Annotated in this window: 54 protein-coding genes; 28 read left to right on the top strand and 26 right to left on the bottom strand. The window is 65.5% G+C overall.

The annotated features are described in order from the left end of the window. Positions 1-72: 72 nt before the first annotated feature. The 6 genes from tsaD to AC1D0A_RS10900 all read right to left on the bottom strand — a co-directional run bounded on the left by tsaD (position 73) and on the right by AC1D0A_RS10900 (position 5744). On the bottom strand, positions 73-1173 hold the full coding sequence (gene tsaD / locus AC1D0A_RS10925; protein WP_476945773.1) for a tRNA (adenosine(37)-N6)-threonylcarbamoyltransferase complex transferase subunit TsaD: 1101 nt from the start codon (positions 1171-1173) through the stop codon (positions 73-75). Further along, positions 1170-1637, bottom strand: a complete 468-nt coding sequence (gene rimI / locus AC1D0A_RS10920) for a ribosomal protein S18-alanine N-acetyltransferase (RefSeq protein WP_476945816.1) — start codon at positions 1635-1637, stop codon at positions 1170-1172. Before rimI ends, tsaD begins: the two co-directional genes overlap by 4 nt. 47 nt (positions 1638-1684) lie before the next feature. Then, a complete protein-coding gene (gene tsaB / locus AC1D0A_RS10915) occupies positions 1685-2356 on the bottom strand; it encodes a tRNA (adenosine(37)-N6)-threonylcarbamoyltransferase complex dimerization subunit type 1 TsaB (protein WP_028275754.1) in 672 nt (223 codons plus the stop codon). Beyond that, a complete protein-coding gene (tsaE, locus tag AC1D0A_RS10910; protein ID WP_476945772.1) occupies positions 2356-3000 on the bottom strand; it encodes a tRNA (adenosine(37)-N6)-threonylcarbamoyltransferase complex ATPase subunit type 1 TsaE in 645 nt (214 codons plus the stop codon). The genes tsaB and tsaE overlap by 1 nt, the downstream gene beginning before the upstream one ends. Then, positions 2997-4217, bottom strand: a complete 1221-nt coding sequence (gene alr, locus AC1D0A_RS10905; protein WP_476945771.1) for an alanine racemase — start codon at positions 4215-4217, stop codon at positions 2997-2999. Before alr ends, tsaE begins: the two co-directional genes overlap by 4 nt. A gap of 435 nt (positions 4218-4652) precedes the next feature. After that, positions 4653-5744: a carbohydrate kinase family protein gene (locus AC1D0A_RS10900; RefSeq protein WP_243181045.1), complete on the bottom strand. Its 1092-nt coding sequence runs from the start codon at positions 5742-5744 to the stop codon at positions 4653-4655. A gap of 93 nt (positions 5745-5837) precedes the next feature. Between AC1D0A_RS10900 and AC1D0A_RS10895 the strand changes: the two genes are divergently transcribed. Further along, on the top strand, positions 5838-7262 hold the full coding sequence (locus tag AC1D0A_RS10895) for a family 4 glycosyl hydrolase (protein WP_476945770.1): 1425 nt from the start codon (positions 5838-5840) through the stop codon (positions 7260-7262). A gap of 60 nt (positions 7263-7322) precedes the next feature. Here AC1D0A_RS10895 and AC1D0A_RS10890 read toward each other — a convergent pair whose 3' ends face one another. Beyond that, a complete protein-coding gene (locus AC1D0A_RS10890; protein ID WP_476945769.1) occupies positions 7323-7850 on the bottom strand; it encodes an N-acetyltransferase family protein in 528 nt (175 codons plus the stop codon). A gap of 131 nt (positions 7851-7981) precedes the next feature. Between AC1D0A_RS10890 and mshA the strand changes: the two genes are divergently transcribed. The 3 genes from mshA (at position 7982) to AC1D0A_RS10875 (ending at position 12090) form a co-directional block, all read left to right on the top strand. Then, positions 7982-9247, top strand: a complete 1266-nt coding sequence (gene mshA, locus AC1D0A_RS10885) for a D-inositol-3-phosphate glycosyltransferase (protein ID WP_476945768.1) — start codon at positions 7982-7984, stop codon at positions 9245-9247. An 89-nt stretch (positions 9248-9336) separates the two neighbouring features. After that, entirely contained in the window at positions 9337-11049 is a 1713-nt protein-coding gene (locus AC1D0A_RS10880; RefSeq protein WP_243181049.1) for a formate--tetrahydrofolate ligase, read from the top strand. A gap of 123 nt (positions 11050-11172) precedes the next feature. Continuing rightward, complete coding sequence (locus AC1D0A_RS10875) at positions 11173-12090, top strand: DUF559 domain-containing protein (protein WP_243181050.1); 918 nt, start codon at positions 11173-11175, stop codon at positions 12088-12090. 84 nt (positions 12091-12174) lie between these two features. On the opposite strand, the gene AC1D0A_RS10870 is transcribed toward AC1D0A_RS10875, so the two are convergent. From AC1D0A_RS10870 to glmS, 8 genes are all read right to left on the bottom strand, one after another. Then, the gene (locus tag AC1D0A_RS10870) at positions 12175-13260 is read right to left on the bottom strand and encodes an inositol-3-phosphate synthase (protein ID WP_018773719.1); all 1086 of its coding nucleotides are present in this window, start codon (positions 13258-13260) and stop codon (positions 12175-12177) included. A gap of 175 nt (positions 13261-13435) precedes the next feature. Beyond that, entirely contained in the window at positions 13436-14476 is a 1041-nt protein-coding gene (gene mgrA / locus AC1D0A_RS10865; protein WP_476850284.1) for an L-glyceraldehyde 3-phosphate reductase, read from the bottom strand. Positions 14477-14491: 15 nt separating this feature from the next. Then, positions 14492-16297, bottom strand: a complete 1806-nt coding sequence (treZ, locus tag AC1D0A_RS10860; RefSeq protein WP_476945767.1) for a malto-oligosyltrehalose trehalohydrolase — start codon at positions 16295-16297, stop codon at positions 14492-14494. 51 nt (positions 16298-16348) lie between these two features. After that, a complete protein-coding gene (treY, locus tag AC1D0A_RS10855) occupies positions 16349-18673 on the bottom strand; it encodes a malto-oligosyltrehalose synthase (protein ID WP_243181054.1) in 2325 nt (774 codons plus the stop codon). After that, on the bottom strand, positions 18670-21036 hold the full coding sequence (gene glgX / locus AC1D0A_RS10850; protein WP_243181056.1) for a glycogen debranching protein GlgX: 2367 nt from the start codon (positions 21034-21036) through the stop codon (positions 18670-18672). The genes treY and glgX overlap by 4 nt, the downstream gene beginning before the upstream one ends. Positions 21037-21128: 92 nt before the next feature. Then, the gene (locus AC1D0A_RS10845; RefSeq protein WP_476945766.1) at positions 21129-22667 is read right to left on the bottom strand and encodes an NAD(P)H-hydrate epimerase; all 1539 of its coding nucleotides are present in this window, start codon (positions 22665-22667) and stop codon (positions 21129-21131) included. A gap of 68 nt (positions 22668-22735) precedes the next feature. Further along, on the bottom strand, positions 22736-23083 hold the full coding sequence (locus AC1D0A_RS10840) for a holo-ACP synthase (RefSeq protein ID WP_018773713.1): 348 nt from the start codon (positions 23081-23083) through the stop codon (positions 22736-22738). A 4-nt stretch (positions 23084-23087) separates the two neighbouring features. Continuing rightward, the gene (glmS, locus tag AC1D0A_RS10835; protein WP_243181058.1) at positions 23088-24980 is read right to left on the bottom strand and encodes a glutamine--fructose-6-phosphate transaminase (isomerizing); all 1893 of its coding nucleotides are present in this window, start codon (positions 24978-24980) and stop codon (positions 23088-23090) included. 145 nt (positions 24981-25125) lie between these two features. Between glmS and coaA the strand changes: the two genes are divergently transcribed. Continuing rightward, positions 25126-26091 carry a type I pantothenate kinase gene (coaA, locus tag AC1D0A_RS10830; RefSeq protein WP_243181059.1) on the top strand — a complete coding sequence of 322 codons (966 nt, stop codon included), beginning with the start codon at positions 25126-25128 and terminating at the stop codon, positions 26089-26091. Between the two features lie 10 nt (positions 26092-26101). On the opposite strand, the gene AC1D0A_RS10825 is transcribed toward coaA, so the two are convergent. Beyond that, positions 26102-26491, bottom strand: coding sequence for a hypothetical protein (locus AC1D0A_RS10825; RefSeq protein ID WP_476945765.1), 390 nt, complete (start codon positions 26489-26491; stop codon positions 26102-26104). Here AC1D0A_RS10825 and AC1D0A_RS10820 point away from each other — a divergent pair. Together AC1D0A_RS10820 and AC1D0A_RS10815 are read left to right on the top strand one after the other, a co-directional pair. Beyond that, entirely contained in the window at positions 26481-27050 is a 570-nt protein-coding gene (locus tag AC1D0A_RS10820) for a M15 family metallopeptidase (RefSeq protein WP_476945764.1), read from the top strand. The genes AC1D0A_RS10825 and AC1D0A_RS10820 overlap by 11 nt on opposite strands. An 18-nt stretch (positions 27051-27068) precedes the next feature. Further along, positions 27069-28883: a hypothetical protein gene (locus AC1D0A_RS10815; protein ID WP_476945763.1), complete on the top strand. Its 1815-nt coding sequence runs from the start codon at positions 27069-27071 to the stop codon at positions 28881-28883. Between the two features lie 46 nt (positions 28884-28929). Here the strand turns inward: AC1D0A_RS10815 and glmM are convergent, their stop codons facing one another. The 3 genes from glmM to AC1D0A_RS10800 form a co-directional block, all read right to left on the bottom strand. Beyond that, entirely contained in the window at positions 28930-30291 is a 1362-nt protein-coding gene (gene glmM, locus AC1D0A_RS10810) for a phosphoglucosamine mutase (RefSeq protein ID WP_243181061.1), read from the bottom strand. Positions 30292-30386: 95 nt separating this feature from the next. Continuing rightward, positions 30387-30524 (bottom strand): hypothetical protein, encoded by a 138-nt coding sequence (locus AC1D0A_RS10805; RefSeq protein ID WP_243181062.1) that lies wholly within the window; start codon positions 30522-30524, stop codon positions 30387-30389. A gap of 382 nt (positions 30525-30906) precedes the next feature. Continuing rightward, positions 30907-31596, bottom strand: coding sequence for a hypothetical protein (locus AC1D0A_RS10800; protein ID WP_476945762.1), 690 nt, complete (start codon positions 31594-31596; stop codon positions 30907-30909). A 157-nt stretch (positions 31597-31753) separates the two neighbouring features. On the opposite strand from AC1D0A_RS10800, the gene AC1D0A_RS10795 reads away from it, so the two are divergent. Together AC1D0A_RS10795 and AC1D0A_RS10790 are read left to right on the top strand one after the other, a co-directional pair. Continuing rightward, a complete protein-coding gene (locus tag AC1D0A_RS10795; protein WP_439954131.1) occupies positions 31754-32971 on the top strand; it encodes a bifunctional glycosyltransferase family 2/GtrA family protein in 1218 nt (405 codons plus the stop codon). Between the two features lie 218 nt (positions 32972-33189). Next, a complete protein-coding gene (locus AC1D0A_RS10790) occupies positions 33190-34896 on the top strand; it encodes an ArnT family glycosyltransferase (RefSeq protein ID WP_476945761.1) in 1707 nt (568 codons plus the stop codon). 83 nt (positions 34897-34979) lie between these two features. Here AC1D0A_RS10790 and rpsI read toward each other — a convergent pair whose 3' ends face one another. Then, on the bottom strand, positions 34980-35489 hold the full coding sequence (rpsI, locus tag AC1D0A_RS10785; protein WP_018773707.1) for a 30S ribosomal protein S9: 510 nt from the start codon (positions 35487-35489) through the stop codon (positions 34980-34982). 36 nt (positions 35490-35525) lie between these two features. Then, positions 35526-35969 (bottom strand): 50S ribosomal protein L13, encoded by a 444-nt coding sequence (gene rplM / locus AC1D0A_RS10780; RefSeq protein ID WP_015937805.1) that lies wholly within the window; start codon positions 35967-35969, stop codon positions 35526-35528. A 319-nt stretch (positions 35970-36288) separates the two neighbouring features. On the opposite strand from rplM, the gene AC1D0A_RS10775 reads away from it, so the two are divergent. The 18 genes from AC1D0A_RS10775 to AC1D0A_RS10690 all read left to right on the top strand — a co-directional run bounded on the left by AC1D0A_RS10775 (position 36289) and on the right by AC1D0A_RS10690 (position 52230). Then, entirely contained in the window at positions 36289-36984 is a 696-nt protein-coding gene (locus AC1D0A_RS10775; RefSeq protein WP_243181066.1) for a prepilin peptidase, read from the top strand. A 269-nt stretch (positions 36985-37253) separates the two neighbouring features. Beyond that, complete coding sequence (locus AC1D0A_RS10770) at positions 37254-37445, top strand: Flp family type IVb pilin (protein WP_223980166.1); 192 nt, start codon at positions 37254-37256, stop codon at positions 37443-37445. Between the two features lie 129 nt (positions 37446-37574). Further along, positions 37575-37778, top strand: a complete 204-nt coding sequence (locus tag AC1D0A_RS10765; protein ID WP_308197243.1) for a Flp family type IVb pilin — start codon at positions 37575-37577, stop codon at positions 37776-37778. Then, complete coding sequence (locus AC1D0A_RS10760) at positions 37778-38221, top strand: TadE/TadG family type IV pilus assembly protein (RefSeq protein ID WP_243181067.1); 444 nt, start codon at positions 37778-37780, stop codon at positions 38219-38221. Before AC1D0A_RS10765 ends, AC1D0A_RS10760 begins: the two co-directional genes overlap by 1 nt. After that, entirely contained in the window at positions 38209-39243 is a 1035-nt protein-coding gene (locus AC1D0A_RS10755; RefSeq protein WP_243181068.1) for a pilus assembly protein TadG-related protein, read from the top strand. Before AC1D0A_RS10760 ends, AC1D0A_RS10755 begins: the two co-directional genes overlap by 13 nt. A 48-nt stretch (positions 39244-39291) precedes the next feature. Continuing rightward, a complete protein-coding gene (gene cpaB / locus AC1D0A_RS10750) occupies positions 39292-40041 on the top strand; it encodes a Flp pilus assembly protein CpaB (protein ID WP_476945760.1) in 750 nt (249 codons plus the stop codon). After that, the gene (locus AC1D0A_RS10745) at positions 40038-41231 is read left to right on the top strand and encodes a CpaE/TadZ family protein (RefSeq protein WP_243181069.1); all 1194 of its coding nucleotides are present in this window, start codon (positions 40038-40040) and stop codon (positions 41229-41231) included. Before cpaB (AC1D0A_RS10750) ends, AC1D0A_RS10745 begins: the two co-directional genes overlap by 4 nt. Beyond that, positions 41231-42682: a TadA family conjugal transfer-associated ATPase gene (locus tag AC1D0A_RS10740; protein ID WP_243181070.1), complete on the top strand. Its 1452-nt coding sequence runs from the start codon at positions 41231-41233 to the stop codon at positions 42680-42682. Before AC1D0A_RS10745 ends, AC1D0A_RS10740 begins: the two co-directional genes overlap by 1 nt. Further along, on the top strand, positions 42679-43626 hold the full coding sequence (locus tag AC1D0A_RS10735) for a type II secretion system F family protein (protein WP_476945759.1): 948 nt from the start codon (positions 42679-42681) through the stop codon (positions 43624-43626). The genes AC1D0A_RS10740 and AC1D0A_RS10735 overlap by 4 nt, the downstream gene beginning before the upstream one ends. Positions 43627-43636: 10 nt before the next feature. Further along, a complete protein-coding gene (locus AC1D0A_RS10730; protein WP_476945758.1) occupies positions 43637-44527 on the top strand; it encodes a type II secretion system F family protein in 891 nt (296 codons plus the stop codon). Positions 44528-44999: 472 nt separating this feature from the next. Next, on the top strand, positions 45000-45392 hold the full coding sequence (locus AC1D0A_RS10725) for a TadE/TadG family type IV pilus assembly protein (RefSeq protein WP_243181074.1): 393 nt from the start codon (positions 45000-45002) through the stop codon (positions 45390-45392). A 35-nt stretch (positions 45393-45427) separates the two neighbouring features. Then, positions 45428-46351: a pilus assembly protein TadG-related protein gene (locus AC1D0A_RS10720; RefSeq protein ID WP_476945757.1), complete on the top strand. Its 924-nt coding sequence runs from the start codon at positions 45428-45430 to the stop codon at positions 46349-46351. A gap of 2 nt (positions 46352-46353) precedes the next feature. Next, positions 46354-47127, top strand: a complete 774-nt coding sequence (gene cpaB, locus AC1D0A_RS10715; protein ID WP_476945756.1) for a Flp pilus assembly protein CpaB — start codon at positions 46354-46356, stop codon at positions 47125-47127. Continuing rightward, complete coding sequence (locus AC1D0A_RS10710) at positions 47124-48317, top strand: CpaE/TadZ family protein (RefSeq protein ID WP_476945755.1); 1194 nt, start codon at positions 47124-47126, stop codon at positions 48315-48317. Before cpaB (AC1D0A_RS10715) ends, AC1D0A_RS10710 begins: the two co-directional genes overlap by 4 nt. A 134-nt stretch (positions 48318-48451) precedes the next feature. Next, positions 48452-49804, top strand: a complete 1353-nt coding sequence (locus AC1D0A_RS10705; protein ID WP_476945815.1) for a CpaF family protein — start codon at positions 48452-48454, stop codon at positions 49802-49804. Between the two features lie 7 nt (positions 49805-49811). Next, positions 49812-50747, top strand: coding sequence for a type II secretion system F family protein (locus AC1D0A_RS10700; RefSeq protein ID WP_279294251.1), 936 nt, complete (start codon positions 49812-49814; stop codon positions 50745-50747). A gap of 6 nt (positions 50748-50753) precedes the next feature. Beyond that, complete coding sequence (locus tag AC1D0A_RS10695; protein WP_476945754.1) at positions 50754-51638, top strand: type II secretion system F family protein; 885 nt, start codon at positions 50754-50756, stop codon at positions 51636-51638. A gap of 130 nt (positions 51639-51768) precedes the next feature. Further along, on the top strand, positions 51769-52230 hold the full coding sequence (locus AC1D0A_RS10690; protein WP_243181081.1) for an Hpt domain-containing protein: 462 nt from the start codon (positions 51769-51771) through the stop codon (positions 52228-52230). On the opposite strand, the gene AC1D0A_RS10685 is transcribed toward AC1D0A_RS10690, so the two are convergent. Next, positions 52227-52997 (bottom strand): response regulator transcription factor, encoded by a 771-nt coding sequence (locus tag AC1D0A_RS10685; protein ID WP_243181082.1) that lies wholly within the window; start codon positions 52995-52997, stop codon positions 52227-52229. The genes AC1D0A_RS10690 and AC1D0A_RS10685 overlap by 4 nt on opposite strands. A gap of 209 nt (positions 52998-53206) precedes the next feature. On the opposite strand from AC1D0A_RS10685, the gene AC1D0A_RS10680 reads away from it, so the two are divergent. Further along, complete coding sequence (locus AC1D0A_RS10680) at positions 53207-54529, top strand: sensor histidine kinase (RefSeq protein ID WP_476945753.1); 1323 nt, start codon at positions 53207-53209, stop codon at positions 54527-54529. Positions 54530-54548: 19 nt separating this feature from the next. Here the strand turns inward: AC1D0A_RS10680 and truA are convergent, their stop codons facing one another. The 4 genes from truA to rpsK form a co-directional block, all read right to left on the bottom strand. Then, a complete protein-coding gene (truA, locus tag AC1D0A_RS10675) occupies positions 54549-55439 on the bottom strand; it encodes a tRNA pseudouridine(38-40) synthase TruA (protein ID WP_243181084.1) in 891 nt (296 codons plus the stop codon). A gap of 31 nt (positions 55440-55470) precedes the next feature. Further along, a complete protein-coding gene (gene rplQ / locus AC1D0A_RS10670) occupies positions 55471-56043 on the bottom strand; it encodes a 50S ribosomal protein L17 (protein ID WP_476945752.1) in 573 nt (190 codons plus the stop codon). A 76-nt stretch (positions 56044-56119) separates the two neighbouring features. Continuing rightward, entirely contained in the window at positions 56120-57130 is a 1011-nt protein-coding gene (locus AC1D0A_RS10665) for a DNA-directed RNA polymerase subunit alpha (protein ID WP_018773683.1), read from the bottom strand. 133 nt (positions 57131-57263) lie between these two features. Then, a complete protein-coding gene (gene rpsK / locus AC1D0A_RS10660) occupies positions 57264-57665 on the bottom strand; it encodes a 30S ribosomal protein S11 (RefSeq protein ID WP_018773682.1) in 402 nt (133 codons plus the stop codon). Positions 57666-57671: the final 6 nt, after the last annotated feature.

Raw genomic sequence — 57671 nt, 5'->3', positions numbered from 1 at the left:
ACAGCCACCACGCAGGCGGCCGGAGCCCCAGGCCGTCCTAGCTTCACGCGGACGAAGCCTCAGGCTGTGGCCTCAGGCGGAGACGGTCGTGACCGGCATTGAGGAATCCGGGGCAAAGCCGATCCCGCTCGGTTGCACGCCGGCCATCACCAGTTGCGCCCCGAGCGCGGCCACCATGGCGCCGTTGTCCGTGCACAGCGGCAACGGCGGCACCGTCAGCCGGATGCCGGCCGCACTGCAGCGTTGTTCGGTGAGCTGGCGCAGCCGCGAGTTGGCGGCGACCCCGCCACCCAGGAGGACCTCCGTGATGCCGTTTTCGCGGCAGGCGAGCACCGCCTTGGCGGTGATGACATCCACCACGGCTTCCTGGAAGGCCGCGGCGATGTCTGCCACGGGCACGTCCTCGCCACGGGCCTCGAACTGCTCCACGCAGCGGGCGACGGCGGTCTTGAGCCCGCTGAAGGACCAGTCGTAGCGGTGCGGTCCGGGTTCCTCGGCGGTCCCCATGTACTTGGGCTGTGTGAGCCCGCGCGGGAACCGGATGGCTTTGGCGTTGCCCGTGCGCGCGAGCTTGTCGATGGCCGGGCCGCCCGGGTAGCCCAGGCCCAGGAGCCGTGCCACCTTGTCATACGCTTCGCCGGCGGCGTCATCGATCGTGGAGCCCAGCAGCTCGACGTCGTCCGTGATGCTCCGGATCCGCAGGATCTCGGTGTGGCCGCCGGAGACCAGGAGCGCGCCCATATTCTCCGGCAGGGCGTGCGGCGTTGTTTGCGGCGACGGCGCGCCGGCGCCCTGCTGCAGGAGCCCGACGCCGACATGCGCCACCAGGTGGTTGATGGCGTAGAGCGGTTTGCCGGTGGCGACGGCGAGCGCCTTGGCCGCGCATACCCCCACCATGAGGGCACCTGCCAGGCCCGGCCCTGAGGTGACGGCGATCGCGTCGATGTCCGCGAGCGTCACTCCCGCCTCCGCGAGGGCCTCCTCGAGGGTGGGGACGAACGCGTCGAGGTGGGCGCGGGAGGCGATCTCGGGGATCACGCCGCCGAAGCGGACGTGTTCGTCCATGGAGGACGAGACGGTGTTCGTCAGCAGGGTGGTCCCCCGGACGATGCCGACACCGGTTTCGTCGCACGAGGACTCAATGCCGAGCACGAGCGGCTGGGTGCGGTTCATGGTCGGCCTGCTTCCGTTGGCTGGGGGCTGAGCGGTTCACGGGGCAGCTGGAGCCGCATGATCAGGGCGTCGACGCCGTCGCGGTAGTAGCGGGGCCGGACGTGGATCTGTTCGAAGCCGAAGCGCAGGTAGAGCTGCTGGGCCCGGGGGTTGTCCGCCCTGACCTCGAGCAGCACGTCCTGGGCGTGCCGGCGCCGGCTTTCCGCGATCAGCTCGGTGAGCAGGGCAGAGCCGATGCCCTTGCCTTCCTGCTCCGGCACCACGGCGATGGTCTGGACGTCCGAGATCGGTTCGATGCACATGAGCCCGGCATAGCCCACGATCCCGCCGTGGACTTCCGCCACGAGGTAGCGGCGGGTATCCACCTGCGCCAGCTCGTCGTGGAACATCTGCAGCGGCCAGGCATCCACGGGAAAGAGCCGGAGTTCCAGGGCGTGGATGGCGGGGACGTCCGCGGCGTCCATGTCCCGCAGGGTGACCCCGCCGGGCAGCCGGACGGCTCGCTCCGCGCTCACAGGGCACGCTTCCGGGGTCCGGGCACCTGGGCGTCGGATTCGCGCAGGTACAGGGGGGTGGAGTCCAGGAGCTGTTCCCCCGCGGAGAGCCGGGCGAGTGCGAACTGGCCGAGCGAGAGGGCCTCCGGCTGGCGGGTGCTGAATTCCGCGACCGCCTTGACGGCGTCGGAGTAGATTCCTGCCCCGGCACCGTAGACGGGCAGATCCGGCAGGTCCGCGGCGAATCCCACGTGCGGGCCGTCCTCCAGATGCGGCAGCTGGGCATCGGAGAGGGTGTACCGGGCCCAGTACACTTCCTTGCGGCGCGCATCGGTGGCGACAATGAACTCCGCTGCCGAGTCGGTGGATTCGGCTACTTCCAGGGCGATCGCGTCCAGGCTCATGACGCCGTACAGCGGCTTGCCCCAGACAAAAGCGAGGGTGCGGGCCGTGACGATCCCGGAGCGCAGCCCCGTGAACGGGCCGGGGCCGACGCCGGTGACGATAGCGTCGACGTCGTGCCCGCTGACTCCGGCCTCAGCCAGGAGCCCGTCGATCCCCGGGGCCAGGACCTCCGCGTGGGTGCGCGTGTCCTCGGTGGCGAAGCTGGCGAGCACGGATTCCGGCGCATCATCGGAGACCAGGGCGGCGCTGGCGACAGCTGAGGTGTCGATGGCGAGGATCAGCATCAGGGATTCCGTTCCGGGGTCTGGGGCGTGGTCCCGGGCAGGGGCCCGGCGCCGGGCATGGTCTCGGCGCCGGGCAGCGTCGGCGCTTCGGCCCAGCGCGGGCCGAAGCCGCGGATCACGACGGTCCGCGGTTCGTCGTCGTCGTCCGTGTCGAAATCCAGAACGGGACTGGCGCCGGTTTCGGCTGGGGTTTCGGGGGTTTCGGCGGAAGCGGCGGCGCCTCCGAGGGTGCGGTGGAGTTCGACCTCCAGCCAGCTGTCGCTGAGGTGCTCAACCCGGCCGCGGCCCCACTCGACCACCGTCACGGCGCTGTCCATGGTGTTTTCAAGATCGATGTCGTCGATTTCAGCGGCCGACTCCAGCCGGTAGGCGTCCACATGCACCAGGTCCGGTCCGCCCGGCCGGGGTCCTCCGGGCAGGTTGGGGTGGATGCGCACCAGGACAAAGGTCGGCGAGATGATGCCGGCCCGCACTCCCAGGCCCTCCCCCAGCCCCTGCGTGAACGTGGTCTTGCCGGCACCCAGTTCGCCGGTCAGGACCAGCAGATCGCCGGTTTCCAGCACGGCGCCGAGGGCCGCGGCGAGCGCATGCGTCTGCGCCGCCGTGTGGACCTCAAGGCTCCGTTCCCACGCGGGCGCGCTCACGGCCGCTCTTCGCCGGTGGAGGGCTCTTCGTTCAGGTAGCGGCGCGGCACGCGGGGGCTGATCCTGGTGACGATCTCGTAGTTGTTGGTACCGGCGGCCTTGGCCCAGTCATCGGCTGTGGGTCCGCCGTCGGCGCCGTCGCCAAACAGCACTACCTCGGCGCCGAGGATGCTCGGGCCTCCAGCCGCCACGTGGCGGGGTCCGAGGTCGATCACCATCTGGTCCATCGCAATGCGGCCCACTACCGGATAGTTCGCGCCCTCGACCCGGACGGGGCCACCCGTGGCGATGCGCGGCACGCCGTCGGCGTAGCCCAGCGGGATGAGCCCGAGGGTGCTGACGCCGTCCGTGCGGTAGTTCAGCCCGTAGGAAACGCCCTGCCCGGCGGGCACGTCCTTGCAGTGCGAGACCACCGTGCGGACCGTCATGGCCGGGCGCAGCCCGAGCTCGGCCGGACTTTGCCCTTCGAACGGCGACAGCCCGTACAGGCCCAGCCCCACGCGGACCAGGTCAAAGTGGGTGTCCGGCCGGGAGAGGGTGGCCGGGGTGTTGGCGAGGTGGCGGACCTCGGGGTCCACGCCGGCGTCCTGGGCGACGGCGAGGACCTGGCGGAACGCGGCGAGCTGCTCGTCGGTTTCGGGCCGTTCGGGTTCGTCGGCGACGGCCAGGTGGGAGAAGATCCCCACGACCCGGAGCAGGCCCTGGTCCTGGTGTTCCATGGCTTCGCCGACCAGGCTGTCCCAGGCATCGAGGGTGGCGCCGTTGCGGCCGAGCCCGGTGTCGACCTTCAGGTGGACGCGGGCGGGCCGTTCCTGCTCGCGGGCCGCGGCCACGATCCGGTCCAGTTCCCAGCCCGAGCAGCCGATGTCGATTCCTGCGGCCACTGCGGCGGCGAAGTTGCTGTCCGGGGTGTGCAGCCAGGCCAGCAGCGGCGCCTCAATCCCGGCGGCGCGCAGGGCGAGGGCCTCGGAGATGTGGGCGACGCCAAGCCAACTGGCCCCCGCGCCGAGGGCCGCGCGGGCCACGTGGACGGCGCCGTGCCCGTAGGCGTCGGCCTTGACCACGGCCATGACCTGCGCGGGTGAGGCCACCGCTGCGATACGGCGGACGTTGTGCCGGATGGCGTCGAGATCGATTACGGCTGAGCGCTCCTCAGCGTGGGCCGGCACTGCCGCCGAACCGGGCAGGAGATCGCCTGTTGCTGCTTGGTAAGTCACCTAACGATTCTAGGCGCGGCGCTGCGGGCCGAATAATCGGGCGGGCCCGGCCACCGCTGGACATGCCCATTCCTCCCCGCGGGACATGCCCATTTTTCGCACCCACGGCCACGCAGAACGGGTCCATGCCCACGCCCCGGCCCCACCGGAGGACATGCCCACTGGTGCCAGCCACGAATCCGGCCGGACCCCCACCGCGGGACATGCCCAATCTTCACGCCCAAGCCCGCGCACAACGGGTCCATGCCCACGCCAAGACCCCACCGGAGGACATGCCCACTGGTGCCAGCCACGAATCCGGCCGGACCCCCACCGCGGGACATGCCCAATCTTCACGCCCAAGCCCGCGCACTACGGGTCCATGCCCACGCCAAGACCCCAGCGGAGGACATGCCCACTGGTGCCAGCCACGAAAGCCCAGCCGCGCCCGCCCGTCTACGCGTCGGACTGGTGGGCGATGGTCGCCGTCGCGCGCCGCTGCGCCTCAGGCGGGACGTCGTGCACGATCTCTTCCAGGAAGCGGTAGCGGCGAAGCCATTGGCTGCTTTGCCGTTCCTTCCGGGCGTTGGCCCGCTGCCACCAGTCGGCAATGTCGCCCCAGCCGGGCGCCGCCAGCGAGCCGCCCACCTCCTGGACGGCCAGGGCGGCGCACAGATTGGCGAAGCGGAGACGGTCTCCCAGCGGCCAGCAGGCCAAGGAGCCGACAATGAAGGCCGCACCGAAGCAGTCACCGGCGCCGGTGGGATCGTAGGCCCGGACCGGCAGGGACGGGACCCACTCCTCCTCCCCCGTTTCCGAATCCACGGCCATGGATCCCTGGGCGCCGAGGGTGACCACCGCCACCGGAACCCGGTCCGCAAGCGAGTACAGGGCGGACCAGGGGTCGTCGCAGCCCGTGAAGTTCATGGCCTCGTGCTGGTTCGGCATGAAAGCGTGGAAATACTTCAGGTGGTCCAGCCGGGTCGAGGACCACGCGCCGGTGGGGTCCCAGCCGACATCGCCGAACAGCTGGACGCCGTTCTTGTGCGCGTCGACAGCCCACGGTTCGAGCTCCTCCCCCAGCTCCGCAACGGCTGCGAGCGCCGGCGGCGGGCATCCGACCAGCTCGGTGGAAGTCACCGGCGCCGGGTGCCCGTGCGTCACCATGGACCGGTCCTTCTCCACGCTCAAGGACACGGTGACGGGCGAATGCCAGCCTGGAACACGCCGGGACAGGGACAGGTCCACGTGTTCCTGGGCGGCCAGAATCTTCCAGTTGTAGTCACCGTAGCCGTCATCGCCGAACACGGCGGCAAGACCGGTCCGCAGTCCCAGCCGGGAGGCGGCGATGGCCTGATTGGCGACGCCCCCGGGGCAGCTGCCCATCCCGTCGCTCCAGATTTCCGTGCCGGGCTGCGGCGCGTGGGGCAGCCCGGTGAAGATGATGTCCTGGAACACGGTCCCGGTCAGGAGCAGGTCGAATCCGTCCGCGGCCGGGCTGCGGACGGCAGAGAGCGGATCAAATCTCCGCGCCGGGGTCGCGTCCATATACGGCACATTACGCCGTACCGCCGTCGAGGGATACCAGGGGAAAGCGGGGCCCAAACCGGCGGGGAACAAGACGGGGAATAGACTGTCCGCATGCGGCTCACGATCGCCGGCGGGGGCGGCTTCCGCGTCCCCCTGGTCTACCGGGCGCTCTCTGCCGGGCCTTTCGCAGGGCTGGTGCGGGAGCTGGTGCTCTACGACGTCGACCCCGCCAGGCTGGCGGCCATCGAGGCAGTCCTGGCCTCCCTCGCCCGGCAGGGCCCGCCGGGTTCCGGCCCGCAGATCCGTGCCGTGTCCTCGCTCCCCGAGGCCTTGGACGGCGCCGACATGGTCTTCGCCGCCATCCGGCCCGGCGGCACCGCCGGCCGGACCGCCGACGAGCGGATCGCCCTGGACCTCGGACTCCTGGGCCAGGAAACCACCGGCGCCGGCGGGATCTCCTACGCGCTGCGCTCCATTCCGCCGATGCTGCGGCTCGCAGAGGAAATGCGGAGCCGCTGCCCCGGGGCGTGGCTGCTCAACTTCACCAACCCCGCCGGCATGGTCACGGAGGCCCTGGTCCCCGTGCTCGGCCCCAAGGTGATCGGGATTTGCGACTCCGCCAGCGGCCTGGTGCACCGCGCGGCGCGGGCCGCCGGCGTCGCGCTGCCCGAGGGCACGCTCGACGGCGTGGGCTACTACGGCCTGAACCACCTCGGCTGGCTGTACCGGCTGGAAGCCGGGGGCCGGGACGCCCTCCCGGCACTGCTCGCGAACCCTGCGGCGCTGTCGGAATTCGAGGAAGGCCGGCTGTTCTCCCCCGGGTTGCTGGCCAGCCTTGGCTGCCTGCCGAATGAATATCTTTTCTACTACTACGACACAGTTCGGGCGGTGGCCGGCACGCGCGCCGCAGGTCAGACCCGGGGGGAATCGATCGCCCGGCAGCAGGCCGAGCTCTATCCCCGGCTGGCTGCCGCCGGAGCCGAGGCTTTTGCGCTGTGGGAGGATGCCCGCCGGTCCCGCGAGGAGGGCTACCTCGCGGAGGCCCGCACCTCGGGCGAACGCCGCGACGAGACCGACCTCGCCGGCGGGGGCTACGAGCGGGTGGCGCTGGCGGCCATGCGCGCCCTCTCCGGCGGCGGCGCGGCGGACCTGATCCTCAACACGCGCAACGCCGTCACCACCGCCGGGTCCGCCGGCCCGGAAGCGGGCGGCGCCGGGTCCGGAGCGCAGGTGGTGCCGGCTGTCCCGGAGCTGCCGGCCGACGCCGTCGTCGAAGTTCCGTGCCGGGTGACACCCGACGGCGCCGGGCCGGTCCCGCAGGACCGTCCGGGACCGGCGCAACTGGGGCTGCTGCGGCGCGTCAAGGACGTCGAACGGCTCGTCGTGGAGGCGGCGACGACCGGCCGGCGGGAGGCTGCCCTCGCCGCGTTCGCCAGGCATCCGCTCGTGGATTCGGATGACCTCGCCGGAAAACTGCTGGCCGGCTATGAAGCAGCGTTCCCGGAACTGGGCCGTCTCTGGCACAGCGGGCCGTAGCTGCCCGTGGGCCTTAACGGCCCGCCAACATCAGCGTCCCGCGGCACCGGGCCGGCAACCCTACAGCTTTCGGTACATCACGTGCAGGCCCACGTAGCCCAGCTCTGGGTGGTTGAACGCCTCGGGAATGGTCGCGAGCACCTCGAAGCCCATGGATTTCCACGCGGCCACGGCCCGGACATTGCTTTCCACCACGGCGTTGAACTGCATGGCCCGGAAACCGGCGTCGCGCGCGGCGTCGAGCGAATAGGCGCAGAGAGCCCGGGCCAGTCCGCGGCCGGCCTGGGCCGGGTGGACCATGTAACCCGCGTTGGCCACATGGCTGCCGCCGCCGCCCTGGTTGGCGTGCAGCTCGCCGGTTCCAAGGATCGCGCCGGTGTCGGAGGCAACCGCGACGAACGTCCGGCCCGGCGCCTGCTTGAACCAGCGTGCGCGGGCCTCGTCCTCGGCCGTGTCCCGGTCCCAGGTAAAAGTCTCCCCGGCCCGGATGACGGGTTCCAGGATCGCCCAGATGCCCGGCCAGTCCTCCGGGCCAGCCTCCCGGATGGTCCAGCCGGCTGCAGGTCCTTGTCCTGTCGTTGTGTTCACAGCGGCCACGTTAGCAGCACGCCCTGGTCTGCGGACCGAGCCTGCGGGCCCGTGAACCGGCAGGCACTTCAGGAGTAAAGTTTTATCGACATGTATTGGGCAGAAAGAAATGGCCAGAGGAAAGGGGAACCGTGTCGCTGATCCGCCGCGTCGCCTTCCTTTCCCTGCACACCTCGCCCATGGAACAGCCCGGCTCCGGTGACGCCGGCGGCATGAACGTGTACGTCCGGGCGCTGGCAGCGGCCCTCGCCGAAACCGGCGTGGAAGTGGAGATCTTCACCCGGTCCACCTCGGCCACGCAGCCCGCCGTCGAACACCCGTCCCCGGGCGTGTGCGTGCACAACGTCCTCGCCGGCCCGCCCCGGAAGCTGCCCAAGGAGGAACTTCCGGGGCTGCTGCACAGCATGGTCGCCGAGATCAACCGGATCCGCCAGCTCCAGCCGCACGGCCGGTATGACGTCATCCATTCCCACTACTGGGTCTCCGGGGTGGCCGGGCTGGAGCTCGCGGAGCTGTGGCGGCTGCCCCTCGTCCACACCATGCACACGATGGCGAAGGTCAAGAACCAGCTCCTCGAGTCCGGCGAACAGCCCGAGCCACGGCGGCGTGAGGACGGCGAGCACCGGATTGTCGACGGCGCCACCCGGCTGATCGCCAATACCGGCACCGAAGCGGCCGAGCTGGTCTCGCACTACAACGCCGACATCGACCACATTGACGTCGCCCCGCCCGGCGTGGACCTGGCCGTCTTCACGCCGGCCTTCAGGAACCGGGCCAGGGCCCAGCACGGCATCGCCCCGGACAAGTTCCATCTGCTGTTCGCGGGCCGGATCCAGCGGCTCAAGGGCCCGCAGATCCTGATCAAGGCGGCGGCGCTCCTGCGCTCCCGGCGCCCGGACATCGACCTGCAGCTGACCATCCTGGGGGCCGTCAGCGGCGCCAAGGACTTCAACCTCAAGACGCTGATCAGCGCCGCCGGAATGGACGACGTCGCCACCCACCACCCGCCGGTGAACGCCCCGGAACTGGCCGGCTGGTACCGCTCCGCCGACGTCGTGGTGATGCCCTCCTACAGCGAGTCCTTCGGCCTGGTGGCGCTGGAGGCGCAGGCCTGCGGGACGCCGGTCCTCGCCACGAAAGTCGGCGGCCTCTCCCGCGCCGTCCAGGACGGACGGACCGGGATGCTGATCGAGGGCCACAAGGCCAGCGACTGGGCGGATGCCCTCGAGTCGCTCTTCGACGACACCCAAACCCGCACCGACATGGGGCGCGCCGCCGCGATCCATGCCCAGGAGTTCGGCTGGCAACGCACCGCCGCGATTACGCTGGAGAGCTACCACACCGCCGTGAGCCAGTATTTTGGAAGCCTGACCATCCCGGTGGGCCACACACCCTGAACCGGATCCACCCACCCCGACCGCTCCAACCCCGCCCGGCAACACCGGACCGGGACAAACCCGCCGACGCCACGAGCCGAAGGACAACGATGTCTGAGACCACCACTGCCGGGAACAACGTCCCCAGCGACCTGGAAATTGCCCAGCGGGCAGTCATGAAGCCGATCGGGGAGATTGCGGCGGCCGCCGGCATCACCCCGGACGCGCTGGAGCTCTACGGACCCTACAAGGCCAAGATCGATCCTGCGAAGCTGACCGTTGCGGCCGGCGCCCCCGTGCGCGCGCCCGGCAAGGTGGTGCTGGTCTCCGCGATGTCGCCCACCCCCGCCGGCGAAGGCAAGTCCACCACGACGGTGGGGCTCGCGGATTCCCTGGCCCGGGCCGGGCACAGCGTGATGATCGCGCTGCGCGAACCCTCGCTCGGCCCCATCCTGGGAATGAAGGGCGGCGCGACCGGCGGCGGCTACTCCCAGGTGCTGCCGATGGACCAGATCAACCTGCACTTCACGGGCGATTTCCACGCCATCACCTCGGCGAACAACGCCCTCATGGCCCTCGTGGACAACCACATCTTCCAGGGCAACGAGCTCAACATCGATCCGCGCCGGATGACGTTCAAGCGCGTCCTGGACATGAACGACCGGTCCCTCCGGGAGGTCGTGATCGGCCTCGGCGGGCCGGCTCAGGGCACGCCGCGGCAGGACGGCTTCGACATCACCGTGGCCTCGGAGATCATGGCCGTGTTCTGCCTCGCCACGGACCTGAACGATCTGCGCGACCGGCTCGGCCGGATCACGTTCGGCTACACCTACGACCGCCGGCCCGTCACCGTGGCCGACCTGGGCGTCCAGGGCGCCCTGACCATGCTGCTCAAGGACGCGATCAAACCCAACCTCGTGCAGACCATCGCCGGCACCCCGGCGCTGGTGCACGGCGGGCCCTTCGCCAACATCGCCCACGGCTGCAACTCCCTCATCGCCACGCAGACTGCCCGCCGCCTTGCGGACATCGTCATCACCGAGGCGGGGTTCGGCGCGGACCTCGGCGCCGAAAAGTACATGGACATCAAGGCGCGGATGGCCGACGTCGCCCCGTCCGCCGTCGTCCTCGTGGCCACCGTCCGGGCGCTCAAGATGCACGGCGGTGTGCCGAAAGACCTGCTCAAGGAGCCCAACGTGGAGGCGCTGGCCGCCGGCGTGGCCAATCTGCGGCGCCACATCCGGAACGTCGAGAAGTTCGGCATCACCCCGGTCGTGGCGGTCAACAAATTCGCCACGGACACCGCGGAGGAGCTGGACTGGCTGCTTCAGTGGTGCGCCGCGGAGGGTGTCCAGGCCGCGGTGGCCGATGTGTGGGGCCGCGGCGGTGGCGGCGACGGCGGCGACGAGCTCGCGGCGAAGGTGGCGGCCGCGATCGACGCCCCGCACGGCTTCCGGCACCTGTACCCGCTGGAGATGTCCGTGGAGGACAAGATCCGGACCATCGTGCAGGAGATCTACGGCGCCGACGGCGTGGACTTCTCCGTGCCCGCGCTCAAACGGCTGGCCGAGATCGAGAAGAACGGCTGGTCCGGGATGCCGGTGTGCATGGCGAAGACCCAGTACTCCTTCACCGACGACGCCACCCGGCTCGGTGCGCCCAAGGGCTTCACCATCCACGTCCGGGACCTCATCCCCAAGACCGGTGCGGGCTTCATCGTGGCGCTCACCGGCGCCGTGATGACCATGCCGGGCCTGCCCAAGGTGCCGGCAGCGATGCGGATGGACGTCGACGACGCCGGTAACCCGGTCGGCCTCTTCTAACGCCCCCGTTGATCTATCACTTTGGGCTGCCATTCCGGCCCTTTGACCGCTCCAAGTGATAGCGTAACGGGGGTCTGTGGATAACCGGAGCGGGGACATGGGGTTCGGACAAGAATGGTCCGCATGCACCCACCAGCACCCCTGCCGGCCCACCTTTCCGCGGCCCCATTCACGGTCTATGAGGCGCGGGCCGCGAGCCTGGGAAGTGCACGGCTCCGTTCCTCCGACATCACCTCGGCGGGCCGGTTGATCCATGTGCCCACAGACTGGGAATTTGAACTCCGAAGCCTGGCCCGTGCCCTGTCGGCCGCGACGCCGGGCGCGTGGATTTCGCACCTCACTGCCGCAGTACTGCTGGGACTGTGGCTCCCATCCTGGTACCGCGGCTGCCGCGAACTGCATCTCAGCAAACGCAGGGCCCTGCCGCCGGTCCGGCGTGAGGGCGTGGTCGGGCACACCGTCCTTGCGTTCGACGACGAGCTGATGATTCTGGACGGCATCCGCATTTCAACACCCGCCCGGACCTGGCTGGACCTTGCCCGCATCCTGCCGCTGGACGATCTCGTTGCAGTGGGCGACCAACTCGTGCGCCGGCCACGCCCTGATCTGGAGGTCCGCACGGAGCCGTGGGCCACACTTCCCCAGCTGACCGCGATGCTGAAACGGCACCCAAAGCTCAAGGGAATCGTGAAAGCACGCCAAGCGACGGCACTCATCCGGCCCGGTGCCGACTCGGCCCCCGAGACGTTCCTGCGCCTGGCGCTGACCGCGGCCGGGTTGCCGGAGCCGGAGTTGCAGCTCCGGATTGCGCCGGGAGACCCCCATTCCCCCGCTGCGGACCTCGGCTACCGCCGGCAGCGGGTGGCCATCCAGTACGACGGCGGGCACCACCTGACGCGCGAACAGCAGTCCCGGGACAATCGACGCGACGAATCGTTCAACGCGGCCGGCTGGCGGTACTTCAAGTTCAACGCCGATGATCTTGCGGATGACTTCCGCGGCGCGGCCCAAAGAGTCCGCTCCGCTCTTCGTCCCCGTTAAACGCCGGTTGCCCTATCACTTGCAGCGGCCAAACCAGAGGTTTAGGAGCCTTAAGTGACAGGGCAACCGGGGAAGGGAAGGCGGTTAGCGCTCCAGGTCGCCGCGGATGAAGGCCTCGACCTTTTCACGGGCGAGGTCGTCGTTGAACTGCTCCGGCGGGGACTTCATGAAGTAGCTCGACGCCGAGACCAGCGGGCCGCCGATGCCGCGGTCCAGGCCGATCTTGGCGGCACGGATGGCGTCGATGATCACGCCGGCGGAGTTGGGCGAGTCCCAGACTTCGAGCTTGTATTCCAGGGACACCGGGGCGTCGCCGAAGTTGCGGCCCTCAAGGCGGACGAAGGCCCACTTGCGGTCATCGAGCCACTGGACGTAGTCGGACGGGCCGATGTGGACGTCCTTGGCGGCGAGCTCGGCCTCGACGTTGGAGGTGACGGCCTGGGTCTTGGAGATCTTCTTGGACTCCAGGCGGTCGCGCTCGAGCATGTTCTTGAAGTCCATGTTGCCGCCGACGTTCAGCTGGTACGTGCGGTCCAGGGTGACGCCGCGGTCCTCGAACAGCTTGGCCATGACGCGGTGCGTGATGGTGGCACCGATCTGGCTCTTGATGTCATCGCCCACGATCGGCACGCCCGCGGCGGTGAACTTGTCCGCCCATTCCTTGGTGCCGGCCAGGAAGACCGGCAGGGCGTTGACGAACGCCACGCCGGCATCGATCGCGCACTGGGCGTAGAACTCGGCGGCCTGCTGGGAACCGACCGGCAGGTAGCACACCATGACGTCAACCTGGGCGTCCTTGAGGGCCTGGACGACGTCGACCGGCTCCTCCGGGGACTGCTCGATGGTCTCGAGGTAGTACTTGCCCAGGCCGTCCAGGGTGTGGCCGCGCTGGACCGTGACGCCGGTCGGCGGGACATCGGCAATCTTGATGGTGTTGTTTTCGCTGGCCAGGATGGCGTCGGACAGGTCCTGCCCCACCTTCTTGCCGTCGACGTCGAACGCGGCAACGAACTGGACGTCGCCGACGTGGTACTGGCCGAACTCCACGTGCATCAGGCCCGGGATCGTGGCCTTGGGGTCGGCATCTTTGTAGTACTGGACGCCCTGGACCAGCGAAGCGGCGCAGTTACCTACGCCGACGATTGCAACACGAATCGGATGTGAAGACACGGAACTCCTTTTGAGAAACAAGGGTGACCGGCGCGGCCGCACTCTGATCTAATGCATCAGTTGTGCGGGCGGCAGGCGGACACGACGCCGTAAGGCGCCCTTAGTAGTCTAGTCAACGCCGCCGGGGCCGCGGTTGTTCCCCGGCGGCCCCGGCGCTTGTGTTAACTGCGGATGCCTACGACTTCTGGGCCCACAGGTTGATGTCTGATTCGACGGCGAATTCATCGATCGCGTCGATCTCATCGGCCGTGAAATCCAGGTTGTTGATCGCAGACAAGGTGTCCTCGAGCTGCCGGACGCTGGACGCGCCCACCAGTGCGGACGTGACCGACGAGCCCTTGCCCTGATCGCGCAGGATCCAGGCGATGGCCAGCTGCGCGAGCGTCTGCCCGCGGCCCTCTGCGATCCGGTTGAGCCCGCGCACGCGGTCCAGCTTTTCCTCGGTGATCATGGATTCGCCCAGGGACTTGTGCTGGGCGGCCCGGGAGTCGGCCGGAATGCCCTTCAGGTAGCGGTCGGTGAGCATACCCTGGGCCAGCGGCGAGAACGCGATGGACCCGGCGCCCACCTGCTCCAGCGCCTCGAAGAGGTTGGGGCTGCCGTTCTCGGTCCAGCGGTTGAGCATGGAGTAGCTGGGCTGGTGGATCAGCAGCGGGGTGCCGAGTTCCTTGAGGATCCCCGCGGCCTCAATGGTCTGTTCCGGGGTATAGGACGAGATCCCGGCGTAGAGCGCCTTGCCGGAGCGCACGGCCTGGTCCAGGGCACCCATGGTTTCTTCCATCGGCGTTTCGGGGTCCGGGCGGTGGCTGTAGAAGATGTCCACATAGTCCAGGCCCATCCGGCCCAGCGACTGGTCCAGGCTGGCCAGCAGGTACTTGCGGGAGCCAAAGTTGCCGTACGGGCCCGGCCACATGTCGTAGCCGGCCTTGCTGGAGATGATCAGCTCGTCGCGGTACGGCTTGAAGTCGTCCTTGAAGTGGCGGCCGAAGTTGGTCTCGGCGCTGCCATAGGGCGGGCCGTAGTTGTTGGCGAGGTCGAAATGGGTGACGCCCAGGTCGAAGGCGCGGCGCAGGATGGCGCGCTGGATTTCGAACGGCTTGTCGTCGCCGAAGTTGTGCCACAGTCCCAGTGAGATGGCCGGGAGTTTCAGGCCGCTGCGCCCCACGCGGCGGTAGGGCATGGAGTCGTAGCGGGTATCAGCTGCCAAATATGTCATACGTCATATCCTGCCTTAGTGGGTGAGTACCGCGGCGCTGTGGCCGGGTAGATGCAGTGGTGTGGCCGGCGCCGCGCCGCCAGCAGCGGATTCCGCGCCGGAAGCCGGGTCCAGCCGGACGCCGTCGTCGGTTGCCAGGGCCAGGGCCGCCCCGCGGACCGGGACCCGCCGCGCCTCGGCGGAAAAGTTCATCGCCACCTCGGTGCGGCCGCGGCGCAGCAGCAGCCAGCCCTCGTCCTCGCTGACATCGACGGCGGTGTCCTCGAAGCCGGGTTCCGTCAGGTCCGGCGTGGTGCGGCGCAGCGTGATGAGTGCCCGGTACAGCTCCAGGAGGCGGGCGTGGTCCCCTCCCGAGGCCTCGGCCCAGTCCAGCTTGGACCGGGTGAAGGTCTCCGGATCCTGCGGGTCAGGGACGACGCCGGGGTCCCAGCCCATGCGCTCGAACTCCCTGATCCGGCCCTCGGCCGTCGCCTTGCCCAGCTCCGGTTCCGGGTGGGAGGTGAAGAACTGCCACGGGGTGGTGGCCCCGTATTCCTCGCCCATGAACAGCATGGGCGTGAACGGCGAGGTCAGGGTGGCGACGGCGGCGAGGGCGAGCGGCCCGTAGCCCAGGGTCTGGGACAGCCTGTCCCCGGTGGCCCGGTTGCCGATCTGGTCGTGGTTCTGGCTGCACACCACCAGCGCGGCCGGGTGGACCTGAGCCGGGTCGATGGGCCGGCCGTGGTGGCGGGCGCGGAAGCTGGAGTAGCTGCCGTCGTGGAAGAACCCGCACTCCAGGACCTTGGCCAGCGCCCCGAGCGAGTCGAAGTCGGCGTAGTAGCCGGTGGTTTCGCCGCTGACGTTGACGTGGACGGCGTGGTGGAAGTCATCGCTCCACTGCCCGGCCAGCCCGTACCCGTTGGTGTCCCGCGGGTAGAGCAGGCGCGGGTTGTTCAGGTCCGATTCCGCGATCATCGTGGCCGGACGTCCGGTCTCGGCGGCTATTTCGTCGGCGAGGGCGCCGAAGTCCTCCAGCAGGTGCACGGCGCGCTCGTCCTTGAATGCGTGCACGGCGTCCAGCCGCAGACCGTCCACGTGGTAGTCCCGCAGCCACATCGCGGCGTTGTCCAGGATGTAGCGGCGCACCTCGTCCGATTCCGGGCCGTCGAGGTTAACCGAGTCGCCCCAGGTGTTGCCCTCCCCCGATTTCAGGTAGGGCCCGAAACGGGGAAGATAGTTCCCGCTGGGGCCGAGGTGGTTGTAGACAACGTCCTGGATGACGCCCAGGCCGGCGGCGTGGGCGGCGTCCACGAAGCGCTGGTACGCGGCGGGTCCGCCGTAGCCTTCGTGCACGGCGTACCAGAGGACACCGTCGTAGCCCCAGTTGTGGGTGCCGTTGAACCCGTTGACCGGCAGCAGCTCGACGAAGTCGATGCCCAGCTCCGCCAGGTACGCCAGCTTCCCTGCCGCGGCGTCCAGTGTTCCCTCCGGCGTGAAGGTGCCCACGTGGAGTTCGTAGATGACGGCGCCCTTGAGCTCCCGCCCCGCCCACTGGCCGTCAGCCCACTGGTGGCGTCCGGCGTCGAACGTGCGGGAGAGCGCGTGCACGCCCGCGGGCTGGCGGCGGGACCGCGGGTCCGGCAGCGGGGTGGGATCCCCGTCCACCAGGTAGCCGTAGTCCACGTCCCCGTCGGCGGGCGCCCCGGCGGCGGTCCACCAGCCGGGCGCCTCCGCGCCGCGGCGGGTCATGTCGTACTTCCGGCCGTCGGCGAGGAGCGTGACGGCCTGCGCTTCCGGTGCCCAGAGATCGAAGCGGTCGCTTCCGTGTGCAGGCAAGGTCATGGCATTCTTCCGTTCCCCATGTCGGTACTATTCCCCATATCGAAGGTCTGCTTAGTCGGTGGGCACCAGGAGGGCCACGGGGTAGTCCCGCAGGATCTCCCCCACGGCCACGGTGCCCGGACCGTGTGTGGCACCGGTCAGTTCATCGGCCATGGCCGCGGCGAGCTCGACGGTCGTGTCCTGCCATCCGCCGCGCTGCTCCAGGCCGCGGGGCAGCCGGGTGGCGAGCGTCAGCGCGCCCGGGGCTGCGGGAGTCCCGCGGTCAAAGGCGAGCAGGTGCGCTGCGGCGGTGCCCGTGGCGGTGACCGGGGTGTACCCGGTGAAAAGTTCCGGCCTGTCCCGGCGCAGCCGCAGGGCCCGCGAGGTGACGAGGAGTTTCGCTGCCTCGTCCAGGAACGACGCCGGATGCTCACCGGCGTCGAGCGCGGCGAGGGCGCGCCGGCGGGCACCGAAGTCGAACGGCCGCCGGTTGTCCGGATCGGTCAGCGAGCGGTCCCAGAATTCGGTGCCCTGGTACACGTCCGGCACCCCGGGCATGGTGAGCTGCACGAGCTTGGAGCCCAGGGAATTGGCGGCCCCGTAGGGCTCCAGCAGGGCCACGAGGGACTCCAGTTCGGCGGCCACCTCCGGGGTGTCGAAGGCGGCGTCGACGGCGGCTGCAAGTTTCGCCTCGAAGGCCTCGTCCGGATCGATCCAGTTGGTCGAGTTTCCGGCCTCCCGGGCGGCTTTTTGCGCGTAGGACTGCAGCCGGTCGCGGTCTGCGGGCCAGACGCCTGCGACGGCCTGCCACAGCAGGTTGGCCAGCGGGCCGTCCGGCAGCGGCGCCAGTGTCTGCAGCCGCTGCAGGGATGCCTGCCATTCCGGTGCGAGTTCGGCCAGGACCGAGATCCGGGCCCGGGTGTCCTCGCTGCGCTTGGTGTCGTGGGTGCTGAGGGTGGTCATGGACAACGGCAGCTCGGCCTGGCGCCGGGCCATCCGGGTGTGGAATTCCTCCGGTGCCACGGCGAACTCGGTGGGGTCGGCGCCGACTTCGGTCAGGGTGCCCAGCCGGGTGTAGCGGAAGAACGCGGTGTCTTCCACGCCCTTGGCCATGACCATCCCGGAGGTCTGCTGGAAGCGCATGCCGAGTTCTGCCTGCGCGTCGAGCAGCAGGGGCAGCAGCACGCCGACGGCGCCTTCCAGTTCGGGGCGGCGGCGGACCGCGAGTTCGCATGCCTCTTTAAGGACGTCCGCACCCTCCGGAAGATAGCTGCGGTAGACCGGGAATGCAGCGATGATCTCGGACAGTGCGTCCGCCGCGGCTTCCTGGCCCAGTCCTGCCGCGGCAGGTACCAGCCGTGCCAGCCGGAGCATTTCCGAGTGCAGGATTCCGTCTGTGATCCGGCGTTTGGTGCCGCGGATCATGTCCTCGTAGTCGGCAGCGCCGCCGCGCAGTTCGGCGTCGAGCGCGTCAAGCGGGCCCTGACCCGCGGCGTCGACGAACACCCGGTCCACGTCCGCGAGGGCGTCGTAGCCGGTGGTGCCCTCGCACTCGAAGCCGGCGGGCAGGGCCTCGCCCGGTTCCAGGATCTTCTCGATCAGCAGGTAGCTGCCGCCGGCGGCCTCCCGCAGCCGGTGCAGGTATCCCTCCGGATCGGCGAGGCCGTCCGGGTGGTCGATCCGCAGCCCGTCGACGAGCCCTTCCCGGAACCAGCGCACAACTTCCGCGTGGGCTTCATCGAAGACCTCGGGGATCTCCACCCGGATCCCGGCCAGGCTGTTGACGGCAAAGAACCGGCGGTAGTTCAGGTCCGTGTCGGCCCGGCGCCAGCCGATCAGTTCGTAGTGCTGACGGTCGTGGACCTCGCGGGGATCGTCGGCAGTGGAGTCACCTGCGGTATACGTGCCCTCTGCGAGCGGAAAGCGGTGGTCGTAGTAGTGCAGTTCCCCGTCCTTGATTTCCAGCGCGTCGAGGTCGGAGTCGTCCCCCAGCACCGGGATCCGCACCCGGCCGCCGCCGAAGTCCCAGTCGACGTCGAATGCCTGCGCGTAGCGGGACTGCTGTCCCTCCTTCAGGAGCGACCACCACCACGGGTTCTGGGCCGGGGTCGCGACGCCGACGTGGTTGGGCACGATGTCGACCAGCACGCCCATGCCGGCCTCCCGCGCGGCGGCCGACGCCGCCAGCAGGCCGTCCGCGCCGCCCCGGTCCGGATCAATGGCGGAGGGATCGGTGACGTCGTAGCCGTGGTCCGAGCCACGCTCTGCCGTGAGGATCGGCGAGAGGTAGATCCAGTCCACGCCCAGCGACTTCAGGTACGGCACGGTCTGCGCGGCGTCCTGCAGCGTAAACCCGGGCCGGATCTGCAGCCGGTACGTCGAGACGGGGGTTCTCATTTAGCCCGGCCCTTCGGCGTCTTCGGCTTGTCGGCCCCCGCCTTTTTCGAGCCGGAGGCTTTCGCGGAGCCCTTGGAGGCCCCGGTTGCCGGGGCCTCCGGAGCCGGAGCCGGCTCGGCCGCGGCCGCCGGAGCTTCCGGTGCCGGGGCCGCCGGAGCTTCCGGTGCCGGGGCCGCAGAACCGGCACCCGTAGAGTCCTCGTGCTCGGCCATCGCGGCGAGGGAGGCTGCCGCGGAGTAGTCCACTTCCACCTCGGGGCCGGAGTGGGCCCGGAGCACCACCATCGACTTTGCCGCCAGCTTCAGCACGGACCCGGCTTTCAGCGGCGCCTCAGTGTCCGCCTGGTCCGCGGTGTCCACCAGCACGTCCCAGAACCGTGAGTACTCCTCGGCCGGCAGGGCGAAGTCCACGTCGTCGTCGTGGGCGTTGAAGCCGAGCAGGAAACTGTCGTCGGTGATCCGGCGTCCGCGGGAGTCCTGTTCCTGGATGCCGTGGCCGTTGTAGAACACACCGATGGTCCGGCCGAAGCCGCTGCCCCAGTCCTCCGGGAGCATTCCGGTGCCGTCGGTCTTCAGCCAGACGATGTCCGGCAGTTTCTCGCCCTCACCGCGGACCACCGGGCGGCCGTCGAAGAAGCGGCTGCGCCGGAACGTCGGGTGGTCGTGCCGGATCTTGTTGACGACGGCGGTGAACTCCACCAGCGGCTGGTCCATCGCGTCCCAGTGGATCCAGCTCAGCTCGGAGTCCTGGCAGTAGGTGTTGTTGTTGCCCTGCTGGGTGCGGCCGAGCTCGTCGCCGTGCAGGAGCATCGGGACGCCCTGCGAGAGCAGCAGGGTGGCGATGAAGTTGCGCTGCTGGCGGGCCCGAAGGGTCAGGACGTGGTCGTTGTCCGTGTCCCCTTCCTCGCCGCAGTTCCAGGAGCGGTTGTGGGATTCGCCGTCGTTGTTGCCTTCGCCGTTGGCGTCGTTGTGCTTCTCGTTGTAGGACACGAGGTCGCGCATGGTAAAGCCGTCGTGCGCCGTGACGAAGTTGATCGAGGCCACCGGGCGCCGGGCGGAGCTTTCGTAGAGGTCCGCGGAACCGGTCAGGCGGGAGGCGAATTCGCCCAGGGTCGAGGGCTCGCCGCGCCAGAAGTCGCGGACCGTGTCGCGGTATTTGCCGTTCCACTCGGTCCACTGGGGCGGGAAGTTGCCCACCTGGTAGCCGCCCGGGCCGATGTCCCACGGCTCGGCGATCAGCTTGACCTGGGAGACGATCGGGTCCTGCTGGATGAGTTCGAAGAAGGTGGACAGCTTGTCCACGTCGTAGAACTCGCGGGCCAGGGTGGAGGCGAGGTCGAAGCGGAAGCCGTCGACGTGCATTTCCGTCACCCAGTAGCGCAGGGAGTCCATCAGTAGCTGAAGGGAGTGCGGGTGCCGGACATTGAGGGAGTTACCGGTGCCGGTGTAGTCCATGTAGTGCTTCAGGTCGCCGTCCACCAGCCGGTAGTAGGCCTGGTTGTCGATGCCCTTGAAGGACAGCGTGGGGCCGAGGTGGTTGCCTTCAGCGGTGTGGTTGTACACCACGTCCAGGATCACCTCGATGCCGGCCTTGTGCAGCTCGCGGACCATGGCCTTGAATTCCTGCACCTGGTGCCCGACGTCGCCGGAGGAACTGTAGGTGTTTTGCGGCGCGAAGAAGCCGATCGTGTTGTAGCCCCAGTAGTTGTTGAGGCCCTTCTCCTCGAGCGTGCCGTCGTTGACGAACTGGTGGACGGGCATGAGCTCGATCGCGGTGACGCCGAGCTTCTTCAGGTGCTCAATCACGGCCGGGTGCGACACGCCGGCGTAGGTGCCGCGCTGCTCTTCGGGAATTTCCGGGTGGAGCTCGGTCAGGCCCTTGACGTGCGCCTCGTAGATGACCGACTGGTGGTAGGGGATCCGCAGCTGGCGGTCGCCGTCCCACTCGAAGAACGGGTTGATGACGACGCCGTGCATGGTGTGCGGGGCCGAGTCGCTGTCATTGCGCGAGTCGGGGTCGCCGAATTCGTAGGTGAAGAGCGCCGGGTCCCAGTCGATCTGGCCCTGGACGGCCTTGGCGTAGGGGTCCATCAGCAGCTTGTTCGGGTTGAAGCGGTTGCCGTGTTCGGGTTCGTACGGGCCGTGGACCCGGTAGCCGTACTTCTGTCCGGGCTGGACCTGCGGCAGGTAGCAGTGCCACACGTAGCCGTCCACTTCGGTCAGTTCGATCCGGGTCTCGGTGAGGTCGTCGGCGAGGAGGCACAGTTCCACCCGCTCGGCGCGCTCGCTGAACAGGGCAAAATTGGTGCCAGTGCCGTCAAAAGTGGCTCCCAGCGGGTAAGCCGATCCGGGCCAGACTTCCATGTGTACTCCTCGTGCGGAACGAATATTCTCTAGACAGACTACTTGTAAGTAGGGTTAGTATTTGCCCGGGCGCCCGGGGCGCCCCCGTTTTGTTACAGCTCCCGCATCACCTCCGGGACGGCACGCGCGATGGCCGTTGCTGTCACCGGCCCCCCGCGGGAAGCCCGGACTCCGGCAAGACCGTGGATGCTGGCTGCCATCGCCGCGATCGCCGCCCATCTGGCATCGGGGTCGATGTCATATGCACCGAAGCGCCCGACGTCGGCGCCCAACTGGGCCAGCAGTGCGCCGATGACTCCGGCCAGGACGTCGCCGCTGCCTGCCGTGGCGAGCCAGGGCGTGCCTTCGGACTGGCTGTAGAAGTCCTGGAAGGGGGAGGCCACAAGGGTCGTGGCGCCCTTGAGCAGCACGGTGGCTTCGGTCAGGCCCGCAGCCCGCCGCACTGCGCTGAGGGTGGATGCTTCGACGGCGGAGCGGTCCAACACAACCCCGAGGCGCTGAAGCAATGCCGACAGTTCGCCCGCGTGGGGTGTCAGGATCACTTGCGGGGCCAGCACATCAGGCAGGGCCGGCAGCGCGCCGGCGTCGGCGATCGTCGGCAGGCCCGAGTCTGCGGCGTCGCGGGCGCGCTGCAGCTGCTCCTCATCGGAGTCATCCAGTCCGGAGCCGACGAGCCAGGCCTGAACGTGCGTGTCGGCCACGGCGCCGGCGCTGCACACCACCTCGGGGCAGGAACGGCGGATCAGGTCGGCGACGTCCGGCGGCCCCAGGTAACGCACCATTCCGACGCCGGCTGCCCGGGCGCCCTGGCAGGCCAGCACCGCGGCGCCGGGATAAGCGCCGGAGCCCGCGACCACCCCCAGCACCCCCCGGGAGTACTTGTGCGCCCGCCGCTGCGGGCGTGGCAGGAGGGCGGACAGGTCTGCGGCCTCAAGCCGTCGCAGGGACGGCCATGGCAGCGCCTGCTCGATTCCGATCGGGACCACCCGGATGGCGCCCGCGAAGTCCGCGCCCGGGTCCGCCAGCAGGCCGGCCTTGGCGGCCCCAAAAGTCACCGTCATGTCGGCCGCCAGCACCGGCGCGTGCGCCTCCCCCGTGTCCGCGTCTACCCCGCTGGGGATATCGCAGGCCACCACCAAGGGGGAACGGGAGCCAGGCCGGGAACGTTCCAGGGCCGCGACCAGTTGGGCGGCCGGTCCGCGCAGCCCGCCCTGGGCTCCGGTCCCGAGGACTGCGTCGATCACGACGTCGGTGCCGCCGGCCAGCGCGGCGAGTTCGGCCGCGTTGTCCCCGGTGAGGGCCACGGCCTGCCCGCCGGCCTTCCGGAACGCCGCCAGCCCGGCGTCGTGGGCCGCACCCGCGGTGAGCACCGCCGTCGTGCGCATGCCGCGGCGGGCGAGCAGCGCGGCGGCGAAGAGCCCGTCTCCGCCGTTGTTGCCCTTGCCCGCCAGCACGGCCACGCTGGAGCCGTACAGCCGCTGCCCGCGGCTGCGCAGTTCGCGGATCACGGCGTTGGCGAGGCCGTACGCGGCCCGCTGCATAAGAACAGCGCCCGCACCGGAGCCCAGGGTGTCGTCGAGAAATGGCTTTTCGGCCTCACGCACCTGGGTTCCGGTGTAGGCGCTGATCATGGTTTCAGTCCATTCGCGGTCGCTGGGGAATGCTCGGCGCTGGGGCCGGTTCTGCCTGGACGGCCGTCTCAGCCTTCGGCGACAACCGTCGCCGTGGCGATCCCGCCGTCGTGGCTCATGGACAAGTGCCAGCGCTTGACGCCCTTGGACTCCGCCACGGCCAGTACGGTGCCTTTGACCTGGACGGTGGGGCCGTTCTGGTCCAGCCCAATCCAGCAGTCCTGCCAGTTCATGCCGGCCGGCGCCCCCAGCACTTTGGCCACGGCCTCCTTCGCGGCAAACCGCGCGGCGAGGGACCGCGTGTTCAGTTCCCGCTCGGCGGGGACGAACAGCCTGTCGCGCAGCCCGGGGGTGCGTTCGAGCTGGCGCCCGAACCGCTCAATGTCTACGACGTCTACGCCTATGCCAACAATCATGGCGTTATTCTACGGTCACGCTCTTGGCCAGGTTGCGTGGCTGGTCCACGTCGTAACCCTTGGCCGAGGCGAGTGCGAGGGCGAAGATCTGCAGCGGCACCGTTGCGAGCAGCGGCGCCAGGAGCGTCGGGGTCTCCGGGATGTAGAAGACGTGTTCGGCGTACGCCTTGACGGCCTCGTCGCCTTCTTCGGCGATCACGATCGTCTTGGCGCCGCGGGCACGGACTTCCTGGATGTTGGAGACCACCTTGGAGTGCAGCGAGTCGCGGCCGCGCGGGGACGGGACCACCACGAAGACGGGCTGGCCTTCCTCGATCAGCGCGATCGGGCCGTGCTTGAGTTCTCCGGCGGCGAAGCCCTCGGCGTGGATGTACGCGAGCTCCTTGAGCTTGAGCGCGCCCTCCATCGCCACCGGGAAACCGACGTGGCGGCCCAGGAACAGCACGGACTTGGCGTCAGCCATGGACTGGCCGAGTTCCTTGATCTGGGCCTCGTTGTCGAGGATGCGCTGGATCTTGGCCGGGATCTTGCCCAGGTCGGCCAGGATGTCCTTGATCTCGCCCTGGAACTTGTTGCCGCGCAGCTGTGCCAAATAAAGGCCCAGCAGGTAGGCGGCCGTGATCTGGGCCAGGAACGCCTTGGTCGAGGCCACGGCGATTTCGGGTCCGGCGTGCGTGTAGAGCACGGCGTCCGATTCGCGCGGGATGGTGGAGCCGTTGGTGTTGCAGATGGAGACGGTCTTGGCGCCCTGTTCCTTGGCGTAGCGGACCGCCATGAGGGTGTCCATGGTCTCGCCGGACTGGGAGATGGAGACAATCAGCGTGTTCTCGTCCACGATCGGATCCCGGTAGCGGAATTCGTGCGAGAGCTCGACCTCGGTGGGAATCCGGCACCAGTGCTCAATGGCGTATTTCGCCACCTGCCCGGCGTAGGCGGAGGTGCCACACGCGAGGACGATGATCTTGTTGACGTTCTTGAGCAGCTGCGGGTCCACGCGGAGCTCGTCAAGCGTCAGCTTGCCGTGGATGTCCGAGCGGCCCAGCAGCGTCTGGAGCACGGCATCCGGCTGGTCGTGGATTTCCTTTTCCATGAAGGACGGGAAGCCGCCCTTTTCCGCCGAGGCCGGGTCCCAGTCGACCTGGTATTCCTTGCCCTCGGCGGGGGCTCCGTAGAAGTCCGTGATTTCCACGGAGTCGGCGGTGATCGTGACGATCTGGTCCTGGCCGAGTTCCACGGCGCGCCGGGTGTAGTCGATGAAGCCGGAGACGTCGGAGCCGAGGAAGTTCTCGCCTTCGCCGAGGCCGACGACGAGCGGGGAGTTCCGGCGGGCGGCGACCACAACGTCGGGCTGGTCGGCGTGGACGGCGAGGAGCGTGAAAGCGCCTTCGAGCCGCTGGCAGGCAAGCTGCATGGCCAGGGTCAGGCCGCCGTTGCTGGCGTCGCCGCCGAGCTGGTTCCGGTACACATCCCCGAGCAGGGCGGCCGCCACTTCCGTGTCGGTCTCGGATTCGAAGGTGACGCCCTTGCGCTGGAGCTCGAGCTTGAGCTCGGCGAAGTTCTCGATGATGCCGTTGTGGATCAGGGCCAGCTTGCCGCCGTCGGCCAGGTGCGGGTGCGCGTTCTGGTCCGTCGGGCCGCCGTGCGTCGCCCAGCGCGTGTGGCCAATTCCCGTGAGGGATTCCGGCAGCGGGCGGGCGTCCAGCTCCGCAATGAGGTTGCTCAGTTTGCCGGACTTCTTCCTGGAAGAAATCGTGCCGTCGGCCACTACAGCGATACCCGCGGAGTCGTAGCCGCGGTACTCCAGGCGCCGCAATCCTTCAAGGACAACGTCCAAGGCATCGTGTCCCGCATTTACCCGGCCATCTGAGTGGCCCACATATCCAACGATTCCACACATGGTCATAAGCCTAGCGGGTTTCCGGGAGGGAGGACGTGGGACGGCGGGGCGTGACGGCCCCTGCGCGGGGCTCAGGACGGCCGGCCCCGGCTTCCACCGGCCAGTCCATTTCGCTCTCGGCGTTGTGAAGGGCAGAATCTCTAGGGTGACTTTGCAACGCAATGAAGCGAACGGGGAAGGTGTCTCCCCGTTCGTGGAGCTGGACCGGCAGACCTGGTCCCGGCTCGCTGCCCAGATGGAGCAGCCCCTTAATGAAGAGGATGTGTTCCGCCTTCGCGGCCTCGGGGACCCCCTTGACATCAAGGAAGTGCGCGAGGTCTACCTGCCGCTGTCCCGGCTCCTGCACCTTTATGTGGAAGCCGCGGGCCAGCTTCACTCTGCCACCACCACCTTCCTCGGCGAAAGCACCCAGCGCACGCCGTTCGTGATCGGCGTGGCCGGTTCGGTGGCCGTGGGCAAGTCCACCATTGCCCGCGTCCTGCGCGAAATGCTCCGGCGCTGGCCCGGCACCCCCAATGTGGAGCTCATCACCACGGACGGATTCCTCTACCCGCTCGCCGAGCTCAAGCGCCGGCAATTACTAGAGCGCAAGGGTTTTCCGGAGTCCTACGACCGCCGTGCCCTGCTGCGCTTCGTGAGCGAGATCAAGGGCGGCGCCGAGGAGGTCCGGGCCCCCTGGTATTCCCACGTCACCTATGACATCGTCCCCGGCAAGGAAGTGGTGGTGCGCCGCCCGGACGTGCTGATAGTCGAGGGGCTGAATGTCCTGGCTCCGGCCCGGGCGCGGCAGGACGGCAGGCAGGGCCTGGCCCTGAGCGACTTCTTCGATTTCTCCATCTACGTCGACGCGAAGACCTCGTATATCGAGGAGTGGTACGTGGACCGGTTCCGCAAACTGCGGAGCACGGCGTTCGCCCAGCCGGAATCGTACTTCCACCGTTACGCAACCCTCTCCGATGCCGAGGCCGAAGAGACCGCCCGTGAGATCTGGAAGCGCATCAACGAGCCCAACCTCGAGGAAAACGTCCTCCCCACCCGGGGCCGCGCGCAACTGGTCCTGACCAAGGACGCCGACCACTCCATCCGCCGGATGCTGCTGAGGAAGGTCTAGCACAGATGTGCTACGACGACGCTGACGGGACGGCGGGACGGCGGGAGGCCGGCCCGGAATCGCCGAGCCGCCGGGCCTTCAGCCGCCTCCTGCTGGCGGGCACGGGCCTCGCGGCGCTGTCCGCCTGCACCCCGGCCCAGTCCTTCACGCCTTCCGGCACGCCGGGGCCGACGCCGGGCACAGGCACTGGCAGTTCGACGTCGACCGCCGCCGCCGCGGCGTCGACCCCGCCGGCAAGCTCATCGTCGGCGCCCGTTCCGGAAAGCACCACTGCGGCGGCGCAGGCGCCGTCGGCGGCGTCGCCTGTCCCGCCGTCGGCCGCTGCTCGCCCTCCATCGGCCGCGGCGCCGGGGCCGCAACATTCCCTCTCGGACCCCACCAGCCCGTGGGTGATCGTCAACAAGCACCGCCCGCTCTCCCCCGCCACCTTTGTGCCGCCCGATCTGGCCCGCCCGGCCGTCCGTTTGGCGACGTCGGGCGAGGCGGCGCTGGTGAACGGCACGACGGCGGCAGCGGCTGAGAGGATGTTCGCGGCAGCGGCTGCCGACGGCGTCATCATCACCCTGGCCAGCGGGTACCGTTCGTTCGCGACGCAGCGGGCAACCTACGGCAGCTACGTGAATTCCCGCGGTCAGGCGGAGGCTGACACCGCCTCGGCCCGGCCCGGCTACTCAGAGCACCAGACGGGCTGGGCGTTCGACATCGGCGACGGCAGCGGGGCGGACTCTTTCACGCCCCAGTTCAAGGACCGCCCGGCGGCGATCTGGGCCAAGGCGAATGCCCACCGCTTCGGCTTCGTGGTCCGCTACCCGTGGATGCTGCACGAAATCACCGGGTATTTCTACGAGCCATGGCATCTGCGCTTCGTCGGCAAGGAGGCGGCCGCGGACATGCGCGCCCGCGGCATCGGCACGCTCGAGGAATACTTCGGCGTGGAAGCCGCCCCGGCGTACTTGTAAGCCCTGTACATTGTCCGCATGGGGGACATGGGGGACATGGGGGACATTGGGGACATTGGGGACAGCGACAGCCAAAGCGACATCTATGCGATCGTGGGCCGGATCTCGGCCGTGGCCCACGAGGACGAGCTCGGGCGTCACAGCGGGACGGATGAGAATCTCGTAACGGCCTTGAATGCCGCCCTGGCGTTCCTGCCGGAATTCAGGTTGCGCACCCTTCAACTACTTGAGGCGGACTTGGCGCGGCGGGACAGCCTAGCAAACTGTGGTGTCCTGGATTGTGGATTCGCCGGCGAGCCGGGAACCGCGAAATTCTTGATCCGGTTAGCCTCCCCGCCATCGCATTACTACGGGACTCCGCGCACCGCCGCCTCAATTGAGGCAGCATTGGTCGATCTGCTTCTCTTTCGCGACGTGCTGCTGGCCCACGGCGACTATATGTTCTTCGAGTGTCTAGCCGGGGTCAAGGACATTCTGGGCCTCGGCCCGGGAGATAGCCTTGCAGAGCAGGGCGTCGCCAAATATGACGCGTGCGGGGTTGCCTCAGTACTGCACGGAGCCGTGTCGATCGCCGGACTCCAGCTGAAGCAGACCTCGGCCTACATCACGCCCCAGATGGGCTACGCCGGTTTGGACGCCTATGCAGACGCCAAGGACGACTGCCACTTCATGACCGCAGCCTTGGCGCGCTGGATTCTGCGGAACCGCTCCGGCCCGGAAGCGCTTGCCGGGTTGGACGGCAATGGCCGCTTGGCGAAGTTCGACATATCGCCCTCCACGCTGGAAGCCGGGAAGCTGCGGGCGGAACTGTCCAAGCTTGACCTCACCGGCCAGATTCGTGCCCTGGACAGCTGGAACTCCGCGGAGGCCGGGACCGCGCGCCGCCGTCGCCGCCCAAGCCTTGCCGACGTAGACGACGGCGGAAAGCGGAGTTTCGAGGTCCGCAGCCTTACCGGTGCGGCGACCGTGGGCGATGCGATGGAGAAGCATATCTGCCGCCGAGGCTCGACCGATGCCCTGCGACGCCTGAAGGCGTTCTCCTGGGTGGCCTTTCCGGTTGCTGTCCTTGCGATCTCGCTGTGGCTGGCACAGCCGCTGCTCCGCGAACTTCTGGCCGGGCCTGCACCCTCTGTTTGGAAAGGACTCACCGTATTTGTCCTAGCCGAGTTGGCCTGCGGGGTCCTGCTGGCAATGGGGGTTTCTGGGTGGCTGGACCTCCGGGCCAGCGGCTTCTTCCTCATGACCCGCGAACTGAGCCGGTTCACCGTGTTGCAGGGAAGACGGGACGAGGCCTTCCTCAAGGCTTTGCGTGCCCTCCGCCCGGGACTGTTTCAACGTTCAGGGACCGCCGGCCTGCCTCGGCTCTTCTCGCTCTGCTTCAGCGGGGACGGTGCCTTGCTGATCGGCGGAGGGGCTTCACCGGGTGTCGTTGCTGTTTTTCCGTGGCAGACCGTCCGGGAAATTGTCCCCGAACCAGCCAGGGGGCGGAAAAGGTTATTCGGACCGGTTCAGCGCGTGGTCCTCATCGTGAGCCATGAAGGAGCAGACATTCAACTGGCCTTCCCGCTGCAACGGGCAAAGGTAGCTTGGACTTCGCGAACTTTCCTCGAAGCGAAGCCACTGGAAGCGACTTTGGCTTCGGTCCAGGGTCCGCAAACCGCGAGCTTGGCAGGTCCCGAATTCCAAATGTCAGCGGCCTGGCAGCAACACCCCCAAGCGCCCGCCAGCGCTACGTATCTCCGAAGCAGGAAGGGTCAAATTGCACGCGGGATCCTAGCAGTGGCTTTATTTAGCGCCACCGGTCCGTTCATCCTCAACTTATTCCTGCGCTAACGGCCCTCCCCGGGCTACCGCCGCGAAAGGTGATCGAACGGGCGGACTACTCGGGAACGAGCTCCAGGGCCAGTTCGGTCCGGACCACCTGGGCCAGTCGCTCCGCGACACCCTGGGCGGTTTTGTGGTCTGCGGCCTCCACCATCACGCGCACCACCGGCTCGGTGCCCGAGGGGCGCAGCAGGACGCGTCCGGTGTCGCCGAGTTCGGTTTCGGCGGCGGATACCGCCTGCGCCACCACCGCATCGCCCTTGACCCGGGTACGGTCCACGCCCTTGACGTTGATGAGGACCTGGGGCAGCTTGGTCATCACCGTTGACAGCTCCTTGAGCGGGCGGCCGGTGAGTGCCACCTGGGCGGCAATCTGCAGTCCGGTCAGTACGCCGTCGCCGGTGGTGGCGTGTTCGGCAAAAATTACGTGCCCGGACTGCTCGCCGCCAAGGCTGTAGCCGCCGTTGCGCATTTCCTCGAGGACGTAGCGGTCCCCCACACCGGTTTCGCGCAGGCTGATCCCGGCGTCGCGCAGGGCGATCTTCAGGCCGAGGTTGCTCATGACGGTGGCCACGAGGACATCGTTCCTAAGCTTTCCGGCGCCCTTGAGGGCCACGGCCAGGATGGCCATGATCTGGTCGCCGTCCACCTCGTTGCCTTCGTGGTCCACGGCGAGGCAGCGGTCGGCGTCGCCGTCGTGCGCGATGCCGAGGTCCGCCCCGTGGTCCAGGACGGCCCGCTTGAGCGGGCCGAGGTGCGTGGAGCCGACCCCTTCGTTGATGTTGAGCCCGTCCGGCTCGGCGCCAATGACGATCACGTTGGCGCCGGCGTCCTTGAACACCTGCGGGGAGCAGCCGCTGGCCGCGCCGTGGGCGCAGTCGAGGACGACCTTCAAGCCGTCCAGGCGGTGCGGAAGCGTGCCGAGCAGGTGCACGATGTAGCGGTCCTCGGCGTCGGAGAAGCGCTGGATCCGTCCCACCTCACCGCCGACGGGCCGGAAGGGCTCCTTGCCGAGCTGCACTTCGATGGCATCCTCGACGTCGTCGGGCAGCTTCTGGCCGCCGCGGGCGAAGAACTTGATGCCGTTGTCCGGCGCGGGGTTGTGCGAGGCGGAGATCATCACGCCGAAGTCGGCGTTGAGGTCCGCCACGAGGTAGGCGGCGGCCGGGGTGGGCAGCACGCCGGCGTCGTAGACGTCGATTCCCGAGCTGGAGAGCCCCGCTTCCACGGCAGCCGCGAGGAACTCACCGCTGGCCCGCGGGTCCCGTGCCACCACGGCAATCGGCCGCTTCCCGGTCGTGTTGCGGTCATGGCCAAGTACGACGGCGGCGGCCTGGGCCAGCTGCAAGGCGAGCTCGGCGGTCAGCAACCCGTTCGCCAGGCCCCGGACTCCATCGGTTCCAAATAATCTAGACATCGGACCAAGTTTAGTCGATGGCCGGCCGTACGCGGTGGTGCGCCCGTGGCGATCATTTTTCTCCGCGATCGTCCCGGCCACACGCCATCGTTTGGTCAGCGCCAGGGTGGCGGGTTGTCCGCGATGATCTCCGGGGTGAGGAGCATGCCTCCGAAGTCGGCGCGCGCCTTCGCGAGTGTTGCCGGGTCGGGGTCGATGTTGGCGTAGCAGGGCTCCAGGTCTTTGGCCCGCACGAGTGCTTTCCCCCGCCGAGAGGTTCGATGATCCAGTCGGACAGGTCGTTCGCTTGCGCCAGATGGGCGTCGGTGAGGAGCTGGAGTCCGTGCGCGTCGGCGATGTACTGCGCATCCAGGTGCCTGTTGTAGCGGATCTGGTATTCGTTCACGTACGGCAGTGGCGGTCTGACGACGGCAAGCTCGCTCCAGGTGCTGGTGAGGGGATTGGTGTACTGCGCAAACGCCAGATCGGTGTCCCCGGGGAACGCGACCGTCGCCCGGGTGACTTGCGCAAGCCGGTTCTTCCAGGAGGCCGTGTCATCCATGACCCCATAGCATGCCCGGCCCAGGGTGCCAAGCGACGCCCAGGCCAACCGGCGCGGCTCCGACCGCAGATACGTCACACCAGCCTGTCCGAATTTCGCGGCAGCGGCCGCCATCGCCGGACCCACGTCGGGGTTCTGCGTAGGGTCTGGTGAATGTTGCGCAGCAGGTACACGTCCGCACCGCTGAACCGGCCCCACGCCGTAGCGGCATCTGCCACCTTCGCCGTCACGGCGGCCGGGACATGCCAGCCACGCTGCTGTTCGTCTGTCTCCGGCAGGGCCAGGTCAATGGTCTGGTAAGACACGGACGCCGTCAGCTGCCGCGGCAGCTCGACTTCGCCGCTCAACCAGTCCGGGAAAAACGCCTCCGGCGCGACCGTGACCCGCCCGGACATCCCGAGTGCCTGCAAATGCCGGGCGAAGGCATCCAGCCAGGCGCGCACGCCCTCCTCCGGTCCGGCCCTGCTCATAAGCGCCACCGGTCCGGCGTCCGAGTCCGAGACGCCCTCGGTGAAGACAGCGTCGCCCCACCCGGCGTCGTCGACTTCCTGGTTCGCGACCTGAACCGCGACCTCGACGGCATCAAAGACGTCCTTGGAACCGCTGGGCCGAAACTGAAGCCACAACTCCTCGTACTGGGCCTTCCGCCAGGTCCTCGATAACGCGCCCCACACAACCTCGACGCCGGGCTCCGGCATACGATCCCCCTCGTTCACGCGGTGCAACTGCTCTTCGGCGAAGATACCCCATTCCTCTGCCAACATTCGGGGGACTCAACCCGGCCCGGGCCGACCCACATTCGACTGAAAGATCGGTCGACTACTTGGTTTTGAGGTTTCTTGTACTCTATTTTCCCCAAACACCTACTGCCTTTTCCAGGATGCGTTTAGGCTTCGTGGCATGACACCTAGCTCTGGGGGCTTGGCGCTTGAAATTGTGGTACCGGTCTTTAATGAACAGGCGGTACTCGAAAAAAGCATCACAAAGCTCGCGAATTACTTATTGCAAGAAATGCCTTCGACATGGCAAATCACCATCGCGGACAATGCCAGCACGGACAATACTTCGAGTATTGCCCAGCGCTTGGCGGAGCAGCTGCCGAATGTGATTCACCGCAGACTCGAGGTCAAGGGACGCGGGTTCGCGCTGAGGGACGCTTGGGGCGCATCCTCAGCCAAGGTCTTGGCCTATCTCGATGTCGATCTGTCAACGGACCTGGCCGCGCTGCCACCACTTGTGGCGCCGCTGTTGTCGGGCCATTCGGATGTTTCCATCGGGACCAGGCTGGGGCAGAGTTCCAGGGTCAGCCGCGGCCCGAAGCGCGAGTTCATTTCACGCTCCTACAATTTTCTGCTCAGACGGACCATGCAGGTGAGATTCTCAGATGCCCAATGCGGTTTCAAAGCCATCCGAGCGGATGTCGCCAAGCGGATCCTTCCCCACATTGAGGACAATGGCTGGTTTTTCGACACGGAGTTGTTGATCATTGCCGAGCGCTCCGGCCTGCGGATCCATGAAATTCCTGTGGACTGGGTTGACGATCCCGACAGCAGAGTTGATATCAGGCAGACGGCCGTGGATGATCTCCGGGGCTTGGTCCGCGTAGCAGGCTCGCTTTTGAAGGGAAGCATTCCTGTCCAGGCAATCTACGCAGAGCTGGGGCGCCGGCCCATCGTGGCTCCGCGGCGGCCGAGCTTCTTCGGGCAGGTGCTGCGGTTCGGATTGGTGGGCGGGGCTTCCACCATCGCCTTTGCCTTGCTCTATCTGACCCTTCAAGCTCCCTTTGGCGCCCAACAGGCGAACTTCATAGCACTGCTTTTGACCGCCGTCGGTAATACTGCAGCCAACCGCCGGTTCACGTTTGGCATCCGTGGTCCGGTGAGGCTCTTCACTCAGCAATTCCAAGGACTTGTGGTCTTCCTCCTTGCTTGGACCATCACTTCCTCCTCGCTGATGATTCTTCATGCCGTCAGTGTCGATGCCGCTCCGAGCCACGAGCTCCTGGTCCTGACTGGTGCCAACATTGTGGCCACCCTCCTCAGGTTTGTCCTGCTTCGGGCTTGGGTTTTCAGGGTCGGTCATATCGCCCAACGCGGCGCTCGTATCTCCCCCCAGCCGGTTGAGGGACCTGCGCTTTGAACTCCGCGCACACCCGCTCACTGAAGCCCGCGCTTGTCCGTAGCGAGCGAACATCAGCTTTAGACAGGGGTCTCCTGGCCGAGTGGCCACGCACGCTGTTCCACAGCGGCCGGTGGCAACGTCCTGCTCTGTTGGCCCTGCTGGCGCTCACAGCGTTGCTCTACACATGGGGCTTGGATCGCAACGGGTGGGCGAACTCCTACTACTCTGCGGCTGCCATGTCTGGATCCCTCGATTGGACGGCACTTCTCTTCGGCGCCTCCGATCCGGGGAATGCGATCACCGTGGACAAACCCCCTCTCAGCATCTGGGTCATGTCGCTATCCGTCCGCGTGTTCGGACTCAACTCCTGGAGCCTTTTGCTTCCGCAGGCGCTCATGGGCGTAGCTGGCGTCTATCTTCTCTACCGAATGGTCCAAAAACGCTTCAATTCAGCTGTGGGCCTGCTGGCCGCTGCATTTATGGCCGTCATGCCCGTCTCTACAGTCATGTTTCGTTACAACAACCCTGATGCGCTCCTGACGCTGCTCATGATTGGAATTGCCTTTCTTGCCCTGGAATCCATCGATGGTGGCCAAGTTAGATGGCTGCTGCTGGCCGGCCTGCTCACTGGCCTGGCTCTTCTCACGAAACAGCTTCAGGTCCTGCTTCTGCTGCCTTCCATTGCGGCAGCATACTTTCTGTTCTCGCGCGCCTCAGTATTCAAGCGGTGCCTGCATCTTCTCGCTGCCCTCGGCGCGGCCGCGGTGGCAGGCGGCTGGTGGTTCCTGTTAGTTCAAATCACGGACCCGGCCCGACGACCGTTCATCGGCGGCTCCAGGAAGAACAGCGTCGTGGAGCTCACCTTGGGCTATAACGGGCTCGACCGCCTGACCGGGGAAGACGCCAGCAGAACCATGGCGGCGGGTATCACGGGCGCGGCCGACCAACTCGATGTCGGCTTCCAGCGCTTCCTCCAGCCACAGTTCTCCGGACAGAGCGGGTGGTTCCTCCCGTTGGCTGCAGCGGGTCTCTGCATTGGACTCTGGTGCATCGTCCGGCGCCGAGTGCCCCGCGCCGCAAGTGCGCTCCTCGTGCTTTGCTGCGTGTGGTTCGCCTGCTCCGCCACCGTTCTCGCCTTCATGTCTGGAATCGTGCACCCGTATTACGTCCTGACCGCTGTCCCGCCCATGTGCTGCCTGGCGGCCGTTGCCCTGGTGTACTTTCTGCATGGGCTCGCCGCCCCCCGCACGCGTTGGGCAGCCATTATCACGCTGACAGCGAGCATGATCTTTGCCTATGTCACCGCGGCCCGTTCGACGGCGGATTTCCCGGGTTTGCCCTACGTCATGCTGCTAATTTGGGGCATCGCGATCGCCGGAGTCCTTATCCCTGCACCAAAACCCGCAGTGGCACGGGCAAGCGCAGTGTTCCTGCTTGCTGCGTTGTTCCTTGGGCCCCTGCTGTGGTCGCTGAACACGGTCCTGGCCCCCCACATCGGGGCCGGAGTGGTTGCTGGGCCCAGTATCCTCGGCATGCGCACCGACGAGCGCAATCGCGCGTCTCCGGACACTCACCCGAGTTACTTGGCCGTCATGTACGGTGATCTGCCGTCGGCCGGCGTACTTGAGCGCTTGAGCAACCAACCGGCGTCCACGACGTGGGCGGCTGCCATAGTCGGATCCGAGACTTCCGCCAACTATCAGCTCGAATCCGGTCATGCGGTGCTGCCGCTGGGTGGGTTCGACGGGACGGATCCGTTCCCGACCCTGGAACAGTTCGAGGTACTCGTCGCGGAAGGACGAGTGGGATCAGTAGTCGTACAGAACCTGCCGCCGCAGACCTTGGAAGGCCGCGGCGAGTCAGCTCGAATCGTCGAATGGGTGAGGCAGCGATTCGTAGCCGAGGATGTCGACGGGGCACAGTACTTTCAACTCGCCAAATAAGAGCTCTTGAAACGGCGAAAGCCCGCCCCGCCGAGTGGCGGAACGGGCTTTCGTGCAAGCGCCAGAAGCGCTTGGAAGCGGGATTAACGCTTCGAGTACTGCTGAGCCTTACGGGCCTTCTTGAGACCGGCCTTCTTACGCTCGATGACGCGGGCGTCACGGCGCAGGTAACCGGCCTTCTTCAGGGTGGCGCGGTTGTTCTCGGTGTCGATCTCGTTCAGTGAACGGGCGATGCCCAGGCGCAGGGCACCGGCCTGGCCGGAAATACCGCCACCATGGATGCGGGCGATGACGTCGTAGGCGCCGTCAAGATCGAGGATCTTGAAGGGCTCGTTGACGTCCTGCTGGTGCAGCTTGTTCGGGAAGTAGTTCGCCAGCTCGCGGCCGTTGATGGTCCACTTGCCGGAGCCGGGCACAACGCGAACGCGTGCAACGGCTTCCTTACGACGGCCAACTGCAGCGCCGGCAACGGTCAGTGCCGGGCGTTCCTTCTTCGGCGCAGCTGCTTCCGCAGCACCGCTCTCCGAGGTGTAGCTGGTCAGGTTTTCCTCAGCCTCAACGGCTTCGGTGGTCAGTTCTTCGTTCTGAGCCACGATTCTCCTTGATAAAAAGTTGGTTGGTGGCCAGGACTACTGGGCGACCTGGGTGATTTCGAAAGTCTTGGGCTGCTGGGCGGCGTGGGGGTGCTCTGCACCGCGGTACACCTTCAGCTTGCCCAGCTGCTGTGCAGCGAGGGAGTTCTTCGGGAGCATGCCCTTGATGGCCTTCTCCACGGCGCGAACCGGGTTGGACTCAAGCAGCTCCGCGTAGTTGACGGAGGTCAGGCCGCCCGGGTAGCCGGAGTGGCGGTATGCGCGCTTCTGCTCCAGCTTGGCGCCGGTGAGGGCAACCTTTTCAGCGTTGATGATGATGACGAAGTCGCCCATGTCCATGTGGGACGCAAAGGTGGCCTTGTGCTTGCCGCGCAGCAGGATTGCGGTCTGGCTGGCAAGACGACCAAGGACAACGTCGGTGGCGTCAATGACGTGCCACTGGCGGTTGATATCGCCGGGCTTCGGGGTGTACGTACGCACGGTGTTTGCCTCGTTCTTGTTCTGGCGTTCTTGTTTTAGGCGTCACTCTTACGGTGCACCTACTATCTATGCGCTACCGGAACAGAGGTGAGGGCTCCATGTAACCAGTCATCCTGAAGTCTCGAATGTGCACGTTGAGTAGCTATCCTGCAACCGGATTCTCAAGCGGGCACGCACCATCGAGATAGGACACGCACAACGACTACCAAGAATAGCCGATCACGGCCTCTTGGGTCAAAATGGGGTGTCCGGATGCATCCTGTTTGCTCTCTGCTTCGCAGAGTGTCCTGTGCCGGCCCGTCGCATCCTTGGAGGAACCGTGTCCGATCCCGCCGCCGCCGGCTCCCTGCTGCTTGCACAGCCCTCCGGATCGTTCACTGGCGTCCTTTTCATGGCGGGTGTTGGCCTCGCCGGCGCATGCCTGTCCCTGCTGGCCGAACTCCTTATCCGGCGCACGCTCCCCCGCCTTGGCGGACCCCTGACTGTACGCATGAGAATTACGACGGCGGCAGCCACGTTCGCGCTGTCCACCATGCTGGCCTGGCGCTTCGGGCTCTCCCCCGAGCTATTTGCGTACATCCTGCTGGCAGTGGCCGGCGTCCAGCTGGCACGGATCGACCTGCAGCACCACCTGCTGCCCAACCGGATGGTCCTGCCCCTGCTGGCGGCCGGAATCGTGCTACTCGGAGCCGCTGCAGGGGTGTCCGGCGAGGTAGGTAGCCTACTGCGCGGGATGGCCGGCGCCTTAATATTGTTCGTTTTGTACCTTTTTCTTGCCCTGACCAGCCGAAACGGCCTCGGAATGGGCGATGTGAAGCTTGCTGCACCACTTGGCCTGTACTTGGGCTACCTAGGCTGGTCCCACTTGTTCTATGGCGGAGCTCTGGGGTTCGTCGCAGGTGGCGTCGCTCCCCTGCTCCTGGTCCTCAAGAACCGCGGAAACAAGCAGAAGGAAGTCCCCTACGGGCCCTCGATGCTGGCTGCCGGCCTGGCAATTATCCTGCTGCTCCCCTAAGTGGTCTACGTCCCCGTGGGACGCGAATTAAGTAAGACGGCTTATCAAACCAAGTAGTCGAGCCCTGCTCCTACTTGAAAACTGAGTACACCTCTCATTTGTGGGCAGGTGGTGCCCCAAATTTCCTTCAAAAAGTCGAGTATCCCGCGCCATTGCAGGGGCCTTAATCGCCATGCAAATGTTGTCTCAGCGGAACTCCAGGGGGTTTAGCAAAAGGGGATTTGCTGGAATTTCGTTTCACATTCGAAACTCTGAAAAGGACAAATAAAATGACTGGTCTCATGGTCTCAATGCTCGCTTTCATCGCCGGCGCCAAGGATCGCCTCTCCTCCGAGAAGGGCGCAACGGCTGTTGAATACGGGCTGCTCGTGGCGCTCATCGCGGCAGTAATCATCGGCGTCGTCGTAACGCTCGGCACTCAGATCAACACCGCGTTCACCACGATCTCGGGCAAGCTCTAGCCGCGCACATGCAGAAAAGCCCAGGGCGGGGGGCGGAGGTAGTTCGGGCGATAGCTCCGCTGCCATCGCCTCCGGCCCTGGGCTTTTCGATTATCACGGTTGTGCCAGGTCTCAAGTGTTGGAGGAGTTGTGAAAGGTCTCAGTAGATATAGCTTGACCCTGCGGCGGGCGGCGGGAGCCGGCCGATGGGGAAAACTTTCAAGCGAAGCGGGAGCGACTGCGGTCGAATACGGCCTTTTGGTGGCACTCATCGCTGCGGTGATCATAGGCATTGTCGGCACTCTTGGAGGTCAGCTAATTCCTGGCTTTCAATCCGTAGTTGACGGTCTCTGATGACTGCCCGGCATCGGGCGGCCGTACGCCCCGGATCCGAAAAGGAAAAGGGCGCGGTCGCAGTCGAGTTCGCGCTGGTTCTGCCGATCTTCCTCGTTCTCGTCTTGGGAATCGTCGAATTCAGCAGGGCATATAACATCCAGGTGTCGCTCTCAGAGGCCGCCCGGGAGACTGCACGGTATACGGCGATTCACTACGCCGACGCCGGCTTCAGCACGGCATCCGCCCAGGATGTAGGCGTCAGCGCTGCACCAACCGCGGCCCTGGCACCTGGGAACATCAACATTTCGTACTCCGGCGGCGGCGCTTGCGCAGCTGGCGACAGCGTTTTTGTCACAGTTAACGTGGCCACGCCCTACATGACTGGATTTCCCGCACTCATCCCGGGCATGCCAGCCAGCCTCAACATCTCCAGTAAAGGTGTAATGCGATGCGGCGGCTGAGGCGCGATGATCCCGAACGAGGTGTCATTGCACCCCTGACCGCGATCCTCATGGTGGCGATGCTTGGAATGGCGGCCTTCGCAGTTGATGTCGCAACGATGTATTCCGAACATGCGCAGCTGCAAAATGGTGCGGACTCCGCCGCCTTGGCCATTGCAGAATCCTGCGCCAAGACACCTACGGATGCGTCCTGTACCGCGCCTATGTCCTACGCAACGGGATTTGCAGATGGCAACGCCCTCGACGGGCACACCAACGTACTCAGTGCCGCGGTTGGTGCCGGCACGGTGAACGTCACAACCCAGGCCCAGGATTCCTCGGGAAACAATCACTTTTCACTCGTTTTCGCACGCGTGCTAGGCATCCAGGTTACCGACATCCAGGCCTCGGCAGAGGCGAAGTTTGGTGGTTACTCGACTGGCAATGTGCTTCCGCTTTCGTTCTCCAAATGTGAGGCGGATCCAGGGTTTACAAAGGGTCTGCAGTTCTTCCCGGAGCACGGCAATTCATTGGCAGACGATCCCGGTTATGAATGCATAACGACTTCCTCATCGGGGCTTGAAGTTCCCGGAGGGTTCGGCTGGCTAGATCACACCCCAGGGGTATGCAAGGTGACCGTGGACATCCTGAATCCGTGGGTGGGAACCAATACCGGCCAAAACTATGACAGTGATTGTGCCACCGCTCTGAACAATTGGGGGGCCGTTCTGGCTGATCCTTCGAAAACCGTGGACATACTCGTGCCGATCTTTGACGACGTCCGTGGCATTGGAGCCGGCGCAGAATTCCACATCGAGGCCTTCGCCCAAATATCCCTTCGGGGATGGAATTTGAAAGGTGGCAGCTCGCTGCCCGGGGACTTCATGACTGCAGAGGCAACCACACTGTCCAAATCACTGAAGCTCAAGAACAGCGACAACGGAATTTTTGGGCGATTCATCAAAAAAGTCACCCTGGCCGAAGCAGCAGCCATGGGCGGCCCGACAACCTACGGAGCGCTGGGGGTCCAACTCTCCAAGTAGCAACGACCACGCAAAACGAGTTCTATTCGGCAAAAGGAGAAAGTCACAGTGAAAACTCGCCTACTGGGAGGCATCGTCGCACTTGTGCTGGCAATCGTTGGCACTCTGCTATTGGTCTCATATGTTCAAGCATCAGAAGCCAGGGCCCAACAGGACCTGCAGCCCGTCGAGGTACTGGTAGTTCAGGAGCAGATCCCCAGGGGATCCGATGTTGAAAAGATCAAATCCGCCGTCAAGCTGACATCGCTTCCGGCGGCTTCCGTTCCCAATGGAGCACTCAAAAGCCTCGACGGACTAAACGGAAAGGTCGCAGGTGTAGAGCTGCTGCCCGGAGAGCCCCTGCTGGGCGCCCGATTGGCCGACCCTGAGAGCCTCTCAGCGCCAGGCTCCGTCCCTGTCCCCAATGGGATGCAGGAAATCTCAGTGCAGCTGGAAGCTCAGCGGGTGGTGGGCGGACGCATCGCGGCCGGCGACACCGTGGGCATCGTCGTCCTCTTCGACAAGGGCGCGCTGAAGGACTCCCCCGATGTCGAAACCGGCCAGGAGGTCTTCCACAAGGTTCTGGTCACCAGTGTTCAGCGGTCGACGGCGAAGGCGTCAACCGCCAGTGACCCCGCAACGCAGGCGAACACGGAACTGCCTACGGGACAGCTGATCGTCACGTTTGCCCGCAACGACGCCGATTCCGCGAAAATCGCGTTCGGTGCCCACTTTGGGAGCCTATGGCTCACAAAGGAGCCATCCACCGCCACAGAGGGCGCCCCCGTCGTGGTCAAGAAGCCGGGACTGTACCGATGAGCCGCTTCGTACTGATCACCTCAGATCCAGGGTTTGAACGCCGTGTGAGGCAGGCAGCCTCAGGACTGCATGGCACGTTCCACGCGATCGTGGCCGACAGCCTCCCCCAGGGTCCCGATGACCTGCTCCGGGTCCTGAGCGGCGACCCTGCGGAAGTCATTCTGCTTGGCCCCGGTTTGCAGACAGAGGACTCCATCCGTCTGGCCAGTCTCTTCGACCTCCAATACCCGGAAATAAGCGTTGTCCTGGTTACCGAAAGTGAGGAGGGCATCGCCCTTCCCGCAATGCGGGCCGGCATCAGGGATTTGCTCCAGCCGGATTCGGATGTTGACACCATCCGCTCGTTGCTGGAACGGGCAAGTCTCGCAGCAGCCGGCCGGCGCCGTGGACTGGGAAACTCCGTGGAAGGACAGGCCAGGAGCGGCCGGATCATCGCGGTCATGTCGCCCAAAGGCGGGGTCGGCAAGACAACTGTCACCACCAACCTCGCTGTGGGGCTGGGCAAGGAGGCCCCCATGGGCGTCGTGGTGGTCGACCTCGACCTCCAGTTCGGCGACGTTGCTTCAGGGCTCATGCTGGAACCGGAGCGAACACTTGCTGATGCCGTCGTCGGCGCCGCAGTCCTGGACAGCGTCGTGCTGAAGTCCTACTTGACGCTGCATCCCTCAGGCATCTACGCCCTCTGTGCCCCGCTGCGCCCAACCGATGCAGACCAGATATCGGGCGAACAGGTAGGACGACTCCTGAGCCAACTGGCCAACGAATTCAAGTACGTGGTGGTCGATACAGCACCTGGCCTGGGCGAGCATGTCCTGGCCACGCTGGAAATGGCAACTGATGCTGTGTGGGTGTGCGGCATGGACATTCCCAGCATCCGCGGGCTTCGAACTGGATTCGGAATCCTCGCGGAACTCGACCTCGTACCTGACAACCGCCACGTCGTGCTCAATTTCGCGGATCGACGTACGGGGCTGACGCTGCAGGACGTTGAGGCCACGATCGGTTGTCCCGTGGATGTGGTGCTTCCGCGATCCCGCGCTGTGCCATTTTCCACGAACAAAGGCGCGCCGCTGCTCCAGGACGGCACCAGGGATTCGGTGACAAAGGGCCTCCGCCAGCTTGTCGAACGGTTCAGCGCCAACTGGGAGTCTCGCCCCCACAAGAAACTTCACAGAAGGGCAGTAGTCTAATGAACCTCACCAAGCGTTTTGAATCTCTTCGGGGCGGCGGTGTCGACACGGTAGCTTCGACGAATCCGGTGGCTGCAAGCGGACCCTGGTCGAGTGGGCCAGCATTGGCAGCCGAGTCACCGTCCATGGCACCCGAGCCGAAGGTCCTCGGCACAGATGCCAACGAAGCCTTGACCGCCGTCAAGGATCGGGCGGGCACCGCGCTCTACGAACGCATGGGTAGCCGGATCACTGATGCGTCCCTTGACGAGGCCGAGCTGCAAAGCTATGTCAAGGACGAGCTTCGGGCCATCGTGGACGAAGATGAAATTCCGCTTACTGCCCCTGAACGGCACCGTCTCGTTCAGGAGATCATGGACGATGTGCTGGGGCTCGGACCGCTCCAGAAGTTCCTGAATGAGACGGCCGTCACGGAAATCATGGTCAATGGGCCGGACAAGGTCTACGTGGAACGTGGCGGGCGACTGTACCTCACGAACGCCCGCTTCAGTTCGGAAGACCACCTGCGCCGGATCATTGAACGTATCGTCACGAAGGTCGGGCGGCGTATCGATGAGTCGTCGCCCATGGTTGATGCCCGTTTGTCCGACGGCTCGCGCGTCAATGCGATCATTCCCCCCCTTGCAGTTAACGGGGCATCGCTGACAATTCGTAAGTTCGGGCAGACGCCTTTGACCGTCGACAATCTGATCACCTTCGGAACCCTGACGCCGGAGATGGCCGAGCTCCTGCACGCTTGTGTGCAGGCCCGGCTGAACATCCTGGTCTCCGGTGGTACCGGCACCGGAAAGACGACACTGCTGAACGTGCTCTCGTCCTTCCTGCCGGCCGACGAGCGGATTGTCACCATCGAAGACGCCGTGGAACTCCAGCTGCAGCAGGAGCACGTCGTGCGGCTGGAGAGTCGGCCGCGCAACATTGAGGGCAAAGGCGAGATCTCCATCCGCGACCTGGTTCGAAATTCGCTTCGTATGCGGCCCGACCGGATTGTCATTGGCGAAGTCCGCGGCGGCGAATCACTCGATATGTTGCAGGCAATGAACACCGGACATGACGGTTCAATATCCACCGTGCACGCCAACTCCCCCCGAGATGCCATCGCGCGGCTTGAGACCTTGGTGCTCATGGCCGGCATGGACCTGCCCCTGCGTGCAATTCGCGAACAGATTGCATCGGCCGTAAACCTCATCGTGCATATCTCGCGGCTCAGGGACGGGACGCGCCGTGTCACCCACGTGACCGAGGTCCAGGGAATGGAAGGGGATATCGTCACCCTGCAGGACGCATTCACTTTCGACTACAGCGCCGGCCTTGATGCTAACGGACGGTTCCTCGGCCGCCCGACATCCACCGGGGTCCGGCCTCGCTTTGCCGACCATTTTGCGGAGCTGGGCATCCAGCTTTCACCCGCTGTTTTCGGCGGCGTGCACATGGGCGGTGGACACCGGTGACCGCCACAAGCCCCATTTTCTTCGCCTTGGGCATCGGCCTGTGCCTCGTGGCACTCGGCATCCTCCTATTTTCCACTATGGGCATGGGCAAAGCCGGAATTGCTTTGTCCAGGCGGCGGCCCGGAGTCAAGGACGAAACTTCTCTCTTGACCCGGGTGACGGACCACGCCGTAACCTTCGTGGATCGGAACGTCAGCAAGAATGCCCGTTTCGGCACGAGGGAATCGCTGGAGCAGGCAGGACTTAAACTCCGGCAGGCTGACTTCATCCTCTTGGTTTGTTGCATCGGCGTCACGGCAAGCCTTGTCGGGTTCATTCTGGGCGGCGTCCTCATGGGTCTGCTATTCCTCGTGGCCACGCCTCTACTTGCGATGCTCTTCCTGCGGATCCTCGCCGGCCGCAGACGATCGAAATTTGAGGATCAGCTGGGGGATACGTTGCAGATGCTTGCCGGCGGGTTGCGGGCCGGGCACAGCCTTCTGCGATCCGTGGACGCAGTTGCCCAGGAGGCAGAATCCCCGACGTCCGAGGAATTCGCCCGGTTGGTCAATGAAACACGCCTCGGGCGGGATTTGAAGGACTCGATGCTTGATGCCGCCGAACGCCTCAAGAGCGACGACTTCGACTGGACCGGGCAGGCCATAGAGATCCACCGCGAGGTGGGCGGAGACCTGGCAGAAGTTCTGGACCATGTGGGAGAAACCATCCGGGAACGTTCTGAGATCAAAGGGCAGGTGAAGGCTCTTAGCGCCGAGGGGAAGCTCTCTGCCTACATCCTGATCGCCCTGCCGGTTGGCATGTTCTTGTATCTCAGTGCAGCGAGCCCAAGCTACATGGCCGTTCTGTACTCGAATTTCATCGGCTGGGTAATGGTGGGCATGTCCGTCGTGCTGCTGGCCCTCGGCTCCTGGTGGCTCAGCCGCGTCGTAAAGATCAAGTTCTAGGAGGCTCGTTGTGAGTGTAATGGCGTGGTTATTGGTCGGACTCATCATCGTTCCGATTTCGGCAATGATCTTTTCACTGATCGCAGTCGACCGCGGCGGCCTGGCTGCGGTTCGAGGCAACCTCGGCCGCGGCCTTCGCTTGGCGCAGGAAAGCACCCCGACCGCAGAGTCACGCGGACCGGCGGGCCTCGGCATCCGGATGACCCCCAAGGGCTATGCAGGGTGGCTGGACAAACTCCTTGCCAAGGCGGGGAGACCTGCCGGCATGCCCCTGGATCGTCTCCTCATTGCGAAGCCGGCCCTGGCCTTGGTGGCGGCATTCGTCAGCATGCTGTTCCTGGCAAAGTCTCCGAGCGGCATTCTTCTCCTGCTAGTGCTTCTCCTGCCGGCGCTCGCCTATTTCGTTCCGGACATCCTAATCCATGGTCGCGGAGCGGAGCGCCAGAAGGCCATTGAGATGGAGTTGCCAAACACCCTCGACCAGATGCTGATTTCGGTCGAAGCAGGCTTGGGATTCGAAGCGGCGATGGCACGCGCGGGCCAGAACGGAAAGGGCCCGCTGGCGCAAGAACTCGTTCGCACGCTCCAAGATATGCAGGTCGGTCGAAGCCGCAAAGATTCCTATCTGGCCATGGCAGAAAGGTCCGATGTTCCGGACCTCCGGAGCTTTGTTCGGTCCGTGGTGCAGGCAGACACGTACGGAATTGCGCTGGCAGGCGTCCTCCGAACCCAGGCAAAGCAGATGAGAGTCAAGAGGCGGCAACGTGCCGAGGAAAAGGCGATGAAACTGCCCGTCAAGGTTTTGTTCCCCCTCATGTTCTGCATCCTGCCAGTGCTGTTCATCGTCGTCATAGGTCCCGCAGCCATCAATGTGATGAACAACTACATCGGGGCGTTCTAACCCCCGACACCCGGCCCGCTACACGGGCCGCATCCCCATAGACAGGACCCCCTCGGCGCCCAGAGCCGAGGGGGTCCGTCATGTGTCCCGACTTATGCCTCCGCAGTTCAAGCGCAGAATCCGCGCAGAAAATGAACAGAAAACGTGCAGTTTGGGAAGCCTTGGCACAGGATGTGGCAAGCAGCGTAACTTTTGACGAATCGCGTTGCTAGCTTTCTGGCAGAGCTGGCGTCTGGCCAGCTTCCCTTCGCTCGCTCAGGAGTCTCACATGCTTTCACTAATCGCAACCCTTCAGACCCTCGGCTTCGCCGCTAAGGACCGCCTCCGCGGCGAGAAAGGCGCAACGGCTGTCGAATACGGCATCATGGTGTGAAGGGCGGGAGCCCTTCACCGCACCGCCCTGCATTTTTCTAATCCTGGCGCGTCCTCCATGACTGGCCAAGGATTCCACAAAAAGGAAGGGTCACGACGTATGCGCGAGCGCTCGGAACGCGGTGCTGTGGCCGTTGAGTTTGCGCTGCTGGCGCCGGTCCTGATTCTGTTGCTGTTTGGCATCACGGAGTTCGGCCGGGCCTACAACGTGCAGATATCTCTTTCCAATGCGGCCCGCGAAGGCGCGCGTGTCATGGCAGTCAGCAACGACCCGGCTGCTGCCCGAAGTGCCGTCCGGGGCGCACTCGGAACGCTCGTACCGGTACTGGCCGACAACAATATCGTCTTCACTGCCTCCACGCCTGCCGGCGCTAAGACCTGCTCGGCAGGAGCTCAAATGTCCGTGACCGTGGCCTACACGCTCAGCACGATGACTGGCATTGCCGGCCCCTTCGCCATGCAGGGCCAAGGAGCCATGCTGTGCGGGGGGTAGGACGTCAACACACCCGTCAGCGTGGCGCTATCAGCGTGATCGTCGCCATCGTGATGGTATGCCTGCTGGGTTTCGCCGCCCTGGCCGTAGACGTCGGGGTACTCTACGCCGAGCGGGCCCAGCTGCAGAATAGCTCGGACGCCGTGGCACTGATGGTGGCCCAGAAGTGCGCCAAGAGTGTCACTGATCCGGAATGCTCCGCCACGTGGCCGCGGCCCACCGAGCTTGCCGCCAAATTGGCCAACGGCAACGCCGCGGACGGCCTCACCAACATCAAATCCATCACCCTCGATAAGACCAAGGGGACCGTCTCGGTAAACACCGGGGCGAAAGAGACGGGAAGCCCCGCCAACAGCATTTCGCTGTTCTTCGCCAGGGCCCTGGGCATCACCAGCGCCGAGGCGGGTGCCACGTCTCGGGCCCAGTGGGGGGCCCCGTCAAAGGGAACCGTGATCGTGCCGTTGGCGATCGCTGAATGCAAATTCTCTCCAGACCCCACTTTCGTGCAAGTGCTCACTATGGACGTTAACGGATGCGGCGGGATTCCTGGCGGCTTCGGCTGGATCACCGACGTAAAAGACAGCCAATGCAGCGTCACGATTAGCGCCGGCGCATCAAGTGACCCAGGGATCTGGTTCAACAGCGACACCGGCGCCCCCCGACCCTCCGTATGCTCAGCCGCGGACATCAGTGCCCTACAAGATCAAACGGTTCTGCTTCCGCTCTACGCTGTCGCCACGGGAACGGGCTCCGGCGGCAAGTTTTACGTCAAGGGGTTTGCGGCCTTTCACGTAACCGGCTATCGCCTTTCCAGCGACAGCTGGAATTCTGGTGGACTTGCCAACAAGTCCATCCGCGGATACTTCGTCAAATTTGTCTCCCTGTCTCAAGCCCTCGAACTCGGCGGCACCGCGGACTACGGTGCGTCCGTCGTCCGCCTCAGCATTGGAGCACCCTAAGCATGAAGTCCCGACTACTCGCCGGAGTAGCAGCGGTTGTCCTGGCCGTCGTCGGCGCCATCCTCGTGGTGTCCTACGCCAGCGGCGCGGACGCGCGGGCTGTGAAGAATCTTGAGCCCCTGGACGTCCTCATTGTGGCAAAGCCTGTGCCGGCAGGCACCTCCGTAGAGAGCCTCCTGCCCTTCCTGACCAGTCAGAAGCTCCCGGGCACCGCTGTAGCCAAGAGCGCTCTGGCCAGTCTCGACGGCCAAGCCGGAAAGGTCACCGCCGTTGACCTATTGCCCGGGGAGCAGCTCGTTGCGGAGCGTCTGGCCGCCCCGGAAACCATCAAATCCAGCGGCGGCGCCATACCTGTACCGGAGGGCTTGCAGGAAATCTCCTTCCAACTCGAGCCCCAACGAGTCGTCGGCGGCCAACTGGCGCCCGGCGATCACATCGGCATCTTCATCTCGCTGAAGGGCGGCGGCATCGAGGCCTCCCCGGAGAAGGAGACGACGCAACTGACCCTCCACAAAGTCCTGCTGACCGCGGTGCAGGGCGCCCCAATCCCGACGGCAACTCCCCAGCCCTCGGATAGCGGCTCGGCCGCGGCCCCCGCTGCGGCTCCCCCTGTTCCCGCCGGGCCACTGATCCTCACCGTGGCCGTGAACGATGTGGACGCCAGCAAGATCGTCTATGGCAGCGAATTCGGCACCCTCTGGCTCAGCAAAGAACCGCTTAAGGCCGTGGACAGCGGCCGCCCTGGAATTATGACGAAACCGGAGGTATACAAATGAGCCGCTTCGTGATGATCACGCCCAATACCGACTTCGACGCGCGAGTTCGTCGGGCACTGGCAGGCGGTCTGCCCGGCGGCCTGCAGACCTTCGCCTTCGTCGATCCGTCCGACCCTGGGGCACTGTTCATGAACCTTAACCAGGAGCGCCCCGAGGTGCTGATACTTGGGCCGGACCTGCCGTTCGAAGACGCGTTGCGGCTGGCTATGGTCTTTGACGTCCAATTGCCGGAGTTAAGCATCATTCTGGTCAGCGAACCTGATCCCGACATCGTCTTGCTGGCCATGCGCGCCGGAATCCGGGATTTTCTCAGCCCGAACGCCGAAGATGCCCAGATCCGGATTTTGCTGGAGCGCGCCTGCCAGTCCTTTGCCAGCAAGTACAGGACAGAGGCCGGTCAGGAGCCTGGGGGTTCGAGTGGCCAAGTGATCGGCGTCTTCTCGCCCAAGGGCGGAGTAGGCAAGACGACAATCGCCACGAACATCGCCATAGGACTCGGGCAAATCGCGCCCATGAGTGTGGTGATCGTGGACTTGGACCTGCAGTTCGGAGATGTAGCCTCGGGCTTATACCTCCACCCGGAGCACACTGTCACGGACGCCGTCTCCTCCGCGGCGAGCCACGATTCTCTAGTGCTCAAGGCCTTCCTGACCGTGCATTCCGGCAACATCTATGCGCTCTGCGCCCCGCATAGTCCGGTGGAAGCCGACTTCGTCACACCGGAGCAAGTCACCCGAATGTTGCAGCAGCTCGCGGAACAATTCCAGTACGTCATCGTGGACACAGCCCCGGGATTGCCTGAAATAGGTCTGGCTGCGATGGAGCAATGCACGGACATTGTCTGGGTGACCGCCATGGATGTTCCCAGCATCCGAGGACTCCGGTCCGGCCTCGAAATCCTTGGCCGGCTGGACGTCCTGCCTGAGACGCGTCACGTGGTCCTGAACATGGCAGACTCCAAATCCGGCCTCAGCGTCCAGGACGTTGAGGCGACCATAGGTGCGCCCGTTGACATCAGCATTCCCCGTTCGAAGGCCGTAGCCTTCTCCACTAACCGGGGCATACCGGTGCTTCAGGACGGACGCAAAGACCCTGCGGTCAAGGGCATGCGCCAGCTCGTGGAACGGTTTGATCCGGCGTGGCGGGCCAGAGCGAAAAAGAAACTGCACCGAAGGGTGGTGGTCCAGTGAAACTTTCCGAACGGCTTTCCGCCGCTGAGGGTGGGTTTGCCCCTGAGGTTAAGGCCGCACCCGCCGGCCGCCGCGCCTCCCACGTTGATCCACACTCGGCTGTGGTGCCTTCAACTTTTGAGCAACCGGGCCTCATGCCGTCCGCCCCTACATTCGGGGATCAGCCAGACGCCCTTCGTTCCAGCGGCCAACAGCCGGTGGATGCCTTTGCTGCGCTCAAGGAACGCGCCGCCACGGCCCTGTTTGAAAGGATGGGCGCCCGCTTCAACGATTCCGCTGTTAAAGAGGAAGATCTCCGTTCAGCCGCGCGGGAAGAGCTCATCCGGATCGTCGATGGTGAGCAAGTCCCGCTCTCTGCAGAGGAGCGCTCACGGCTGGTCCGTGACGTGGCAGACGATGTGCTCGGCTACGGCCCCCTGCAGCGGCTCCTCGACGACCCGGCCGTCACGGAAATCATGGTCAACCGGATGGACCAGATCTATGTCGAGCGGCACGGCAAGCTCACGTTTACGGAGTCAAGATTCAGTTCCGAGGACCACCTTCGCAAGGTCATCGAGCGCATTGTTTCCAAGGTGGGCCGCCGCATCGACGAGTCGTCGCCCCTCGTCGATGCCCGGCTCGAGGACGGGTCCCGCGTCAACGCCGTCATTCCCCCGCTCGCAGTGGGCGGCTCATCCCTGACCATCCGAAAATTCAGCAAGGTGCCACTGACAGTCCGGAACCTCATCGAGTTCGGCACGTTGACGCCCGAAATGGCCGAGCTGCTGGATGCATGCGTGAAGGCCAAGCTCAACATCATCGTGTCGGGCGGTACCGGCACTGGCAAAACAACGCTGCTGAACGTCCTGTCATCATTCCTGCCATCGGACGAGCGCATCGTGACGATCGAGGACGCCGTCGAACTCCAGATCCAGCAGCGGCACGTGGTGCGGTTGGAAAGCCGGCCGCCGAACACCGAAGGCAAGGGCGAGGTCACCATCCGGGAACTGCTGCGGAACTCCCTGCGTATGCGTCCGGACCGCATCGTGGTAGGCGAGGTCCGCGGCGGCGAGTCACTGGACATGCTCCAGGCCATGAACACCGGCCACGACGGCTCGCTCTCCACGGTCCACTCGAATTCACCCCGCGACGCCGTCGCGCGTCTGGAGACTTTGGTGCTGATGGCCGGCATGGACCTGCCGCTGCGCGCCATTCGGGAGCAGATCGCTTCGGCAGTCAATCTCATTGTCCAGATTTCCCGGCTCCGCGACGGCACCCGCCGAATCACCCATGTCACTGAGGTCCAAGGCATGGAAGGGGACATCGTCACGCTCCAGGATGCCTTCGTCTTCGACTACTCGGCCGGTGTGGACGCTCACGGTCGTTTTCTCGGCAAGCCGGTCCCCACCGGGATCCGTCCGCGTTTCATTGATCGCTTCGAGGATCTGGGCATTCGTGTTTCGCCCAGCGTGTTCGCCGCTCCCCCAGCCTCGGCTCTGAGACCGTGAGGAGGACATGACATTGTTGTCCCTTGGAGTTGCCTTTGTCTTCGCCGCGCTTCTGCTCCTTGCCGGTGCGTTGCTTGCCCCGAGGAAGGCCACGGTGCCGCTAGACCGGCGGAGGCCCGTCCAGAACCAGCCCGACTCCCCGTTGACCCGGTTCGCGGGTTCGGCTGTCCAACTCGTGGACCGATTCTCCGCTCAGCGGCGACTCAGGCTCTTCAACCGGGAGACGCTCGAAAACGCAGGACTCAGACTGAGCCAGTCCGATTTCCTGGTACTGGTTCTGGCGGGAGCCTTCGTGGGTGCGCTGACAGGCTTCGCCATCTCGGGACCGCTGCTGGCAATCCTTCTCATTCTGCTGGCGCCCTTGACGGGTCACCTTGTCCTGAGCTTCCTGTCGGGCAAGCGCAGGAGTTTGTTTGATCAACAACTCGGAGACACCCTCCAGCTGCTCTCCGGCGGCCTTCGGGCCGGTCACAGCATTCTGCGCGCCATTGACGCGGCAGCCACGGAATCCCTAAGCCCGACATCGGAAGAGATGCGCCGCGTGGTGACGGAGACGAGTTTGGGGCGCGATCTGCTGGCCTCCCTCAACGACACGGCGCAACGAATGCAGAATGAGGATTTTGTCTGGATTGCGCAGGCAATCCAGATCAACCGGGAGGTGGGCGGAAACCTAGCAGAGGTCCTGGACCAGGTCAGCGAGACGATTCGCGAGCGCAGCGAAATCAAGGGCCACATCAAGTCCCTGGCCGCGGAGGGCAAGTTCTCTGCCTACATCCTTATGGCCATGCCGTTTGGCATCGTAATAATGCTCATGATGGTCAACCCTGGTTACATGAACGTCATGTTTTCGCACCCGCTGGGTTGGGCCATGATCGCGGCCTCTGCTGTCATGATGACTATCGGTGGTCTGTGGATGCGCAAGATCATCGACCTGAAGTTCTGAGACCCCATGGACCCGATTCTTCTGCTCGCGCTACTGCTGGTGTCCCTTCCGCTCGGGTTCCTGGCCTGGTCATGGCTCTCCGTGGACCGGAAGTCCGAACGTGCAGCCCGGGAACTCCTGGCCCTTGGCAGCGACACGACCGGTCCCTCCGGGCAGGAGCAAAGCAAGCTATTGGAGCGCATCGGCTACCGACTGACGCCGGCCGGCTACATCAGGAAGCTCGACAGGCTTGTGTCCCTGGCGGGACGTCCGGCGTCGCTGCCGCTCGGGCGCGTGCTCGCGGCCAAGCCTTTGCTGGGCCTTGTGGGTGCGCTCGTCGGCCTTTACTTAGGCAACTCAGGATCGATGCCGATCCTCAAGGCCGCGGGAATTTTTGTAGCACTGCTCGGCTATTTCATCCCCGACCTCCTGCTCTACAGCAAGGGCCAGGAACGCCAGAAGGTAATGCAACTGGAACTGGCCAACACCCTGGATCAGATGCTCATTTCTGTGGAAGCAGGGCTGGGGTTCGAGGGAGCCATGGCGCGCGCTGGCGAAAACGGGAAGGGACCACTCGCCGAGGAGCTCGTCAGGACCCTGCAAGACATGCAAGTGGGCAGGAGCCGCCGCGAGTCGTACATGGCGCTCGCGGAACGGACCAGCATCCCGGAATTGCGTAGCTTCGTCCAGGCCGTCGTTCAGGCGGACACGTACGGAATCGCCGTCAGCACAGTGCTTCGAATCCAGGCGAAAGTCATGCGGGTCAAGCGTCGGCAGCGAGCCGAGGAGAAGGCAATGAAGCTCCCTGTCATGATCTTGTTCCCGCTGCTGTTCTTCATCTTCCCCGTGCTCTTCATCGCCATTCTGGGCCCCGCCGTCATCAATGCCGTGGCGACCTTCAGCGGCGGATAGCTGCATGAGGGCACCTGAGGAGTCCGAACCGCAGGGCAGAACCTGGCAATGCACCCGAAAAGCCACAATTTTGCCACAGGAAACACCGGAGTTGGAAACACGGTGCCGACGCAGCAAGTAGCGTGGGCACATGTCTTTCCTAGGTGCGCCAGACGACGGCGATGCAAACACTGGCTCCTCCGCCGACAGCTCCCCGCCTGGTGCGGGCACGGCCCAAACGGCTGCCGAAGAAGTTGCAAGCCCGATCGTGGACCCCTCCGCCCTCCAGGACCTCGGATCACAGCTGAACAGCCCGGCCGTGGCAAAAGGATTCGCCAGGGACTACACAAGGATGTGGGATCAGCGCTATCAGTCCCTCGCGACGTCCCTTGATAGCGGTGACGAGACCGCAGCACTGGACGCCGTCCTGAGCCTGAAGACGTCCTCTGCGATGGTCGGTGGCGTCCGTCTGGCCGAGCTCGCCAGAGAACTTGAGGACGCAATCCGCGTCCACGACGCCCGCCTGGCGCGGTTGCTCCTGCGTGAAGTCGCGGAGAGTGGAAACGACACCGTGGACGAACTGCAGCTCAGGCACAACCTCGGGGATCACTAGTCCACGGCTGGCGTGAGCCGGTACCCAACGCCGCGGATGGTCTGGAGCCAACGCGGTTGCAGTGGATCCTCCCCCAGCTTGCGACGCATGTTGCCAATATGTACTTCGACGGCACGCTCGTCGGATTCACTGATGTAGGCATCCGCGCTGTAATGCTGACCCCGCACTACCCGCACCAGATCAGTCTTCGACCGGACGGCACCTGCCCCTTTCAACAGGGCATGCAGGAGATCGAACTCACTACGCGTGAGGCTGACAGGAATGCCGTCAACAGTGACCGAACGCGTGTGCGGGTTCAGTACCAGGCCGTTGTGCCGGAATTCCGAAGCGTGGGACAGGACAAGGGCCTTTGACGGTGCCGTTCCCGGATCCAAGGACTTGGCCTCAGGGCCGTCCTGCCGAGGCCGGCGCATCATCGCAGACACCCGGGCTCGGAGCTCGCGCGGCCGGAACGGTTTGGTCATGAAATCATCGGCACCGGTATGCAGCGCGGTCAGCGTGTCCAACTCGTCCGTCCTCGCCGTCAGCATGACGACGTAGGCATCGCTGAACTGTCGAATTCGGCGTAGGACTTCAAAGCCGTCAATATCGTTGAGGCCAACGTCCAAGGTGACAACGTTGGCCTTCTGATTCCGCACGACCTCGACCCCCTCGCGACCGCTCGCTGCGCCGTGGACGTCAAATCCCGCCTGGCTCAATACCGCTTCCACGAGATGACGCACATCGTCGTCGTCCTCCACAACTACGGCGACTCCCAAGTCAGTCATGGTCCCCCTCACATCTGATGCGACACCTACCCCCATAGCGGCCGCGTCGGTACTGCTGTGCAATGATGATTCGCCAGCATTGCTAGAATACCCACGCTATAGCGCCAATGAACGTTTAGGCACAGTCGCGGCAATATATTTTCGTAACTTGTCAAGTTAACGTGACGAATGCTGTTAAATTGGAGTAGCGAGGAAGGGGCGCGGCTTCATTGAGTGAACAGCAACTGGTCCGGAACCCGGCAGGTTACTTTGCGGGATTCCCGCGGCGTGTGCAGGTGGCCCTATGCCAGCTTCCGCTCACACTGGCGATGACGGCTGTGGCGCTTGCAGCGCCCGGTGGCTGGCCCGGCCTCTTCGAGAGTGGCGTGTGCCGGGCTGCCTTTGCGCTCCTTCTGGCCCTCCTCATGGCCTGCCTTCTGGTGCCTTGGCAGCGGTTCGGGCCCTATGCTCCGCTCGCAATCCCTGTGCTCGACTTAGCCGCGATCTGCCTCGTCCGCAGTGGCAGCGTCGAAGGCCTGCCCGATCTCGGCATCTTGGCCGTCCTTCCGGTCCTCTGGGTCACGGCCTCCCGTTTGTCCGGTCCGGCGATCCTCTCGATCAGCTTCTTCGGGCCCCTGCTGACCGGCCTGCCGTGGTTGCTCAACGGCGGCTCAACCCCGGACCGAATCGCGGCCGCCGTTCTCCTGCCATTCATCACATTGGCAGTGGCCATTGCTCTGCGGGTTACTCGGCAACAGTTGACTGGGCGCCTGACAACCCAACTCCACGCCGGCTGCGAACGCGAACGACTGCTCAATGACGAAGTGTCCGGCCTGATCGATGCCCTGGCGGCCAAGGACGACGTGCTTTCCACCGTCTCCCACGAGTTCCGGACCCCCTTGACATCGATTATCGGCAATTTGGATCTAGCCCTCAGCGACTCGGAACATTTGTCCGCTCAGGCCCTCCGCCGCCTCGAAGTTGCGCAACGAAACGCCGAACGACTCCTCGCCCTTGTCTCGGATCTGCTGATGTCCGCCAACTCGGCTGTCCATGTCCATCCCCTGCGGACCGACCTGGCGAGCCTCGTGGAGGCGAGCCTGGGTTCGGCTCACGCACACGCCCAGGCTTCCCAGGTCACGCTCTCGATGGAGGTGCCGGCGCCGCTATGGGCGCACGTAGACCCGCTCCGGATCAGCCAGGCGCTGGATAACCTCATTTCCAACGCCATCAAATATTCCCCCAATGGCGGCAATGTGCGCGTCTCCGCCAGCACCGAGGGAGACCGGGTGCTGCTGCACGTGGAAGATGACGGATTGGGGATGACAGCCACCGACGCCGAACGAGTCTTCACACGGTTCTTCCGAAGCCCTGCGGTGCGGGACGGTTCCATCCCCGGGGCCGGGCTCGGGTTGTCGATCACGAAGGCGATCGTGGAGCGCCATGGCGGCTCCATCTCTTGCAACACCCTCCTCGGATCCGGAAGCACCTTCACGCTGGAGCTCCCTGCGAAAGGCACCGCGCCGGCTTACTCCCAGCCGGCGTTCCCATAGCCGCGTTCCAGGTCTGGATTTAGGCCCGCAGTGCCCGCGTCAGTTCGGCCCGGGCCAGCATGCCGCTCTCTGTCGGGTAGGCCACTTCCTCGAGCACCAGCGGGTGCGGGGCTGCGAGCACGGAGCGGGCGTCGCGCTGCCGGGCGAGGAGCCGCTCGTAGAGCCATTCCGGGGCCTCTTCGCCCTCCCCCACGTACAACGCCGAGCCCACCAGGGAGCGGACCATGTTGTGGCAGAACGCGTCAGCCTGAACGGTGACGACAATGACCCCGTCCGTGCCGCGCGCGAATTCAAAGCGCTGCAGTTCACGGATGGTCGTGGCCCCCTCGCGGGGCTTGCAGTACGAGCGGAAGTCCTGTAGGCCCAGCAGCGGCGCGGCGCCCTCGTTGAGGAGACCGACGTCCAGCGGCACCTTGTGCCACAGGGTCGAGGCGCGTCCCAGCGGGTCCCACAGCGCGGGGCCGTCCGCGATCCGGTAGGAATAGCGGCGCCAGAGGGCGGAGAACCGGGCATCGAAGCCAACGGGTGCCACGCTCACCCGGTGCACCTCGATGGCGCCGCTGAGGTCGCCCAGGCCACGGCTCAAGGCACCGCGGATGCGGCGGAGAAGGGCGACGGCGGGATCCAGTTCGGCGCCCCGGTTCAGGCCCAGCCACTCCGCCTCGCTGAGGTCCAGGTGGACTACCTGGCCGCGGGCGTGCACCCCGGCGTCGGTGCGCCCGGCAACCGTGACCCGGACGGGGCGGCGGATCAGCAGCGCGAGGGCCTCCTCCAGGACGCCCTGGACGGTGCGCAGTCCCGGCTGCACGGCCCACCCGCTGAACGGGCCGCCGTCGTACGCCACATCCAGCCGGATACGCAAAAACCCGCCGCCCCCCAAGACGGGGGCAGCGGGTTTGAGCTCGTTCATAGACTTAAGTCTATAAGAAAGACTTAGCGAATTACTTCGCGTCCTTCTCGGACTCAGCGGCTGCTTCCTCAGCGGCCGGAGCCTCTTCGGTAGGGGCTTCGGTCTCAGCGACCGGAGCCTCTTCGGTCTCAGCAGCCTCTTCGGTCTCGGCAACCGGAGCTGCTTCGGCCTTTTCGGCGTCCTTCTTGTCGGCGTCGCGCTTGGCAGCAGAGGTAGCCTCTGCTACCACGGCCTGCTTTGCCGAAACCGGCTCGAGAACCAGTTCGATGACAGCCATGGGAGCGTTGTCGCCCTTGCGGTTGCCGATCTTGGTGATGCGGGTGTAGCCGCCATCGCGGTTTTCCACTGCCTGTGCAATGTCGGTGAACAGCTCGTGGACGACGCCCTTGTTGCTGATCAGGCCGAGTACACGACGGCGGGACGCGAGGTCGCCACGCTTGGCGAAAGTCACCAGGCGCTCGGCGTACGGCTTCAGGCGCTTGGCCTTGGTCACCGTGGTGGTGATCCGCTTGTGCTCGAAAAGTGCGGCGGACAGGTTCGCGAGCATAAGACGCTCGTGAGCCGCTCCGCCTCCGAGGCGCGGACCCTTAGCGGGGGTAGGCATTATAGTTTCTCCTCATTGGAAGCCGTTGGGCTGCGCACACCAGGGTGCATCCAGCCAGCCGGCCAAGATCTGTTGGTTAGAGCTCGTCGTCGCTGAACGCGGCGTCGTCCTCTTCGATGGCTGCGGCACGTGCTGCGAGATCGAAACCGGGAGGGGAGTCCTTGAGGGACAGGCCCAGTTCGACCAGCTTGGCCTTGACCTCATCGATGGACTTCGCGCCGAAGTTGCGGATGTCCATGAGGTCAGCCTCGGAGCGGGCAACGAGTTCACCCACGGTGTGGATGCCCTCACGCTTGAGGCAGTTATAGGAACGGACCGTCAGGTCCAGATCCTCGATCGGCAGTGCCATGTCGGCTGCCAGGGCAGCGTCCGTCGGCGACGGACCAATCTCGATACCTTCAGCTGCGGTGTTCAGCTCGCGGGCCAGACCGAACAGTTCCACCAGGGTGGTACCTGCCGAAGCAACGGCGTCGCGCGGGGCGATTGCCTGCTTGGTCTCGACGTCGACAATGAGCTTGTCGAAGTCAGTGCGCTGCTCAACACGGGTAGCTTCCACGCGGAAAGTAACCTTCAGGACCGGCGAGTAGATCGAGTCGACCGGGATGCGGCCGATCTCGGAGTCGCCGGACTTGTTCTGAGCTGCCGAAACGTAGCCGCGACCGCGCTCGATGGTCAGTTCGAGTTCGAACTTGCCCTTCGAGTTCAGCGTGGCAATGTGCAGATCCGGGTTGTGGAATTCGACGCCGGCCGGCGGAGCGATGTCCGCGGCGGTGACGACTCCCGGTCCCTGCTTGCGCAGGTAAGCAACAACCGGCTCGTCGTGCTCGGAGGAAACCGACAGGTTCTTGATGTTCAGGATGATCTCAGTGACATCTTCCTTGACACCCGGAACCGTGGTGAACTCGTGCAGCACGCCATCGATCCGGATGCTCGTTACAGAGGCACCGGGGATGGAGGAGAGCAGGGTACGGCGGAGGGAGTTTCCGAGGGTGTAACCAAAGCCCGGCTCCAGCGGTTCGATGATGAACCGTGAGCGGTTTTCGGAGACGACCTCTTCGGAGAGGGTGGGGCGCTGTGCAATGAGCACTTAGGTTTCCTTTCGGCGAGCATCCGCTATATGACGCAACACAGGTGGTGGAAAGATCGGTCTGAAGACTTAACGCGGCCGGGCCTGCCCGGACCGGTGAGGGTCCGGGCAAGCTCCTGGGCGCTGGAAAGCCTTAGACGCGGCGGCGCTTCGGCGGACGGCAGCCGTTGTGGGCGCTGGGGGTGACGTCCTGGATGGAGCCAACCTCGAGGCCAGCGGCCTGCAGCGAGCGGATGGCGGTTTCGCGTCCGGAACCCGGTCCCTTGACGAACACGTCAACCTTGCGCATGCCGTGCTCCTGTGCACGCTTTGCGGCGGCTTCGGCGGCCATCTGGGCAGCGAACGGGGTGGACTTACGCGAGCCCTTGAAGCCAACCTCACCGGACGAAGCCCAGGAGATGACAGCACCGTTCGGGTCCGTGATGGACACGATGGTGTTGTTAAAGGTGCTCTTGATGTGCGCCTGGCCCAGCGCGATATTCTTCTTGTCCTTCTTACGCGGCTTGCGAACCGCGCCACGAGTCTTCGGGGGCATTTTTTC

The sequence above is a fragment of the Arthrobacter sp. P1_D4 genome (assembly GCF_056406115.1).
This window is presented reverse-complemented; position numbering and strand designations above follow the sequence as displayed.

Excerpts from the sequence above, each read along its gene's own strand:
- glmM (WP_243181061.1), bottom strand. The coding sequence starts at position 30,291 with ATGTCTAGATTATTTGGAACCGATGGAGTCCGGGGCCTGGCGAACGGG.
- AC1D0A_RS10875 (WP_243181050.1), top strand. The coding sequence starts at position 11,173 with ATGCACCCACCAGCACCCCTGCCGGCCCACCTTTCCGCGGCCCCATTC.
- AC1D0A_RS10740 (WP_243181070.1), top strand. The coding sequence starts at position 41,231 with ATGAACCTCACCAAGCGTTTTGAATCTCTTCGGGGCGGCGGTGTCGAC.
- rpsK (WP_018773682.1), bottom strand. The coding sequence starts at position 57,665 with ATGCCCCCGAAGACTCGTGGCGCGGTTCGCAAGCCGCGTAAGAAGGAC.
- treZ (WP_476945767.1), bottom strand. The coding sequence starts at position 16,297 with ATGACCTTGCCTGCACACGGAAGCGACCGCTTCGATCTCTGGGCACCG.
- AC1D0A_RS10745 (WP_243181069.1), top strand. The coding sequence starts at position 40,038 with ATGAGCCGCTTCGTACTGATCACCTCAGATCCAGGGTTTGAACGCCGT.
- tsaD (WP_476945773.1), bottom strand. The coding sequence starts at position 1,173 with ATGAACCGCACCCAGCCGCTCGTGCTCGGCATTGAGTCCTCGTGCGAC.
- AC1D0A_RS10840 (WP_018773713.1), bottom strand. The coding sequence starts at position 23,083 with ATGATTGTTGGCATAGGCGTAGACGTCGTAGACATTGAGCGGTTCGGG.
- truA (WP_243181084.1), bottom strand. The coding sequence starts at position 55,439 with ATGAACGAGCTCAAACCCGCTGCCCCCGTCTTGGGGGGCGGCGGGTTT.
- treY (WP_243181054.1), bottom strand. The coding sequence starts at position 18,673 with ATGAGAACCCCCGTCTCGACGTACCGGCTGCAGATCCGGCCCGGGTTT.
- AC1D0A_RS10685 (WP_243181082.1), bottom strand. The coding sequence starts at position 52,997 with ATGACTGACTTGGGAGTCGCCGTAGTTGTGGAGGACGACGACGATGTG.
- tsaB (WP_028275754.1), bottom strand. The coding sequence starts at position 2,356 with ATGCTGATCCTCGCCATCGACACCTCAGCTGTCGCCAGCGCCGCCCTG.
- cpaB (WP_476945756.1), top strand. The coding sequence starts at position 46,354 with ATGAAGTCCCGACTACTCGCCGGAGTAGCAGCGGTTGTCCTGGCCGTC.
- AC1D0A_RS10900 (WP_243181045.1), bottom strand. The coding sequence starts at position 5,744 with ATGGACGCGACCCCGGCGCGGAGATTTGATCCGCTCTCTGCCGTCCGC.
- glmS (WP_243181058.1), bottom strand. The coding sequence starts at position 24,980 with ATGTGTGGAATCGTTGGATATGTGGGCCACTCAGATGGCCGGGTAAAT.
- AC1D0A_RS10760 (WP_243181067.1), top strand. The coding sequence starts at position 37,778 with ATGACTGCCCGGCATCGGGCGGCCGTACGCCCCGGATCCGAAAAGGAA.
- AC1D0A_RS10845 (WP_476945766.1), bottom strand. The coding sequence starts at position 22,667 with ATGATCAGCGCCTACACCGGAACCCAGGTGCGTGAGGCCGAAAAGCCA.
- AC1D0A_RS10800 (WP_476945762.1), bottom strand. The coding sequence starts at position 31,596 with ATGTTGGCAGAGGAATGGGGTATCTTCGCCGAAGAGCAGTTGCACCGC.
- AC1D0A_RS10705 (WP_476945815.1), top strand. The coding sequence starts at position 48,452 with ATGCCGTCCGCCCCTACATTCGGGGATCAGCCAGACGCCCTTCGTTCC.
- glgX (WP_243181056.1), bottom strand. The coding sequence starts at position 21,036 with ATGGAAGTCTGGCCCGGATCGGCTTACCCGCTGGGAGCCACTTTTGAC.
- AC1D0A_RS10815 (WP_476945763.1), top strand. The coding sequence starts at position 27,069 with ATGGGGGACATGGGGGACATGGGGGACATTGGGGACATTGGGGACAGC.
- AC1D0A_RS10725 (WP_243181074.1), top strand. The coding sequence starts at position 45,000 with ATGCGCGAGCGCTCGGAACGCGGTGCTGTGGCCGTTGAGTTTGCGCTG.
- AC1D0A_RS10790 (WP_476945761.1), top strand. The coding sequence starts at position 33,190 with ATGTCTGGATCCCTCGATTGGACGGCACTTCTCTTCGGCGCCTCCGAT.
- AC1D0A_RS10895 (WP_476945770.1), top strand. The coding sequence starts at position 5,838 with ATGCGGCTCACGATCGCCGGCGGGGGCGGCTTCCGCGTCCCCCTGGTC.
- AC1D0A_RS10770 (WP_223980166.1), top strand. The coding sequence starts at position 37,254 with ATGACTGGTCTCATGGTCTCAATGCTCGCTTTCATCGCCGGCGCCAAG.
- rplQ (WP_476945752.1), bottom strand. The coding sequence starts at position 56,043 with ATGCCTACCCCCGCTAAGGGTCCGCGCCTCGGAGGCGGAGCGGCTCAC.
- AC1D0A_RS10695 (WP_476945754.1), top strand. The coding sequence starts at position 50,754 with ATGGACCCGATTCTTCTGCTCGCGCTACTGCTGGTGTCCCTTCCGCTC.
- mgrA (WP_476850284.1), bottom strand. The coding sequence starts at position 14,476 with ATGACATATTTGGCAGCTGATACCCGCTACGACTCCATGCCCTACCGC.
- AC1D0A_RS10690 (WP_243181081.1), top strand. The coding sequence starts at position 51,769 with ATGTCTTTCCTAGGTGCGCCAGACGACGGCGATGCAAACACTGGCTCC.
- AC1D0A_RS10710 (WP_476945755.1), top strand. The coding sequence starts at position 47,124 with ATGAGCCGCTTCGTGATGATCACGCCCAATACCGACTTCGACGCGCGA.
- rimI (WP_476945816.1), bottom strand. The coding sequence starts at position 1,637 with ATGGACGCCGCGGACGTCCCCGCCATCCACGCCCTGGAACTCCGGCTC.
- AC1D0A_RS10700 (WP_279294251.1), top strand. The coding sequence starts at position 49,812 with ATGACATTGTTGTCCCTTGGAGTTGCCTTTGTCTTCGCCGCGCTTCTG.
- AC1D0A_RS10755 (WP_243181068.1), top strand. The coding sequence starts at position 38,209 with ATGCGGCGGCTGAGGCGCGATGATCCCGAACGAGGTGTCATTGCACCC.
- AC1D0A_RS10880 (WP_243181049.1), top strand. The coding sequence starts at position 9,337 with ATGTCTGAGACCACCACTGCCGGGAACAACGTCCCCAGCGACCTGGAA.